This window comes from Methylobacterium haplocladii, from assembly GCF_007992175.1.
In the GTDB taxonomy this organism is placed as follows: Bacteria; Pseudomonadota; Alphaproteobacteria; order Rhizobiales; family Beijerinckiaceae; genus Methylobacterium; species Methylobacterium haplocladii.
Map to the genome: position 1 here is coordinate 1 of NZ_BJZT01000046.1, position 42002 is coordinate 42002.

Here is a 42002-nt window from a genome sequence, read left to right on the forward strand (position 1 = left end):
CCGGTCCTCCATTCGGAGAACCAACGACGCCCCGACCAAACCGTGCCACCCGTTATGGGTTCACGACCTAGAACGATGGACCAGGGCATCGCATCCGTCAGCGGAATTCTGGTAGAACTCGACGCTGCGCTTCAGCCCGTCGGCTGAGCTGCGATCAGGTCCCGCAGGGTGGTGATCGTCGAGGCGTCGGCGACGCCGTCGACCCGTGCTTGCCGGAAATGTCGCTGGAAGGCCGTCACCACGGCGAGCGTCCGGGCGTCGAACAGACCCGTCACCGGCTGATCGTAGCCGTAGAGCGCGAACATCGCCTGCAGGGCCTCGATCGGTTCGCCGCTGTCGCCCTGCGCGAAAAAACGGCCGTCGCGGATCGGGGCCGGCGAGACGCAATGGCCGATGCCTGCTGCTGCGAGGCGATCCCACGGAAAGTTCTCGCCGGGGTCTTCCTTGCGCTCCGGCGCGACGTCGGAATGGGCGAGAACGCGCACTGCGGGAATCGCGTGACGGTCGAGGATGTCGCGGCACAGCCGCAGGACTGCACCGATCTGCGCCTCGGTATAGGGCGGCAGGCCACCGATATGGCCGGGATGGGCGATCTCGATGCCGATCGAACGGGAGTTGATGTCGCGATCGAGCCCCCAGCAGCCGAGGCCGGCATGCCAAGCGCGCCGGCTCTCCGGCACCAACTGTACGATGCGCCCGTCCTCGAACACGAAGTAATGCGCCGAGACCTGGGCGGCGGCGGTGCAGAGCCGCGCCAGGGCGAGATCGGCGGTCGCCATGCCGGTGTAGTGCAGGATCAGCATGTCCGGCGGCCCGCCGGCGCGCTCGCCATGGTTCGGCGAAGGCGCGACACGCTCGACGAGCCGGCTGTCGGCGAGAAACGTCACGTGATGCCTCGCTCCGCCGCGATCCGGTCCCAGGCGGCGTTGATCGCGGCGAGCCGGCGCGTGGCGATGGCGACCGCTTCCGGAGGCAGGCCGCGGGCGATGGCGCGATCGGGGTGGTTTTCCGCAACGAGCGCCCGGTAGCGCGCTTTCTGCTCGGCGGCGCTCGCCGCGCGCTCGATGCCGAGCACCAGGTACGGGTCGTCGGCGAGGCGGACGTGGCGGGCGGCGAGGCGCTCGAAGGCGGCATCGTCCAACCCGAAGATCCGGGCGACGGCGCGTAGGTAGCGCTCCTCGTTCTCGTGGATTGCGCCATCGGCCTTGGCGATGTGGAACAGTCCGTCGAGGACATCCTCCAGCAGGGCCGGTTCGTCATGGAACGTGGAAGCGAGCTGCCCCGCGTAGCCTTCGAAGCCGTCGGTCGTCGCCTTGGCCAGATCGAACAGGCGCTCGACGCCGGCCCGCGCCCCCGGCTCGACCTCAACCACCTGCCCGAAGGCCTCGACCTCGGCCGGCGTCACCACACCGTCGGACTTCGCCATCTTGGCGGCGAGCGCGACGAGGTCGGTGGTGAAGACCACGTCGCGTGGCGTCGCGCCGAACGGCGCGCCTTCGCGGTCAACGAGAAAATGCCCGGCCACCGAGCCGGCCAGCGCCCCGATCGGACCGCCGACGAGGGCGCCGAGGCCTGCACCGCCGATCTTGCCCCAGATGCCGAGGCTCATCGGGAGGGGCTTTCGAGGGCAACGGCGGCGGGCTGTGGACTGAAGAGTCGAGGCAGGGGCATTCGCTGACGGCGCGGTACGGGGCCGGTTGCTAAAGCCGAATGCCGGTCGGGGCGCAAGCCGAACTGCGGGCCGACGGCTGACGCACATGGAAAAGGCCGGAGCATCCGCTCCGGCCTTCGCTTGGTCCGACACCGGTTTGGGGCCGAAGACCTCAGCGGCAGTACACGTCGCCGTAGGCGTCGCGGTAGGTGCCGTAGGGGCAGCGCGGGGCGGTGGCCGCACCGCCGATGGCGCCGGCAGCGCCGCCGATGGCCGCACCCGCGAGCGCGCCGCCGGCCCGGCCCGTGGCCAGACCGCCGACCGCGGCGCCGAGGCCGGCACCGAGGGCGCCGCCGCCCAGCGCCCGTTCACCCGGGGTGTTGCAGGCGCCGACGGAGAGCGCGAGGGTGCAGGCCAGGATGGCCGCGGTGAGCTTCTTCATGGTCGTACGACTCCCTTGTGCATCGGCCCGCCCGGCGTTTTCGCCGTGGCGCGCCCAGAGACCGTCACCGGCCTTCTGCAGAGGCAGGTCACGCGATACGGTCAAGATTGGGGCGGCGGCCGCGCGGGGCATGACATTTCTCGACCGAGCCGCCATCTGAAGCGCAAGCTGTTGCGCAAACACACCGAAATCTCGAGGTCCCGATGTCGAAAGCCACCCTGATCGTCCGCAAGGCCGCCGTCCGCCCCGAGCAGATCGTGGACACCGTGATCCTCGACCACGCCGCGCGGAATGTCGCCACGGGCTCGCTCACGGCATCGGGCGGAACCGCGTTCGAACTCAGCCTGCAGAAGGCCGGACAGGTCGAGGACGGCGACGCCTTCCGCCTCGACGACGGCCGCCTCGTCGCGGTGAAGGCGGCGGACGAGGCGCTGCTCGAAGTGCGCGCCGAAAATCCGGCGCGGCTGGTTCGCCTCGCCTGGCAACTCGGCGGCAGTCACGTCCCGGCAGAGGTCGGTGCCGACGTGCTCTATGTGCCGGCCAGCGCGGCAGAGCTGGTGCGCGGCGCCGGCTGCGCGGCAAGCCCCGTGACCCGTGCCTTCAAACCCGAGAAAGCGGCGCACGATCACAGCACCTGCGGGCACGACCACAGCCACGATCACGACCATTCCCACGATAATGCGCATGGCCATTCCCATGACCACGCCGAGCATGGGCATGGCCACGAAGCTTCTCGCCACGAGCACCACGACCACGGGCACGCCGCCCATCACCATCACGACCACTGAGGCGCGATAGGCGCGCGTTTCAGCCCGCGTCTTCAACCCGCGTTGCGATCCATAGAACGTGCCGGCGCCCGTCGGTGACGTTGGAGCGGATCCGGATCTCCTCGACCGAAAAGCCGGTGCGGCGCAGCCGTGCCTTGAACTTGCGGTCCGGGTGCCCGGACCACACCGCGAGGATACCGCCGGGGCGGAGCGCCCAGCGGGCACGTTTGAGACCCCAGGCATCGTAGAGCCGGTCGTTCGCCCGCCGGGTCGCGCCCTCCGGGCCATTGTCGACGTCGAGCAGGATGGCGTCGTAGGCGGCGGGCGCGGCCTGGATCGACCGGTTGACGTCCTCGACGCGAATCGCGACGCGCGGGTCGTCGAGGCTGCCGGCAAAGAGGTGCGAGAGTGGCCCGCGCGCCCAGGCTGCCACCGACGGCACCAGCTCGGAGACGACGACGCTCGCCTCCGGCCCGAGTCCGTCGAGCGCCGCGCCGAGGGTGAAGCCCATGCCGAGCCCGCCAATCAGCATGCGAGCCGTGGGCCGGTCGCGCAGCCGCTCGCAGGCGATCGTCGCCAGAGCCTTCTCCGAGGCGCAGAACAGGTCGCTCATCAGCTCGCACGTCCCGACCATGATGGTGAAGCCGTCGCTGCGGCGCATCAGCCGCATGGTGTCCGGCGTGCCCGGCACGGCGCCGACGTCGATTTCGGTCCAGGCGGTCGTGTCGGGCATGGGCATTTCGGGTGGGAGGGCAGGCTTGGCCGGCCGGTGACTAGCAGACCCGAGGCGCTCCGGGGTAGGCGGCGACGGCGGGCGGCGCTATGGAGGCGCCCGAAGCGAGGCTCGGCTCGGCCCGGTCCCTCGGTCAATCAGGACGTCCCAGCGTCGCCGGCCCGGAGTCGTGGCCGCGACCGATCGCACGAGTCACACCCCCACCATGGCCAAGCGCGTGAAGTCGAAGCCGCAGGAGCGCGGGTTCGTTCTGTTCGATGTCGTCTTCGAGGACGGCAGCCTCGCCTCCAACCGGCGCATCCCGATGGAAATCCTTGGCGGCCTCGACGGAGACGAGCCGGCACGGACGATGATCGAGGAGCAGGAAGCCGAGATCGCCGAGAAGGCCGGCCGCCCGCCGCGCGTGATCCAGAACCTCAGCCGCACCCCGGCCCGCGAGCGCGAGCCGAAGCCGGTCTGATCCGGACCACGGCCCCGAGAGGTGTCGCGGTCTACGTAACCGCGTTTTGCAGGCGTGGCCGCGAAGTCCCTTATCGCGGCCTATGGGTTGTGGTTCAGCTTTCCGAACCGGTGCGAAGACGGAGGCTCCTATCCCAGAGCCTCGCGGAACGCGCGCAGGTTGGCGCGCATCATCGCGATGTAGTCCGGGGCAGGTCCGTCGGCCCCACTCAGCGCATCGGAGAAGACCTTGCCGCCGAGCTTGGCCCCGCTCTCGCGGGCGATCTGTTGCATCAGTCGCGGGTCGGCGATGGATTCCAGGAAGACCGCCGGGATCTTCTGCTGGCGGATCTGCCGGATGATGCGGGCGACGTCCTTCGGGCCGGCCTCGCTCTCGGTCGAGACGCCCTGGGGCGCGATGAAGCGCAGGCCGTAGGCATCGGTGTAGTAGCCGAAGGAATCGTGATTCGTGATGATGCGGCGGCGCGCCTCGGGAATGCCGCGGATGGTCTCGCGGATCTCGGCATCGAGCGCATCGAGTTTTTCACAATAGGCCCGGGCGTTCTCCGCGTAGAGCGCGGTATGGGTGCCGTCGATCCGTGAAAGCCCGTCGCGGATCGCAGCGACGTAGAGCTTGGCGTTGGCGACGCTCTGCCAGGCATGGGGGTCGGCGTGATCGTCGGTCGCGCCATGGTCGTGACCGTGATCGTCATGGTCGCGCGAGCCGGCGATGGTCTTGGCGTCCTGCGATGCGACGACGACCGGGGCTCTGGTGCCGGAAGCCCGGATCAGGCGTTCGATCCAGCCCTCGAAGCCGAGGCCGTTGACGAACACGATGTCGGCACCGGCGAGCTGCCGAGCATCCTCGGGAGCCGGGCTGAAGCTGTGGGCGTCCGCATCTGGCCCGACGAGGCTGGTCACCGCGACCCGCTCGCCGCCGACCTGACGCACGAGATCGCCGAGGATCGAGAAGGTCGCCACCGCCTTGATCCGGCCCTCGGCCGAGGCGGCAACCGGCGTCAGCACGGCCAGCAGCACGGCCAGCCCGATGGCCGTCCACCGAATTCCGCTTGGTCCGCTGCGCGTCATGTCCCTCACCCGTCATTCGATCTGAGAGCGGACATAATGTAACATTATCACACTGCCAATCCCGATCGACGAAGCGATCATGGAGAAGGCGCAAGCCGCCGGACACATGCCGGATACACGCGTCTGTGCATTCTGGAGCCATGGGTTGAATCCCTTCTCCTGACACGAGGTGCCGTCATGTCGAGACGTGTGATCGTAGCGGTTCTGCTGGCGGGCCTCGCCGGCGCCGGAGCCGTGGCTTCCGTGGGGGCCGGGGAGCGGCACGGCTGGGGTGGTCCGGGCCACGGGCACGGCCGCTGGAGCGCGCTCTCGCCGGAGGATCGCGAGGCCTTCGCCGACGCCCGCATCGCCGCGCTCCATGCAGGCATGAAGCTCACCCCCGACCAGGACAAGCTCTGGCCCCCGGTCGAGCTCGCGATCCGCGACCTCGCCAAGCAGCGCGAGGCCCGGATGCAGGCACGCCGCGCGCGCGGCGCGGCGACCGAGGACGCTCCAACCCGCCTGCGCAACATGGCGGATGCCGCCACCGCCCGCGGCGAGGCCCTGCGAAAGCTCGCCGATGCCACGGCGCCGCTCTACGCTACCCTCGACGAGGGCCAGAAACGCCGCGCCGCCATCCTCGCCCGGCCGATGCGTCCGCATGGCGGCGGCTGGCGCCACGGCAGGGGCGAGCACGACGGTCCCGGGGGGCCGGGCGGCAAAGACGACGACTGATCGCCTCCGGTTTCGCTTGATCCCGCAGGACGGCGGTTGCACACACCGCTAGCCCTTCCTCCCTTGGGGGCGGATCGACGGAAGATTTTTGACCGGCATGGCGCGGCGCCCGCTCCTGAGGGGCGACACCCTCCCTCTCCTCGGACGGCTTTGGCGCGAGTGGCTCTCGCCGCACCGGGCGACGCTCGCCGTCGTGCTCGTGCTGATCGCGATCGTCGGTGCGGCGACCGGCCTCTACCCTGCGCTGATCAAGGCGGCCTTCGACGCCTTCGACGCCAAAGACCAGCGCGCGCTGGCTTACGGGCCGATCGTCGTCATCGTGGTGACCTCCGTGCGCGGCTTCGCACTGTTCGGCCAGACCGTGCTGACGAATCGGGTGGTCACGCGGGTCGAGGCCGACATGCAGGGGGCGCTCTACGCCCACCTGATCGAGGCCGACATGGCCCAGTTGGGCCGTGAGAGCGCCGCTTCGTTCACGCAGCGCTTCACCACGGATTTCGCCTTCATCAAGGAGGCGCTGACCCGCATCTCCACGGTGCTCCTGCGCGACATCGCGATGCTGATCGCGCTGGTGATGGCACTGGTCTGGATGGACCCGATCCTGACGCTGGTCGCCGGCATCACCGTGCCCTTCGTCGCCGGGCCGATCGGGCGCGTCGGCAAGCGGCTGCGTCAGGTCTCCACCAACACGCAGGAGCAGATGGGGCAGATGGCGAGCCTGATCAGCGAGAGCCTGCAGGGCGCGCGCATTGCCAAGACCTATTCGCTGGAGAGCTACCTCAAGGGCCGCGCCGATCAGGCGCTGGACGACGTCCGCCGCCTCAAGATGAAAGCCGCCAACGCCCGCGGCCGGTTGGACCCGTTGCTCGAGATCGGCGGCGGCTTCGCCGTCGCGGCCGTGCTGGTGATCGTCGGGCAGCGCGTGATGTCGGGCGAGAAGACCGTCGGCGATTTTACCGGCTACGTCGCCGCGCTGCTGCTCGCCGCACAGCCCGCCCGGGCGCTCGGCACCCTCAACGCCATCCTGCAGGAGGCGGCCGCCGCCCTGACCCGCTACTTCGCGCTGCTCGACGAGCGCCCGACCATCCGAGAGGCGGCGGATGCCGTGCCGCTGTGCGTCACGAAGGGCGAGATCAGGTTCGAAGCCCTGCGCTTCCGCTACCGCGACGACGCGCCGGCCCTCGAGGGCATCGATCTGACGGTGCGTGCGGGCGCAACCACGGCGCTCGTCGGCCGCTCGGGGTCCGGAAAATCCTCGCTGCTCAACCTCCTGCCGCGGCTCTACGACGTCACCGAAGGCCGTGTGCTCATCGACGGCCAGGACATCCGCGGCGTGACCATCGCCTCGCTGCGCGCCGCCGTCTCCGTGGTCTCCCAGGAAGTCGTGCTGTTCGACGACACGGTTGCCGCCAATATCGGCTTCGGCCGGCCGGGGGCGAGCCGGGCCGAGATCGAAGCCGCGGCCGAGGCCGCTGCCGCGCACGGCTTCGTTTCCCGCCTCGCGGAGGGCTACGATTTTCGCGTGGGTCCAACGGGCGGACGGCTCTCGGGGGGCGAGCGCCAGCGCATCTCGCTGGCCCGCGCTTTTCTCAAGGACGCACCCATCCTGCTCCTCGACGAGGCGACCAGCGCCCTCGATTCCGAGTCCGAGCAGCTCGTGCAGGAGGCGCTGGTGCGGCTCATGCGCGGCCGTACCACGCTGGTCATCGCCCACCGCCTCTCCACCGTGCGCGACGCCGGGATGATCGCTGTGATGGAGGCCGGCCGGATCATCGAGACGGGCACGCACGAGGCGCTGGTCGCCTCCGGCGGGGCCTATGCGCGGCTGCACCGTCTGCAATTGTCGGACGAGCCGGCGCCGGCTCCGGTTTGAGTTTCGGGACGTCCCACCACTCCGCTCGCGCGGATCGCCGTGGCGTCATCCCGGCCCCCATGGACGAAACCGGACCGAGCACAATCTGTCTCTCCGCAGGCGTCGTCGCCGCGTAAGCCGAGAGACACCGATGGCAGGCGAGATCTTCGGCAAGACCAAAGGCGGCGAACTCGTCACCCGCCTGACTCTGGAGCGCGGAAATTTTCGCGTTCAGCTGCTCGATTTCGGCGGTATCGTCACCACGATCGAGACGCCCGACCGCGAGGGCCGGCTTGCCAACGTCGTCCTCGGCCTCGAAACGGTCGAGGGCTACGAGACTGTCAGCCCGCATTTCGGCGCACTCGCAGGCCGCTACGCAAACCGCATCGCGGCAGGCCGCTTCACCCTCGACGGCCAAGCCTACCAGCTCCCGATCAACGACCCGCCGAACACCCTGCACGGCGGCGTGACCGGCTTCGCCAAGCGGCTGTTCCGCATCGTCGCCGCCGACCCGCAGCGCGTCGTCCTGATGCGCCGCAGCCCCGACGGTGAGGAGGGCTTTCCCGGCAATCTCGACCTCGAAGTGGCCTACAGCCTGCCCGAGGACGGGGTTCTGCGCATCGACTACCGGGCCTGGACCGACAAGCCGACGGTGCTCAACCTGACCAACCACAGCTACTTCAACCTCGCCGGCGAGGGTTCCGGCGACGTCATGGGCCATGTGGTCGAACTCGCAGCCGACGCCTACACGCCGACCGATGCGCATCAGATCCCCACCGGCGAGATCCGCCCGGTGCAGGGCACGCCCTTCGACTTCCGCAAGGCCACGGCCCTCGGCGCGCGCATCCGCGACGACGATCCGCAGCTCGTGCAGGCAAAGGGCTACGACCACAACTTCGTCCTGCGCGGCCTCGCCGGCACCCTGCGCCCCGCCGCCGCCTGCCTCGACCCGGCGAGCGGCCGCCGCCTCGACGTGGCCACCACGCAGCCGGCGCTGCAGCTCTACACCGGCAACAACCTCGACGGCACGCTGGTCGGCCCTTCCCGACGCACCTATCGCTCCGGCGACGGGGTCTGCTTCGAGACGCAAGGTTTTCCGGACGCCCCGAACCACCCGGAATTTTCCTCGGCCGTGCTGCGTCCTGGCGCACCGTTCGTATCGACCTCGACCTACCGGTTCTCGGTAGCGTAGCCGTGGACGGACTGCCCGCTTCCATCTCCGATACGGTGCGCGCCTATCTCGCGCGCGTCGACGGACAAGGATCCGGCCTCATCACCGGGCTGTACCTCGTCGGCTCGATCGCGCTGGGCGACTATCGCGAGGGTATCAGCGATATCGATTTCATCGCGCTCGTCCCGGCCGAACTGGATGCGGTGCGCTTGGAAGGGCTCGCGCGTGTCCACGCTGAGATGGCTGCGCTCGGTTCCCCGTTTTTCGACGGGGTCTATGTGACGCCGGACCGGCTCACCCGCATGCCAGGCGAAGTCGAGCACGCGACCTTCTGCGTCGAGGGAGATTTCCGGCCGAATGCCCGCTGCTTCGAGATCAACCCGGCGGCCTGGGCCTGTCTCGCCCGCCACGGAATCACCGTCCGCGGATCCGAGCCGAGCCAACTCGGGATCGCCACCGATCCTGGCTTTATGCGGCGTCTCCAGATCGGCAATCTCCACAGCTACTGGATGAGCTGGATCGCGCAGGCCGAAGCGGCCCTGGCGCGCAAGCGCTCGGACGAGGATATGGCCGGGTCTTCGTTCAGCTGGGGCGTGCTCGGCGTGACTCGGATCGCCCGCACCGTCGCCACCGGCGACATCGTCTCGAAATCCGAGGCCGGCCGTTGGGCCTTGCAGACCTATCCGCCGGAATGGCGGCCGGTGATCGAGGACGCTCTGCTGGCACGCGACGGGCGTGTCGACCGTGTGTCGCTCGACCGGTTTGCCAAGTCCCTCGAATACATGCGGTTCGTGATCTCGCAGGCCGGCGAGACCTGCTGACTGCGATCAATGCGTCCGTCGGCAGGCTACTTGACAAGCGCGTGGGCTGGGTCTGTTTATTCTGTTATGTCAGAAATAACAGACGTTCCTGTCAAGCTGCCGGCCGCGGTCGAAGGCTTCGTGATGCACTGGGGGAATCTCGGTGGGCAATGGGGCGTGAACCGCTCCGTCGCGCAGATTCACGCGCTGCTCTACCTCTCCGACAAGCCGCTGCATGCGGAGGTCATCGCCGAAACGCTCGGGATCGCACGCTCGAACGTCTCGAATTCTCTCAAGGAACTGACCGGCTGGAACCTGATCCGTCGCGTGCCGATCTCCGGGGATCGGCGCGATCACTTCGTGGCCGAGACCGATCTTTGGGAGATGGTCACGCGCATCGCCGCCGGCCGCAAGGAGCGCGAAATCGATCCGGCGATCGCGGCACTGCGCGTGTGTGCGGCTCAAGCCGAGGACGACCCCGCGGTCGGCGCCGTGGCGCGGCGGCGGCTGAAGGCGATGCTCGATTTCACGCAGACGATGGAGGGATGGTACGCGCAGATGCTGCACGTGCCGCATGCGACGCTGGCGAAACTGATCCGTCTCGGCAGCCGCATCGTGCGATATCTGCCGGTGAAGCCGGAAGCCTGAACGGGCGGACCGATGGCGGCTCAGCCGCCGAGATGCGCCGAAGGCCGATCCTCGCCCCAGATCTTCTCGAGATTGTAGAAGCCGCGCACCTCGGGCCGGAAGATGTGGACGAGAAGGTCGCCCGCATCGATCAGCACCCAGTCGCAGGCCGGCATGCCCTCGACCCGGGCGGTGCCGTAGCCCTTGGCCTTCAAGTCCTGCAGGATCTTGTCGGCGATGGCGCCGACATGGCGCTGCGACCGGCCCGACGCGATGATCATCGTATCGGCGAGCGAAGTCTTGCCCGCCAGATCGATCGCGATGGTCTCTTCGGCCTGCATATCGTCGAGGCACCCGAGCGCGAGGGCCTTCAGAGCGTCGGAGCCGTCGGCCCCTTGGGTTTCGTGATCGCTCAGCGGATCGGTTCCTGATTCTGTCGCGGCCTCGTCCGAGGCGGCTCTCGTTCTACACGAAAAAACTGGAGGGTTCGGCCGCCGATTTCAACGGCGCGGACCTGTGGACCTCTCTCATACACGCTTCCGCAGCGCCGTCGATGACAGGGACGAGCGTGGGCCATGCAGGAAGACCCAGGCCGGCGGCGGTCGATCGGCCAGAAGACCGGCATCGGTCTCGTCGATCCGCCATCGCGCGAGTGCCCGCGCGCCGGGCGCGTTCGGTGCCGCGAGGGTATGACCGGGGCGGTCGATCACCGCGATCGGCATCAGCCCGGCGATCTCGCGAAATCGCTTCCAGCGGTGGAAGCTCGCCAGCGAATCCGCGCCCATGATCCAGATGAAATGCAGATTCGGCCGCCGCAGGCGCAGCCAGCGCAGGGTCTCGACGGTATAGCGCGCGCCGATCGCTGTCTCGAAGCCGGTCACCGCGATGCGCGGATCCTCAGCCACCGCTTCCGCCATCGCCAGCCGTTCGGTGAGCGGCTCCAGTTCGCCTCGATCCTTGAGCGGATTGCCGGGCGTGACCAGCCACCAGACCCGGTCGAGCCGCAGGCGCTTCAAGGCCATGCGGCTGACATGACGGTGGCCGGCATGGGCCGGGTTGAACGAGCCTCCGTAGAGGCCGATCCGCATCCCCGGGGCGGCCGGCGGCAATTTTGCCGGGTCGATCCGATACCTCATCCGTCGCTCGGCCGGACCGACGTTTTCGCCTCCGTCATTGCGAGCGCAGCGAAGCAACCGAGGGCCAATGCACCGACGCGGCACGTACGGCCCCGGATCGCTTCGCGCTTGCAATGACGGGAAACGAACATTCGCAGGCCGGATCAGACCGGCCGCGTCTGCCCGCTGCCGTGGACGCGGTACTTGAACGTCGTCAATTGCTCGACGCCGACGGGGCCGCGGGCATGCATCCGGCCGGTGGCGATGCCGATCTCGGCGCCGAAGCCGAACTCGCCGCCATCGGCGAACTGGGTCGAGGCGTTGTGCGTGACGATGGCCGAGTCGACCTCGGCCATGAAGCGGCCGGCCGCTTCCATGTCCTCGGTGACGATGGCGTCGGTGTGATGCGAGCCGTTGGTCTCGATATGCTCGATCGCGGCATCGAGGCCGTCGACGACGCGGGCGGAGATCACTGCGTCGAGATACTCGGTCCGCCAGTCGGCCTCGCTCGCGGGGGTGACGCGGGAGTCGGCGGCCTGCACGGCGGCGTCGCCGCGCACGGCGCAGCCAGCCTCGATCAGGGCGGCGATCAGCGGCTTAAGATGCGTGTCGGCCACCGCGCTGTCGACGAGCAGCGTCTCGGCCGCGCCGCAGACGCCGGTGCGGCGCATCTTGCTGTTGACGAGGAGGGTGCGGGCCATGTCGAGGTCGGCGCCGGCCGCGACGTAGACGTGATTGATCCCGTCGAGATGAGCGAAGACCGGCAGGCGCGCCTCGGCCTGGACGCGCTCGACGAGGCTGCGCCCGCCACGGGGCACGATCACGTCGAGGCAGCCGTCGAGGCCGGTGAGCATCAGACCGACAGCGGCGCGGTCACGGGTCGGCACGAGCTGGATCGCGTCGGCCGGCAGGCCGGTCTGGGCGAGGCCTTCGCTCATGGCACGGGCGATGACGGTGGCGGTGCGATGCGAATCCGAGCCGGCCCGCAGGATCGCGGCGTTGCCGGCCTTGAGGCAGAGTGCGCCGGCATCCGCCGTGACGTTGGGGCGGCTCTCGAAGATCACGCCGACGACGCCGAGCGGCACCGAGATGCGCTCGATGAGGAGGCCGTTCGGCCGCTCGAAGGCGGCGAGCTGGCGCCCGACCGGATCGGCCAGCGCCCCGACTTGCGCCACAGCCTCGGCAATGCCGGCGACTCGCTTCTCGTCGAGGGTGAGCCGGTCGATCAGCGCCTTGGTCTGCCCGGCGGCCTTGGCGGCGGCGACGTCCCGTGCGTTCTCGCGCAGAATCTCCGCGGCGTTGGCACGGATGCGCGCGGCGATGGCGCGCAGCGCGACATCCTTGGTCTGCGCCGAGGCGAGCGCCATGCCGCGCGCGGCGGCCCGGGCCCGGCGGCCGATCGCGGCCATCAAGGTCGGCAGGTCGTCGGATTCCGCAAACTCCGACCGGAGGTTCAAGACAGGCACGATCCCGTTTCCGTCATCCATGATGCGCGCGTCACGCAGGATATTTCCGCCGAGTCATCGCACGCGGGGTGATTCCTAAACAAGCGCTGGCTCGGTTGGTTCGGGTGCGGTCAAATCGGATCGAACGAGCCGACGGTGGCGAGGTCGTCGCGGTGCACGATCTCGCTGCGGCCGGAATAGCCCAGGAGCCCTTCGATCTCACGGCTCGGCCGGCCGATGATGCGCCGCGCCTCGCCGCTGTCGAAGGCGACGAGGCCGCGCCCGAGCACGCGGCCGGCGCGGTCGCGGATCAGCACCGCGTCGCCTTTGCCGAAGGCGCCCTCGACCGCCGTCACGCCCACCGGCAGCAGGCTCGCGCCGCTCTGGAGCGCACGGGCGGCGCCGTCGTCGATGACGAGGGTGCCGCTCGGCTCCAGCGCACCGGCGATCCAGGTTTTTCGCGCGGCGGTCGGGGTCGAGCCCGACAGGAACCAGGAGCAGCGCCCGCCCGCGCGGATCGCGCGGAGGGGATTTTTTCCGCGCCCGTCGGCGATGATCATGTGGGTGCCGCCCGAGACCGCAATCTTGGCCGCCTCGACCTTGGTGCGCATGCCGCCGCGCGACAACTCCGAGGCCGGGCCGCCGGCCATGGCCTCGATCTCCGGGGTGATCCGGTCGATCACCGCCAAGTGCCGCGCGGCCGGATCGATGTGCGGCGGGGCGGTGTAGAGCCCGTCGATGTCGGAGAACAGCACCAGCACGTCGGCGCCGATCATGGTGGCGACGCGGGCGGCGAGCCGATCGTTGTCGCCGTAGCGGATCTCGACGGTGGCCACCGTGTCGTTCTCGTTGACGACGGGCACGGCGCGCACTTCCAGCAGCTTCTGCACGGTGGCGCGGGCGTTGAGGTAGCGGCGCCGCTCCTCCGTGTCCTTCGGCGTCACCAGGATCTGGCCGGCGACGATGTCGTGATGTCCCAGCGCCTCGGTCCAGTGCCGGGCCAGCGCGATCTGTCCGACCGCAGCCGAGGCCTGGCTCTCCTCCAGCCGCAGTACGCCCGGCGGCAGGCCGAGCACGGTGCGCCCCAGCGCGATGGCACCGGACGACACTACGACCACGTCGACGCCACTGGCATGCAGGTCGGCGATGTCCTCGGCCAGCGCCGCAAGCCAGGCATGCCGCAGCCGCCCGCGGGCGCGGTCGACGAGCAGCGCCGAGCCGACCTTCAGAACGACGCGGCGGAAATCTTCGAGGACGGGAGTCGACACGTCGGAGTCAGGGCAAAGCCGAGGGCAGGGTGCCCCCGTTTGCACGAATGCGCCGGTCTTGAACAGAAGCGCAGCGTCGTCACCGCGGCGCGTTCCAACCCTTGTACTCCCCGACATTGTCCCGCGTGACCAGCTGCGACGGGATCAGCACGACCGGGTTCTCCGGCGGCTTGCCGTTCATGATGGCGATGCCGAGGTCTACCGCCTTGCTTGCGATGGCGTAGGGGTTCTGGCTGGCCGAGGCGTAGATCTGGGTGTTGGCCTTCAGCGCATTCTCGATGTCGGGCGCGCCGTCCACCGAGGTGATGACGATGTTCTTGCGGCCGAGCTGCTTCGCCGCGAGGTCCGAGCCGATCGCCTGCGGATCGTTGATCGTGAACACGCCGGCGATGTCGCTGAAGCGGGTGATGTAGCCCTGCATCGAGGCCAGCCCGCCCTCGCGGCTGCCCTTGCCGTCCTGATCGTCGGACAGGATCTTGATCTCCGGGCTCTTGGCAAGCACCGCCTTGCAGCCCTTCACGCGGTCGATCACGGCGGAGACCTGCGGGCCGTTCTCGATGATGACGTTGCCCTTGCCGCCGATCTTTTGCGCGAGGTACGCACAGGAGATTTCACCGGCCTGGGTGTTGTCGGTCTGCACCGTGGCGTCCGCGCCGTTGGCGGCGACATCGACGCCCACCACGACGATGCCGGCGGCCCGCGCCCGCTTGACCGCGGCGAGCACCGCGCGCGGGTCGGCGGCGTTGATCAGGATCAGGTCGACGCCCAGCGCGATGAAGTTGTCGATCTGCGTGAACTGCTTGAACAGGTCGTATTCGGCGCTGGCCACCGTGACCCTGATCTTCGGATCGATCTCCTTGGCCTTGGCCTCCGCGCCCTTGGCGAGCGCCACGAAGTACGGGTTGCCGAGCGAGCCGACGGTGACGCCGATCGCCTTGAGTTCCTTGGCGGAGGCCGGGCCTGCGAGTGCGAGTGCGGCAGCGCTGGCGAGAGCGAGCATCCTGAGCATCTGCCGCTCGCTCACGTCCGCGCGCCCGGCTGGCGGAAGCGGTCGAGGGCCACCGCGCCGACGATGACGAGGCCCTTGATGATGAACTGCCAGATGTCGGAGACGCCGAGCAGGATCAAGCCATTGGAGAGCACGGCGATGATCAGCGCGCCGATCAGCGTACCCCAGATCGTGCCGATGCCGCCGACGAAACTGGTGCCACCGAGGATGACCGCGGTGATGGCGTCGAGTTCGTAGGTCTGGCCGACCTGGAGGCCGTTGGCCGCATAGAGCCGCGACAGCGCCATCACGCCGCCGAGGCCGGCGAGGAAGCCTGAGGCGCAATAGGCGAAGAGCAGCACCGCCCAGACCTTGATGCCCGAGAGCCGCGCCGCGTTCGGGTTGCCACCCACCGCGTAGATGCGCACGCCGAGCACCGTGCGGCGCAGGATGAACCACGAGACCAGCACCACCGCGAAGGCGATGATGGCGAGAATCGGCACGCCGAACAGGTCATCGTTGCCGATGAAGGCGAAGGGCAGATCCGGGTTGAACACCGTGGTGTCCTGGCCGATCAGCCGGGCGAAGCCGCGGAGATAGGTGAGCGAGCCGAGCGTCACGATGAAGGGCGGCAGCCTGAGGCCGGCGATCAGCACGCCGTTGATCAGCCCGACGAAGGTGCCCATGCCGAGCCCCGCCAGGATGCCCAGAATCCCGCCACCCGGGGCGAAGGAGGCGAGCGCCCCGCACATCGCCGAGATCGCGACGATGGAGCCCACCGAGAGATCGATGCCGCCGGTGAGGATGACGAAGGTCATGCCGGCGGCGAGCACGGTGTTGATCGAGGCCTGCTGCGCGACGATCGAGAGGTTCTGGCCAGTGAAGAACCGCCCCTCGGTCAGGAAGTGGAAGCCGATGCAGAGGATGACGAGCACCGGCAGCATGCCGATGGCCTGGATCATCGAGCGCATCTGCACTTGCTTGGCCGAGAGCCCGGCCCCGCCGCTCGGGCCGCCGGGTGTGCTCGGCCCCGTGGGGTCGCCGCCCGGCTTCAGGGCGGTGGCACTTACTGGGCTATCGGCCATCGGTTTTGTTCCACGGTCCTCGTTGGCGCTCAGGTCGCGTGTGCGGCGCTGCCGGCGGCGAAGCGCATCATGTTCTCTTGCGTGATGTCGAGGCCGGTCTCGCCGCCGACCTCGCCCTCGATATGCCCCTCGCGCATCACGATCACCCGGTCGCAGGTGCCGATGATCTCGGGCATCTCGGAGGAGATGACGATGAGGCCGATGCCTTGCCGCGAGAGCCCGTCGATGATGCGGTAGATCTCGGACTTGGCGCCGATGTCGACGCCGCGGGTCGGCTCGTCGAGGATCAGGATCTTCGGGCCGATCTCGAGCCAGCGCGAGAGCAGCACCTTCTGCTGGTTGCCGCCCGACAGGGTGCCGACGGGCACGAGCGGGCTGGCGGCCCGCACGCGCAGCGACTGGAACGCGGTCTCGGCCCGCTTCCAGGCGCGGGCGAGATCGAGGATGCCGCCCCTGCGCGCGTCGCGTTGGATCACGCCGATGTTGATGTTGTCGCCGCAGCTCATGTCGAGGAAGAGGCCCAGCGCCTTGCGGTCCTCGGTGAGGTAGGCGATGCCATGGTCGATCCCGTCCTGAGGCGAGTTCACCTCGATCGGCTTGCCCTCGAGCCGGATTTCGCCGCCCTTCTTCGGGTCCGCGCCGAAGATCAGGCGGGCGAGTTCGGTGCGGCCCGAGCCGACGAGGCCGGCGATGCCGAGCACCTCGCCGCGGCGCAGTTCGAAGCTGCAGGGCTTCACCCGCTTGCCGCCATCGGTCAGGTCGATCGCCTGGAAGATCACCTCGCCCCTGGCGCTGTCTTGCGCGCGCTGGTTCGGCTCCTTCTTGTAGAAAGTCGAAAGGTCCCGCCCGACCATCATCTTCACGAGCGACTCGGCGCTCAGCCCCTCGCGCTCCAAGGTGCCGACATAGGTGCCGTCGCGCAGCACCGAGACCCGGTCGGACAGTTCGTAGATCTCGGCCATGCGGTGGCTGATGTAGATCAGCGCGATGCCCTCCGAGCGCAGCTGGCGGACCAGATCGAACAGGCGATCTGTCTCGCGGGCGGAGAGCGCGGTGGTCGGTTCATCGAAGACGAGGATGCGCGACTTCGCATGCAGCGCCCGAGCGATCTCGACGAGCTGCTGCTCGGCGATCGAGAGCGTTCCGACAACGGTCTTCGGCCCGAACGGCGCACCGAGGCGTTCGAGCACCGTTCCGCAGCCCTCGGCCATTGCCCGGCGATCGACGCCAAGCCCGCCGCTGCGGATCTCCTGGCCCAGATAGATATTTTCGGCCACCGTCAGGTTCGGGGCCAGCGCCAGCTCCTGGTAGATGATGGCGATGCCGGCTTTCTTGGCGGCGATCGGGTCGGTGATCTGGACGGGCTGGCCCTCGACCAGGATCTCGGCGCCCGCATCCGGCTGGTAGGCACCGGACAGGATCTTCATCAGGGTCGACTTGCCGGCGCCGTTCTCGCCCATCAGGGCCAGCACCTCGCCGCCCCAGGCCTTCAGCGAGACGTCGTTAAGCGCCTTCACGCCCGGAAACGTCTTGGTGACGTTGCGCATCTCCAGCATCGGGACGCGCTGCGCCGTGGGCTCGGACATGGCCGGCACTCTCGGGATCTCGGTTCCACCCGCGAGGCCGTCTTCGAGCAGCTCCGCTTTGTCCGACTATCCGCGCATTTGCCGGTCGCTGGCAAGAAATTTCATGGCCTGATCACGCGACTTCCCGGCAAAGTATTACGCCCTCGGCTGATCTGCCTGTCTCGGTCGGCGATCGTATAGGGATCTTTGTGATCTCCTGCTGCGCTCACTTAATACGGATATGCACGCGGCAGCGACAATCACGGCATGGGCGGGGCATCTGAGGTTATGGTCTACCTCTTGGGATACCCCAAGGCGTGACAGACCATGAGGCGTTCCTGACACAGTCGTCTCGGAACTATTGTGCACAGGTCGATGAGGGGATGAAAGGCCGCGAGGCTCGGCTTACCAATCGTCACGCTTTTGCGACGATGGCGCAGACCGGAGCGTACCGGCGGGTTCGGCGCGATCAGGAGACAGGCAGGCCATGAGGGGTCGGACGGCGTTTGCCGCATTCGGGCTGGGGGTGATCGCGCTCGCAACCTCTGCCGTCGCGCAGGAGCCCGTGCCGCCCGACGCCCCCCGGGGCATCCAGGTGCCGTCGACCGCGATCCGACCGGCGGAGCGCCGGGCCTCAGCGCCCCGCGTCGCCGTCCGGCCCGCACCGGCGCGGCGCGCGCCCACCACGGCAAATGTCGAACCGGACGGCCAGGGTTTCGGGGGGTCGGACAGCGCTGCCGGCGCCGCCGACGTGCTCGGCCAGAGCGCGACACCGGCCCCGGTCCCGGCCGGCGTGTTCGATCTCGGCAACGGTCTGACCTTCCTGGTCAACTACACCAGCGAATCCGCGGCCAACCCATTCGGCGGCATCCGGCAGGGCACGGCCTATGCCGCGCAGGCCTTCATCGGCATCGACGCCGACCTGAACAAGCTCGCCGGCATCGAGGGCGCCTCGCTGCACGCCATCGCCACGCAGCGCCACGGCCGCAGCCTGTCGAACGACTTCATCGGCAACAACACCTCGGTGCAGGAAATCTTCGGCGGTGGCCAGACCGCCCGCCTGACGCTGCTGAGCTACCAGCAGAAACTGTTCGACAACAAACTCGATATCGAAGTCGGCCGGCTCGTCGCGAACGTCAACTTCCTGTCGTCGCCGATTTATTGCAATTTTCAAAACAATGCGACTTGCGGAAACCCGACCTTCGTCTTCAAGACGACCAACTTCACCTTCTTCCCCGTCGCGACCTGGGGTGCCCACGCCAAGGGCTGGCTGACCGACACGGTTTTCTTGCATGCCGGAATCTACGAGGTGAACCCGAACACGCAGCGGCCGACCGACAACGGCATCGACTTCTCGACGCGCGGCGCCACCGGCGTCGTGATCCCGCTCGAACTCGGCTACTCTACGACCTTCGCCAACGATCCGCTGCCGCGCAACTACGGAATCGGCGCCGTGATCGACCGCTCGGATTATCCCGATCCCGTGCGCGACGTCGCCGGCGGCCCGCTGGTCTTCACCGGCCTCGATCCGTTCACGCGCTTCGGCCGCTCGATGGTCTATGCCCGCTTCGACCAGATGATCCACCGCCCCGACCCGACGCAGCCGCAGGGCCTGACCCTGTTCGGCGTCGCCATGAAGGGCAGCGGCGGCCGGCAGATCGAGGACTACTACCTCGAACTCGGCCTCCTCCAGACCGGCACCTTCGCCGACCGGCCCTACGACACGATCGGTCTCGTCGCCTCGACCCAGAAATTCTCGGCGCTGGGACTCGCCGGGGTTCGCGCCGCCCGCGCCTCGCAGGGCCTCGACCCGCGCGACGTCGCTACACAACAGATCATGCTGGAGCTGAACTACGGCATCCAGCTCAGCCCCGCGGCGCGCCTGACGCCGCAGCTTCAGTACATCGTCAACCCCGACCAGACCCGCTTCCCGTTCCGTACGAAGCCGATCCCGGATGCCTTCGTCCTCGGCGCGAAGTTCTCCTGCGATCTGTTCACGTTGTTCGGGTTGGCGAAGGGGCCGGGGAGCCTGTAGCCGCTTGCATCTGCCGGCCATGCTTTGAGGGCATGACGAAAGCGAAATCGAACACTCCTGCGTCGCTTCACGCAGGGCATGTGCTGCGGCGCACGCAGATCCGGTGCGCCGCTTCCCAGATCTCCGTCACACCTCGTGCCGACGCGCCCCCGGGGCCCCTCGGCGAGACCGACACGGATCTGGCCATGAGCAAATATCTATCCTCGATCGCCGCCGCTGCCGTCCTGGCGCTCAGCACCATGACGTCCGCTGCCCTGGCGCAAGGCTACGGCTACGGATCGACCGGCGCCGCGGCGTCCTCGCTCGGGTTCACGGCCAGTCCGCCGATTGCCCTGAACAGCAACGTCCCGATCGTTGCTCCTCCAGCGGCCGAGCCTGCCACAACCGGATCGGTCGCTCGGCGCGATCAGGCCTGGACGCGGTTGCACCGCCGCTGATCGCGCGTCAGGCACCCGTGCGGCGAGCAGTCATCCGTCTCGGCGACCGCGCTCCTGATCTCATGCCGCCCTCGGTTGGTCCGTTCGGGCTCCGCGCGGCGCCTCGCTCCGTTTGCGGTGAGGGGAGAAACGCGCACCACCGGTCCGATCGACCGAAATCGGTATCAGATCACCGCCAGCGCCGCCCGCAACTCCTCCAGCGTCGGTAGATCGGCGCCCCGCCGCGAGCAGGTGATGCCGGCGGCCACCGCCGCCTCGGTAAGGAGCGTGCGCAGGCCTTCCTGATCGAAGCCGTCGATGGCGTCGCGGGTCAGGCGTCCGCTGCGCTCCAGCGAGGCGAGCATCGCGGCATGGAAGGTGTCGCCCGCGCCGACGGTGTCGATGACCGTCACGTTGCGGCCGGGTACGTTGACGGTGCCGCAGGCGTGATAGGCCGTAGCGCCGTTCGGGCCGTCGGTCGTGACGACGAGCTGCGCGCCGGCGCCAAGCCAGCGCGCGGCGATCTCGGCCTCGTCGGCGTCGGTGCCGTAGGCGGCATCCAGGTCCTCCACACTCAACTTGACGATCGAAGCGTGGCGGACGAGCCCGTCGAAGCGGGCGTGCCAGTGCGCGAGATCGGGCACGAGGCTGAGCCGCAGGTTCGGGTCGATACTGACTACGCAGTTCGCCGCGGAGCGCCGCACCAGACCGACGAGCGTCGTGCCGACCGGCTCCATGATCAGCGAGAACGAGCCGATCGCGATGGCCGAGATGCCGTCGAGATTGAACGGCACGTCCTCGGCGGTCAGGTCGCACTCGGCGCAGTTCTCCGCGTGAAAGGTATAGGTCGGATGGCCGTCGGCGCCGGTGGCGACGATGGCGAGCGGAGTCGGGCGCTTGCTCGTCTTGGCGAGCGAGATGTCGACGCCCTCGGCTTCGAGGCGTGCCGCGAGCATGCGCCCGAACCCGTCCTCGGATAGACCGCCAAGAAAGCCGCTCTTCGCGCCGAGGCGGCTGATGCCGAAGGCGAGGTTGAACGGGGAACCGCCGGCGACAGCCAAGGCGGGCAGGCCCGTCCGCGCCCGTTCGTGATCGCGGGTATCGACGAACAAGTCGATAAGGGCTTCGCCGGAGACGAGGATCATGGACGGGGCCTCACGCAGCCAGAGTATGGCGAAAGGCCGGGAAGTGCGCTGCCGCCGCAGCCCAACCGTCGATCCGCGTGATGATAGCCGCGCTTCCGGTCGGCGGGGAAGGGATGGGCGCCGTCGAGAACTTCATGATGCCGGCGCAGCGACACGCGTTTTTGAACGGCTCCAAACACGATCCCGCGCGTTGCATGCGGACGATTGTGTCGCGCGCGACCTGCGCCGCCACCGGTCGACGATGTACGAGCACAGAGAGGAACGCGATGGCAGATCAGAGCCCGCGGCTGACGACGGCTTTCGGAAACCCGATCTCCGACAACCAGAACTCCATCACGGCCGGCCCGCGTGGGCCGGTCCTGATGCAGGACTACCACCTCATCGAGAAGATGGCGCATTTCAACCGGGAGCGGATCCCGGAGCGCGTCGTCCACGCCAAGGGCTACGGCGCCTACGGCACCTTCCGCCTCACCAAGAGCCTGGAGCAATACACCCGCGCCAAGGTGCTGACCGAGGTCGGCAAGGACGTGCAGATGGTCGCTCGCTTCTCGACCGTCGGCGGTGAATCCGGCTCGGCCGACACGGCGCGCGATCCGCGCGGCTTCGCGCTGAAGTTCTACACCAGCGAGGGCAACTGGGATCTCGTCGGCAACAACACGCCGATCTTCTTCGTGCGCGACGCGATCAAGTTCGCCGACTTCATCCACACGCAGAAGCGCGACCCGCGTACCCACCTGAAACCGCATTGGCGCCGCTGGGACTTCTGGGGGCTCAGCCCGGAAGCGATCCACCAGGTGATGTTTCTGTATTCGGACCGCGGCACGCCGAAGTCGGCCCGCTTCATGAACGGCTACGGCTCGCACACCTATTCGCTGTGGAACGACAAGGGCGAGCGCTACTGGGTGAAGTTCCACTTCCACACCAAGCAGGGCATCCAGAACTTTTCGGCTGCCGAGGCTGACAAGATCGCCGGCGAGGATCCGGACTACTCCGCCGCCGATCTCTCGAGTGCGATCGAGAAGAACGATTTCCCGAAGTGGCGGGTCGACGTGCAGATCATGCCGGAGGCCGATGCCGACACCTACCGCATCAATCCGTTCGACCTCACCAAGGTCTGGCCGCACAGCGACTATCCGCTGATCGAGATCGGTGAGATGGAGCTGAACAAGAACCCGGAGAACTACTTCGCCGAGATCGAGCAATCGGCCTTCGAGCCGTCGAACATCGTGCCCGGCATCGGCTTTTCGCCGGACAAGATGTTGCAGAACCGGGTGCTGTCCTATGCCGACGCGCACCGCTACCGGCTCGGCGTGAACTACCAGCAGATCCCGGTGAACCAAGCCAAGAACGCGCCCGTCCAGACCTACCACCGCGACGGCGCGATGCGGACCGACGGCAACCACGGTGCCCAGGTCGATTACGAGCCGAACTCGTTCGGCGGCCCGGTGCAGGATCCATCGGTGCAGGAGCCGCCGCTGCGCCTGAAGGGCGATGCCGGCCGCTACGGCTGGCCGAAGGACGACGAGGATCTCTACGGGCAGCCGACGATCTTCTGGAGCAAGGTGCTCGACGACGGCGGCCGCCAGCGGCTCGTCGACAACATCGTCGACTCGATGGGCGATTCTCCGCGCCACATCCAGGATCGGATGATCGCGCACTGGTACAAGGTGCATCCAGACTTCGGCCAGGGCGTCGCCAAGGGCCTTGGGATCGATGCGGGGCGAGCTGCAGCCGAGTAGGTATCGGCCGTAATTTTGAATGCAGAAGGGCACCGGTTCGGACCGGTGCCCTTTGTACGTGTATTGCCCCACAGCCTTGGCCTTTCGGCCTACTTGGAGGCCCCGGGGAACGTCGCTATAGCGTCGCAAAACGTCACACCAAGGAGTGCCACGATGGCATCGAGCGCAGCGGTTACCCCGGCCGGAAAAGGCGGGACCGTGGAAATCAAGGACCTCTACGACCTCGGTGAGGTTCCTCCGCTCGGCCACGTGCCGGCCAAAATGTACGCCTGGGTGGTTCGCCGCGAGCGCCATGGGCCGCCGGAGAGCGCCAACGAGGTTGAGGTCGTTCCGACCTGGCCGTTGGGCGACGACGACGTGCTCGTCTACGTCATGGCCGCCGGGATCAACTACAACCACGTCTGGGGCTCGCTTGGCGAGCCGGTCTCGCCGATGGATTCGCACAAGTGCGACATCCACATCGGCGGCTCTGACGCGTCGGGCATCGTCTGGGCGGTCGGCTCCAAGGTGAAGCTGTGGAAGGTCGGCGACGAGGTCGTCATCCACTGCAACCAGGACGACGGCGACGACGAGGAGTGCAACGGCGGTGACCCGATGTTCTCGAACTCCCAGCGCATCTGGGGCTACGAGACGCCGGACGGCTCCTTCGCGCAGTTCTGCCGGGTGCAGTCGCGCCAGCTGATGCCGCGCCCCAAGCACCTGACCTGGGAAGAGGCGGCCTGCTACACGCTGACCCTCGCCACCGCCTACCGCATGCTGTTCGGCCACCCGCCGCACCAGCTCAAGCCCTCCGACAACGTCCTCGTCTGGGGCGCCTCCGGCGGTCTTGGCGTGTTTGCGGTCCAGCTCATCGCGGCATCGGGCGCCAACGCCATCGGCGTGATCTCGGACGAGTCGAAGCGCGACTACGTCATGAGCCTGGGCGCCAAGGGTGTGATCAACCGCAAGGATTTCGACTGCTGGGGCCAGATGCCGAAGGTGAACTCGCCCGAGTACAACACTTGGCTCAAGGAAGCCCGGAAGTTCGGCAAGGCGATCTGGGAGATCACCGGCAAGGGCAAGGACGTCGACATGGTGTTCGAGCACCCCGGCGAGTCGACCTTCCCGGTTTCCTGCCTCGTGGTGAAGCGCGGCGGCATGGTCGTGTTCTGCGCCGGCACCACCGGCTACAACATCACCTTCGATGCCCGCTACGTCTGGATGCGCCAGAAGCGCATCCAGGGCTCGCACTTCGCCCACCTCAAGCAGGCTGCAGCCGCCAACCGCTTCGTGATCGACCGTCGCGTCGACCCATGCATGAGCGAGGTCTATCCCTGGGAAAAGATCCCGGCGGCCCACACCCTGATGTGGGAGAACAAGCATCCGCCCGGCAACATGGCGGTGCTGGTGAATTCGCCGAAGGCCGGCCTGCGAACCGTCGACGACGTGATCGAGGCCGGGCCGAAGAAGGCCGATGTCTGATCGAACCTTTCACCTGCCCTTGGAATCCGAGGGCAGGTGACGCTTGTAGGTCTCTTCCTGGTCCTGGCGATGCTGGATCAGGTCCGCATAGGCCTGCTTGGCCTCGGGCGACATCGTGACCCTGCGCCCCTTGTCGCCCTTGCGCTTGGGCGCCTTCTTGAAAGTGTTGGTCGCGTCGCTCATGGCCACCCTGTCCGCTCCGGTGGCGCGACCATAGTCGGGCAATGCGACGAGCGCGAGGCGTGCCTTTCGAGCCGTCCCGCAAGCTGATAGACCACGGTCAATCCCAGCTCACCGGCAAGTTCGCAAAACGATGGACAAGTTCACGACCCTGGAGGGCGTCGCTGCCCCGATGCGGATCATCAACGTCGACACCGATCGCATCATCCCGAAGCAGTATCTCAAGACGATCAAGCGCACCGGCCTCGGCAAGGGGCTGTTCTCGGAGATGCGCTACCGGGACGACGGCTCCGAGAACCCGGATTTCGTCCTCAACAAGCCGGCCTACCGGCAGTCGAAGATCCTCGTCTGCGGCGACAATTTCGGCTGCGGCTCGTCCCGCGAGCACGCGCCATGGGCGCTGGCCGATTTCGGCATCCGCTGCGTGATCTCGACGAGCTTCGCCGATATCTTCTTCAACAACTGCGCCAAGAACGGCATCCTGGCGATCGTGGTCTCTCCGGAAGACCTCGAAAAGTTGTTCGAGGATGCCGAGCGCGGCTCCAACGCGACGCTCACCGTCGATCTCGCTGCCCAGACCATCAAGGGCCCGGACGGCGGTACCCTGCATTTCGACATCGACGAAGGCCGCAAACACAGCCTGCTGAACGGCCTCGACGAGATCGGCCTGACGATGCAGCGCGGGCCTGCGATCGACGGCTACGAGGCGCGGCTGGCCGAGCGCGGCTGGGCCTGAGGCCGGGATCGGCTACGAAGTCTTAACCATCAGGGCGCCTTAAATCCGGGTAATCGCTAGAGCCGCTAGGAGATGCTCCGATGACCTCGCGCGCCACGTTGACCGCCCTCGTCTGTCTCGCCGGGATCGTGACGACCGTCCCGGCCTACGCCGATTTCGACGCCTGCCTCGCCGGCATCCAGGGCCAGGCCGCGGCAGCCGGCGTCTCGGCGCAGGCGTTTCGCGCCGCGACCAAGGGCATCGAATACGACGACAAGGTCATCGAGCTTTCGCAGAAGCAGCCCGAGTTCAAGACGCCGATCTGGGACTACATGGCGGCGCTGGTCGACGACGAGCGCGTCGAGGACGGCAAGGCCGCCATGCGCCGCAACGCGCAGGCGCTCGCCACCGCCGAGCAGCGCTACGGCGTCGACCGTCACGTCATCGCCGCCGTCTGGGGTGTCGAATCGAACTTCGGCAAGAATCTCGGCACGATGCCGCTGGTTCAGTCCCTCGCCACGCTCGCTTGCTCGGGCAACCGCCGCCGCGACTTCTTTCGCGGGGAATTGTTGGCGACGCTCAAGATCATCGAGCGCGGCGACATCGAACCCTCGCGCCTCACCGGCTCCTGGGCGGGGGCGTTCGGCCAGACCCAGTTCATGCCCTCGACCTACCAGCGCCTCGCCGTCGATCTCGACGGCGACGGCCGCCGCGACGTTGTGGATTCCACCGCGGACGCGGTCGGCTCCACCGCGAACTTCCTGCGGGCCGCCAAGTGGTCGAACGGGATGGGCTGGGGCTACGAGGTGAAGCTCCCGCGCGGCTTCAACACCGCCGCCGCCGGCCGCACCCGCAAGCACCCGGTCGGACACTGGACCTCGCTCGGGGTGACGAAGCTCGACGGCAGCGCGCTCAGCGCCTCCGGCCCCGTCGGCATCCTGGCGCCGGCCGGCGCTAACGGACCGGCCTTCCTCGTCACCAAGAACTTCGACTCGATCTATTCCTACAATGCCGCGGAATCCTACGGGCTGGCCATCGCCGTGCTCTCGGATCGCCTGCGTGGCCGGGCCGGCGTCCAGGCCGAGTGGCCGACCGACGATCCGCCGCTCTCCCGCGCGGAGCGCCGCGACCTCCAGGTTCGGCTCACCAGAAAGGGCTACGACGTCGGTGAGCCGGACGGCAAAGTCGGCGAAAAGACCCGTGAGGCCATCAAGGCCGTCGAGCGCAGCCTCGGCATGCCGCTGACCGGACGGCCGGGTGGGAAGGTGCTGCAGGCGCTCGGGGGCTAGGAAGGCCCAACCCGAGTCTCGCACGGACGGTCGCTCTGATCACGAAAAAGCCCGCCCCGACGCATCGAGGCGGGCTATTGCCGCTCTGATGAGGAGCCCGCGAAGGCGGGCTCCGAACAAATCACTCGGCGGCGGTGGGGGCTGGGGCCTTCGGCGCGCCTTTGGCAGCCTTGGCCGTGCGGTCGGTGCGCTCGACGATACGGGCCGACTTACCGCGACGATCGCGCAGGTAGTACAGCTTGGCGCGACGGACCTTGCCGCGGCGGACCACCTTGATCGAATCGATCATCGGCGAATGCACCGGGAAGACGCGCTCGACGCCCTCGCCGTAGGAGATCTTGCGGACGGTGAAGCTCTCGTTGAGTCCGCCGCCGGAGCGCGCGATGCAGACGCCCTCGTAGGCCTGGACGCGGGTGCGCTCGCCTTCCTTGACCTTCACGTTCACGCTGAGCGTGTCGCCGGCCTGGAAGTCGGGGATGGTCTTGCCGAGACGAGCAACTTCTTCCTGCTCGAGCTGCTGGATGATGTTCATAGACATAGCTCCGGCCGTTGAGCCGCATCATCCCGGATGGATGACGGGCGTCAGGATTTCGGCATCCTGTTGTGAGTTGGGCTGGGCCATACAGGAGCCGGGGGCTGTTGTCACGCCTGGGCCACGGTGCCTCGCCGGGTCGCGTCGCAGTTGCCGGCTGCCCATGGGCCGCCGCGGCGTATGCGACACGCACCGCTTCCTGTTGAGAAACGCGCCATTCGAGTCCACATGGAGGAAGGTGCCGGATCGCTTCGGTGCCGTTCCCGGCCGGCCTTGAACCGGCGCCAGCGGACGAGGATTTTCCAGAGCCATGTTCATCCAGACCGAAGCCACCCCCAATCCAGCGACTCTCAAGTTCCTGCCCGGCCGCGTCGTGCTCGCCGAATCGACTTTCGAGGCCAAGGACGCCGAGAGTGCCGCGCGCTCGCCGCTCGCCAGTTCCCTGTTCGCCGTGCCCGGCGTCTCCGGCGTGTATTTCGGCCACGACTTCATCTCGGTGACGAAGGCCGAGGGCGAGAGCGAGTGGCCGCAGGTGAAGCCCGCCGTCCTCGGCGCGATCATGGAACATTTCCAATCCGGCGCGCCGGTGCTGGCCGAGGGTGTCGTGCTCGAAGAGGGCAGCTCGGAAGAGTTCTACGACGAAGCCGACCACGACACCGTCGTCACCATCAAGGACCTGCTCGAAACACGCGTGCGTCCGGCCGTCGCCAGCGACGGCGGCGACATCACCTTCCGCGGCTACAAGGAAGGCGTCGTCTACCTGGAAATGAAGGGCGCCTGCTCGGGCTGTCCGTCCTCCACTGCCACGCTGCGCCAAGGCGTGCAGAATCTCTTCCGCCACTTCCTGCCGAGCGTGCGCGAAGTCCAGGCGATCTGATTTTTTTCTGGCAGTCGGGCAACACTGCCCCGACAATTCACCCCTCGACGGCCGCTCCGCACTGACGGGGCGGCTGTTTGTGTCTTAAACGTGATCTCGTACAGGCGGTGATCGTGATCACCGTGGGTCCGCGACGGAGACACTTTGCGCATCCTGGCCATCGATACGGCGCTCGACGCCTGCAGCGTCTGCGTTGCCAACGACGAGAGCGAGGAGCTTCTCGGCGAAGAGTCGATGACGCTCGCCCGCGGCCATGCCGAGGCGCTGCTGCCGCTGATCGAGCGGGTGATGGCCCGGATCGACGGCGACTTCGAGAGTCTCGACCGGGTCGCCGTCACCGTCGGCCCCGGCAGCTATACCGGCCTGCGCGTCGGCCTCTCTGCTGCCCGCGCCATCGGACTCGCGGCGAACATCCCCGTCGTCGGGGTCACGACGCTCTCGGCGCTGCTCGCTCCGCAGCTCGCGCTCAACGCCGACGGGCTGGTGGTCGCCGCGATCGATGCGCGCCATGGGGCGGTTTATCTTCAGGCGATCAGCGGGACGGGCGTTGCGGTGGCGCCGGCCCGACTCGCGATCGAGGATGCGGTCGAGCGCATCACGGAGGGCGCCATTCTCGTCGGCTCCGGCGCGCCCGCGCTCGCCGCCGCCGCGAAGGCCCGCGGCATCGCCGTTGAAGTCGCCGAGACCGGCGCGCCGCAGATCGGCTGGGTCGCCCAGCTCGGGCTGGTGGCCGACCCGGAGCAGGCGCTACCCCGCCCGCTCTACTTGCGCGGCGCCGATGCCCAACCTCAGGATCATGCGAGGATCGCCTTGCGATGACGCGCGCCCTGTCACCCTTCTGGGCCCTCGACTGGTGGTCCGCTTGGTGGGACGCCTGGGGCTCGACGCCCTACGTCGCCCCCCTGCGCGACCCGAGCCAGGCGCAGACGCTCTCGCGCCTCCATGCCACCGCCTTCGCCCGGCCCTGGGACGCGCACGAGTTCGAGCGGATGCTGTGCGAGCGCTCCACCGAGGCGCACGCTCTCTGGCGCGGAAACGGCGTCCACGGCTTCGCGCTCTCGCGAAAGGTTGCGGACGAGGCCGAGATCCTCACCATCGTGCTCTCGCCCTCGATCCGCGGCGGCGGCCACAGCCACCGCCTGCTCGGCGAGCACCTGACCGCGCTGAGCTTCGCCGGCGTGCGCAACGTCCATCTCGAGGTCGACGAGGGCAACGCTCCGGCACTGAAGCTCTACACCCGCCACGGCTTCGCCAAGACCGGCGAGCGGACCGGCTACTACGCCCGTCCCGACGGCAGCCGCGCCACGGCGCTTACCATGCGCGCGACGCTGGCATGACCGGCTGAGCGCCATGACGCGCATCGTGTTCATCGCGCGGCTCGCCGTCTATGCTTTGACCTTCGTTGCGATCGTCGGGCCGCACGTGTTGAGCCTGCGCTACGGCCGCGGGCGTCTCGCCGGCCGCCTGCCGATGCTGCTGCATCGCGTATTCCTGTGGCTGTTCTCGGTGCGCGTGACGCAGAGCGGCACGCCGCCGAAGGCCGGCGAGCCGGCACTGGTGCTGTCGAACCATGTGTCCTGGCTCGACATCGTCGTGCTCGGCTCTCTGCGACCCCTCTCCTTCGTCGCGAAATCCGAGATCGCCGGCTGGCCTGTGATCGGCACGTTCGCCCGCCTTCAGCGCACGGTCTTCATCGACCGCGCCCGGCGCGGTGCGACGGCCACCGTCAATTCCATGATCGGCGAGCGCCTCGCCGCCGGTGAACTCGTCGTGCTCTTCGCCGAGGGAACGACCGGCGACGGCCTGCGCCTGCTGCCGTTCCGCTCCTCTCTCGTCGGCGCCGCGCGCGAGGCGCTCACCGACGGCACCGGCGGACTCGCCCGCATCCGCCTTCAGCCGCTGGCCCTCGCCTATACCGGCCGCGCCGGCTTGCCGCTGACGCGGATCGAGCGCCCGGAGGTCGCCTGGTACGGCGACATGGAACTCGCGCCCCATCTCGACCTGTTCGCACGGCGCGGACCGATCGACCTCCACGTAGTCTGGGGCGCCCCGATCGCCTTCGAGCCCGGCACCGACCGCAAGGCCGCCACCGCGACCGCCGAGGCTTCGGTGCGGCAGTCGCTGCGGGATGCGATCGCCGGCCGACCCACCGCGGTGCAAGGCACCCGCTCCGTGGAAGCCGCCGAGCGCCGGACCGGCCGCGAGGGCGCCGACGTCTCCGCGCCGGGCATCGCGGCGATCTGACGACGGTCAGCCGCCCGGCGGCAACCGATACGTCGCCGCCTGTCCGTGGACCGCGCCCACTTCGTCGATCAGCTGCCACACCACGACATCCACGATCGGGAAACGCCGGCTCGATTTCGCGATGCGGGTTCCCGCATAACCGGCGACGTATCCAACGCGGGCGACGGCTGCGAGCAGCCTGTCGCGGTCGGCCCTGTCAGGCGCCTCCGCCGAGAGCCGCGACGGCATGCCGATCAACTCGTCGCGGGTATAGCCGAAGCTCGTCTGCGCGGTGCGATTGGCATAGACGAAGCATGGGTCGGGGGCGGTGTCGTGTGCGAGCAGCGCGAAGGGCGCCCGCGCATAGGCCCAATCGGCGTCCGCCCCTTCCGGTAGCAGCGGACGGCCAAGGAGACGCCGATAACTGCCGGTCAGCAATGCGAAGAAATCCGGATCCGTTGTCAGGTCGGGGATGCCGATCTCCTCCAATTCACCGCGGCGACGCGCGTGGGAAACCATGCTAAGGCGGCTGCCCGATCGAGCGGCGGTCGGCTTGGGCCGAACGGTCAAGAATTATGACATACGGCCAGGACCCGTTGAAGAAAGCCTTCGTCAAATCCTACGGTTGCCAGATGAACGCCTACGATGCTGGGCGCATGGCGGACCTGCTCGCGGCTGAGGGCTATGCCGCGACGGACGCGGTCGAGGAGGCGGACGTCGTCGTCCTCAACACCTGCCACATCCGGGAAAAAGCCGCCGACAAGGTTTTCTCCGAAGTCGGACGCCTGCGCGTGCTGAAGGCCGAGCGGGCCGAGCGTGGGCAGGACACCCGAATCGTCGTGGCGGGCTGCGTCGCCCAGGCCGAGGGCCGCGAGATCCTGGCGCGGACGCCGGCCGTCGACGTGGTGGTCGGGCCGCAGAGCTATCACCGGTTGCCGGAACTGCTCGCCGAGTCGCATCGCCGCCGCGTCGTCGACACCGAGTTTCCGATCGAGGACAAGTTTTCGAGATTGCCGGCCCGGCGCACCCGCGGCGTCACCGGCTTCCTCACCATCCAGGAAGGTTGCGACAAGTTCTGCGCCTTCTGCGTGGTGCCCTATACCCGCGGAGCCGAGGTCTCGCGCTCGGTCGCGGCGATCCGGTCCGAGGCCGAGGCGCTGGTCGCCGGGGGCGTCCGCGAGATCACGCTGATCGGCCAGAACGTGAATGCCTATCACGGCGAGGGCACGAACGGCGCGACCGCGACGCTCGCCGAACTGATGCGCGCGCTCACCGACCTGCCGGGCCTTCTGCGTCTGCGCTACATGACCAGCCATCCCAACGACATGGGCGGCGACCTGATCGCCGCTCACGGCGATAACCCGCTGGTCATGCCCTACCTGCACTTGCCGGTGCAGTCGGGTTCGACCCGCGTACTGCAGGCGATGAACCGGAAACACACGGCCGACGACTACCGACGCATCATCGCGCGCGTGCGCGACGTGCGGCCCGACATCGCCCTGTCCTCGGACTTCATCGTCGGATTCCCCGGCGAAACCGACGCCGAGTTCGAGGAGACGATGCGGTTGGTCTCCGACCTCACCTTCGCCAGCGCTTTCTCCTTCAAGTACAGCCCTCGCCCCGGCACGCCGGCCGCCGAGCGCACGGACGCCGTGCCCGAGAGCGTGATGAGCGAGCGCCTTTCCCGGCTTCAGACGCTCCTCGATGCACAGCGCCACGCCTTCAACGCGGCGACCGTCGGGAGCATCGTCGAGGTGTTGGTGGAGAAGGCCGGGCGGCATCCGGGCCAGGTCGCCGGCAAGACGCCGCATCTGCTGATGGTGCAGTTCGAAGCCCCGGTCTCGACCATCGGCACACTGCAGCGCGTGCGGATCGTCCGCTGCGGGTCGAACAGCCTGTTCGGCGCGTTGGAGACCGATGCGGCGGCCGCCGCGTGACGGCGGTTTCGATGGACCGTTCCCGGCCCGGCTCGCCCTGTTCCGGGCCGGTGCAGCGAACGCGGAACCCGATCCGGGGCTCGGCACAAGACACCGCGCAGCGTCGAAACCCCAGCGCCACCGATCCAGAGCCGCTGACGCCGACCTTCTCTCACGGGAGCCCGGATCACCGTCCGCTTGCGCTGCAGGTATCCGGGACAGGGCCGAGCGAGTTCACACGAATGAGGCCGCGCTTGAAGGATCTTGCCAGTGCCGAGTGATGCCGGGCGTGGGCTGAAGGCCCGGGGATCGGCCGCGCGCAGCGGCCTCGCCGAAACGGTCGAGGTCTCGCTGACCTTCGACGACAACCGGCTCGCGAGCCTGGTCTTCGGCCAATACGACCAGAACGTCGCCCATATCGAGCGGCGGCTTGAGGTCACGGCGACCGCCCTCGGCAACCACCTCGTCCTGAAGGGGCCGCCGGATGCCGCCGAGAAGGGCCGACGGGTTTTCGAGCGTCTTTATGGCCGGGTCGCCAAGGGCGGCACCGCGCTGACGCTGGGCGATGTCGATGGGGTGATTCAGGAGGTCACGGTACAGGGCAACCTGTTCCCGTCGGCCGAGGTCGCGGCCGACCCCGAGCGCGAACATTTCGAGCAGATCGCCACCCGCCGCCGCGGGGCCGTGCGCGCCCGCAACGCGGCGCAGAGCGAATACATCAAGCTACTGCGCTCCAACGAACTCGTCTTCGCCGAGGGGCCGGCCGGCACGGGCAAGACCTGGCTCGCGGTGGGTCACGCGGTCTCGCTGCTGGAGCAGGGCCATGCCGAACGGCTGATTCTTTCGCGGCCGGCGGTGGAGGCCGGCGAACGCCTCGGCTTCCTGCCGGGCGACATGCGCGAAAAGGTCGATCCGTATCTGCGCCCGATCTACGACGCGCTCTACGACTTCATGGAGGCCCGCCACGTCGACCGAGGCCTGCAGACCGGCGTGATCGAGATCGCGCCGCTCGCCTTCATGCGCGGGCGCACGCTCACCAACGCCGTCGTGCTGCTGGATGAGGCGCAGAACACCACGTCGATGCAGATGAAGATGTTTCTCACCCGGCTGGGCGAGAACTCGCGCATGATCATCACCGGCGACCCGAGCCAGATCGACCTGCCGCCGGGGCAGAAATCGGGGCTCGTCGAGGCGGTCAACATCCTCGACGGCGTCGAGGGCATCGGCCGCGTGCGCTTCCGCGACGTCGACGTGGTGCGCCACGATCTCGTCCGGCGCATCGTCACCGCCTACGAGGCCGCGAGTCACGGCGAGGCCGAGGCGGATCGCAACCCGATGTCGCGGCGGCGCCCGCTGGCGTGAGCGGGCTTGCCGACACGCTGGCTGCTCTCCGCCGCGGCGATCTCGCCGGCGTGCGGGAACTGCGTCTCACCGGAGGCCTCTCCGAATTCCCGCGAGAGATCTTCGGCTTGGCGGATAGCCTGGAGGTGCTCGACCTCAGCGGCGGCACGCTCGCCGACCTACCCGCCGACATCGGCCGGCTGCGGCCCATCTCCACACGCGGGGCCTGCTGCACGGTGATCTCTACGCGCACAACCTGCTTTGGGACGGTACCCACGGCGAGGCGGTACTGAGCGATTTCGGCGCGGCCTCACTGCTGCCGCCAAACGCCTTCGGTACGCTGCTGCAGCGCATTGAGGTGCGGGCCTGGGGCCTGCTGCTGGGCGAACTGTTGGCGTGCTGCAGCGCCGCGCCGGTTGAACTTCGCGCTCTCGAGCAGGCCTGCACGCAGCCTGATCCCGGGGCCCGCCCTTTGATAGCCGAGGTGCTGTCGGCCCTTCCGAGCTGTTAGGCCCGCCCGGCAACTTCCATTTCGGCGAGGGTCTCCACCGGCTGCTGCAACAATGCGGCGGCGAGCATCGCTTCGAGGACGATCAGGTCGGCCTCCGGGTCCGGTTGCCAGCCGCAGCCGCAAGCGCCGCCGGGACCATGCACGGCGGCGGTCTGGCGGTAGAGATGCCCGAGCGCGCGGGCGGCGGCTTCGAGGGCCGCCATCACCGGCATCGGTTCGCTCTGAACGGTGCGCCAGAAGGCGCAGGTCAACGCGCGCTCAAGGGAGGATTGGCGGCCGCGCTCCTCGGCGACGCGCATGGCGGTCGTGAGGCCGGCGGTCACGGCAGGTCTCCACGATCCGGATCGGGCCGCGTGTCGAGCAGATCGAACAGGTCGAAGACACCGTGCAGATGCAGGCCGATGGCCGAACCGTCCCACCATGCGATCCTCGCGCATTCCCGGATCGCCCCGAACGCCCGCGCCATCTCGTTCTCCACGCTGCTCCAGTCGAAGGGCCAGGGCCGCGCTCGTGGCACCGTGAACACCGCGACACCGCGGTGTGGGTGTAGAGCGATCTGGCTGAAGGCTTTCGACATGCCTGCACGAATGAACGAGGTATTCGCGGTAATCAAGTCATTGCGAAAACATTGGAAATAATCAAAAGCGCAAGATCAGGTTCAAAATCTGCAATGCGGAATTAGAGGAATTCAACGTGGTTTCGAAAGACGATACGGGGCATCGGCTTGGCGGCTCGGCCGAGCGGATTTCATCGCACCGGCAGATCGAAAGCAGTCGCGGGATAGGGCTCCCGACCGAGCGTGAAATGCCACCATTCAGCTGCGTAGGGCTTGAACCCGGCTCGAATCATCGCGGCCCGCAGCACCCCGCGCGCCCCCGATTGCGCCGATGTGAGGCTTCGCCAGCCCGGTGCTGATTCTGGGCCGAACCAGTCGAACGGCGTGCCCATATCGACCTCGCCCCCGCCGGGGCGCACCAGCGTCAGGTCGACGGTCGAGCCGCCGGAATGGGCGGAGCGCGCGGCGATGTAGCCGAGGCGGAAGAGGTCGCGCTTGTCGACCGCCGGGTAGAACTCGGCCTTCATGCGGATGTCGGCGGGGTCGGATGCCCAGGCCACGAAATCGGCGACCGCTCGGGTCGGCCGGTAGCAGTCGAACACCTTGAGGCGGTAGCCCCGGGGGCCGAGATCGGCCTGCGCCACGGCCAGCGCCCGCGCGGCCTGTGGCGTCAACAGGCAGCGCGGCGCCTCGTAGCCGGCGATGGGCCTTCCGACGAAGTTGTGCGCGCCGGCATAGCGCATCTCGACCGAGAGCCCCGGCACGAGTCCTGCCGCATCGACGAAGGGGCTCTGCGCCTGCGCTGGCAAGCCGCCGGCGAGGAGGGCGGCGATCGCGATCGGCCGCCGCATCAGCGGAAGGCCACCAGCACGGCGCCGGTCGCGATCAGGACGATGCCGAGCCAGTTCACGCCCGACAGCCGTTCGCCGAGGATCACGACGCCGAAGATCGCCACCAGCACGACGCTGAGCTTGTCGAGCGGCGCGACACGTGCCGCGTCGCCGAGCGCGAGCGCCCGGAAGTAGCAGAGCCAGGATGCGCCGGTGGCCAGGCCCGACAGCACCAGGAACAGCGCACTGCGGCCGGGGATCTGCGTCAGCGCTTGGCTCTGCCCGGCGGCGATCACGATCGCGCCGGTGAGGCAGAGGATCACCACCGTCCGCACGAAGGTCGCGACATCGGAGTCGACGCCGGTGACGCCGACCTTCGCCAGGATCGCGGTCAGCGCCGCGAATGCCGCCGAGAGCAGCGCCCAGAAGCGCCAGGACTGCAGAAGCTCGGCCATGCCCCGTCCGTCAGAGGATCTGCCGCATCACCAGCAGGCCAAGCGCCAAGCCGCCGATGCCGACGATCACCGAGGTGACGACGTAGGCCAGCGCCGCGCTTGTCTCCCCGCGCTCGAACAGCGTCATGGCTTCGAGCGAGAAGGTCGAGAATGTGGTGAAGCCGCCCAGGATGCCCGTCGCGATGAAGAGCCGCGCCTGCATGCTGCCGCCGCGCAGGGCGAACCATCCGGTGAAAATCCCCATCAGCACCGAGCCGACGACGTTGATCGCCAGCGTGCCCCACGGGAAGCTCGACCCGACCCGCAAGGCGGCGACGTTCACGCCATGGCGCAGCACGCCGCCGATCCCGGCACCGACGAAGACGAGGAGTGGGTTCATTGGCGCGATGATCTTTGGCTGCAGACGCGCAGGCGATAACGTACAGGAAGGTCAATCCGCAACGCGATGACCGCCATCGCAAACGAAAACCGGCAGCCAACTGGGCTGCCGGTTCGGGGTGGTGTTATCCGAGGCGGGTCAAGCGGCGAGGATCTTGTCCACCGTGATTGGCAGGTCGCGGATCCGCTTCCCTGTCGCGTGGAACACGGCGTTGGAGATCGCCGCCGCCGTGCCGACAATGCCGATCTCACCGACGCCCTTCACGCCCAGGGGGTTAGCCTTGTCCTCTTCGTCCACGAAGATCACGTCGATGTCGTGGATGTCGGCGTTGGCAGGCACGTGGTACTCGCCGAGGTTGCGGTTCATGAACCGCCCGAGCCGGTGGTCGAGCATCGATTCCTCATGCAGGGCCGAGCCGATGCCCATCACCACCGCGCCCAGAATCTGGCTGCGCGCGGTCTTGGTATTGAGGATCTTGCCCGCCGCGATCGCCGAGACGACGCGGGTGACACGGACGATGCCAAGCTCCTCGTCGATCTTCACCTCGGCGAAGACCGCCGAGTGGGTATAGGCCTCGTATTGCTTGGCGAAGTCCTTGTCGGGGCTCGCCGATCCCGTCGCCTCGAGCGTCTCGGTGCCGGTCTGCCGCATGACGTCCGTGAGAACGACGCTCTTGGCGGGATCACCGGCGACCTCGATGCGGCCCTTCGAGAAGACGACGCGCTCGAAATCGACGTTGGCGAGAGGCGAGCCTTCGAGGCCCCGCGCCAGCTTGAACGCCTGCTCGGCGACGTCGCGGCAGGCCTTCATCACGGCGGTACCCGAGGAGGCCGCCGTCCAGGAACCGCCTGCGACGGGAGCCTTGGCGAGATCGGTATCGCCGAGCTTCGTCGTCACGTGCTCCATCGGCAGGCCGAGGGCGTCGGCCGCGATCTGGGTCAGGATCGTGTAGGTGCCGGTGCCGATGTCGCCGGTGGAGTTGCCGACTTCGAGCCGACCATCGGCGGTCAGCGTCACCTTGGCGCTCGACTCCATCATCAGCGCTTCCCAGATCCCGCAGGCCATGCCCCAGCCGACGAGTTCCTTGCCGTCGCGCATGGAGCGCGGTTCGGGATTGCGCTTCGACCAGCCGAAGCGCTCGGCGCCTTGTCTAAAACACGCCTTCAGAGCCTTTGAGCCGAACGGCTTCTCTTCCACCGGATCGGTATCGGTGTAGTTGGCGATGCGCAGCTGGATCGGATCGATCCGGGTGGCATAGGCCAACTCATCCATCGCGGTTTCGAGCGCGAACACGCCAGTCACGGCGCCGGGTGCGCGCATGTCGCCGGGCGTTGCCGTGTCGAGCTTTGCCAGCCGATAGGTCAGCTCGACGTTGTCGCAGCCATAGAGGATGCCCGACCAGTTGACGATGTTCTCCTGGTAGTCCTCGTACTGCGAGGTTCCGTGCAGGGCATCGTGCCGGATCGCCTGCAGGTTACCGCTGGTATCGGCCCCGAGCGAGACGGTCTGCACGGCGCCGGGCCGGTAGGTGAAGCTCCACATCTGGTCGCGGGTCAGCACGACGCGCACCGAGCGGTTCAGATCCTGCGCGGCCAGCATCGCCAGGAAGAGCTGGTATTGCGGCCGTAATCCGCATCCAAAGCCGCCGCCCATGTATGGGCTGAGGCAGCGCACCTGCTCCGGCTTCAGGCCGAAGGCATTCGTTAGATAGAGCTGCGAGTTCGCGACGCCCTGGATCTTGTCGTAGACCGTGTAGGTGCCGTCGTCTTCCACGACCACGGTCGAGGCATGCGGCTCCATCGGATTATGGTGCTCGTGGGCGATCCGATATTGCTGGCTCACCTTGATCGCCGCGCCGTCGAAGGCGCTGCCGGCATCGCCCCAAGGCTCCGGCGGCGGTTTGATGCCGTCGCGCTTCTCCGGCGGATCGTAGGACGAGCCGGCCTGCGCTTCGAGATCGGTATGCGGCGTCTCGGCCTCGTAGGAGACCCGCACCAGCGAGGCGGCGTAGCGCGCCGTGTCGAAATCTTCCGCGACCACGAGGGCGACGGGCTGGCCCGAGAACGCGATGGTCTCGTCGTAGAGTGCCCGGAACGGCGCGCCGGGCGGCGCGACCATGTCCTGATAGGCCTCGGCCTCGCCGGCAATGCTCGGCCGGTTCTCGTGGGTGATCACCTTGAACACGCCGGGCACCGCCTCGGCCGCGGCTGCGTCGATCGCGGTGATCCGACCCTTCGTAATCGCGCTTGATACGACGTAGCCATGGGCGAGGTTGGGAGCGGCGAACTCGCCGGCATACTTAGCAAGGCCTGTGACCTTCGCCGGGCCGTCGACGCGGCTCATCGCTCTGCCGACGAACGTGTCGCGCCCGGATGCCGGGCTGATCTGCGTAGCCATGGGCAGGAATTCCTTACTGAATGCGCTTGTCGGACTGGGTCTGCGGCGTTCCGGCGGCGGCCTGTTCGAGGCCGCGCACGATGGCGCGCCGCGCCAGCTCGATCTTGAAACCGTTCTCGGATTGGGGTTTGGCCTCGGCCACGATGAGATCGGCCGCCGCCTGGAAGTTTTCGCGGGTCGCCGGTTTGCCCTGCAGAAGAGCTTCGGCCTCTAGATTGCGCCACGGCTTGTGCGCGACGCCGCCGAGCGCGAGCCGCGCGGTCCTGATCGTTTGACCATCGAGTTCGAAGGCGGCGGCCACCGAGACCAGGGCGAAGGCGTAGGAGAGCCGGTCGCGCAGCTTTAGGTACGTGTGGTGCTGCCCGTAATCTTTGGCGGGGAGATCGACGGTGACGACCATTTCGCCGGGCTTCAGGGTGTTGTCCTTCGCCGGGTCGTCGCCCGGCAGCCGGTGATAGTCGGCGAACGCGATGGCACGGTCACCGTCCGGCCCGGTCACCTGTACCGTCGCTTCGAGCGCGGCCAATGCCACGCACATGTCGGAGGGGTGCGTGGCGATGCACGCGTCGCTCGCCCCGAAGATCGCGTGGATGCGGTTGACGCCGCCGATGGCCGGACAGCCCGAACCGGGCTCGCGCTTGTTGCAGGGCGTGCCCTCGTCGTAGAAATAGTAGCATCGCGTGCGCTGGTTGATGTTGCCGCCGGTGGAGGCAGCGTTCCGCAACTGTGCCGATGCGCCGGCCAGGATCGCGCTCGACAGCAAAGGATAGCGGCTCCGGATGCGGTCGTCGTAGGCGAGGTCGGCGTTGCTCACGAGCGCGCCGATGCGCAGGCCTCCGTCCCGCTCTTCGATCGTGTTCAGCGGCAGGCGGGTGATGTCGATCAGCCGGCCGGGCTTCTCGACGTTGTACTTCATCAGGTCGATGAGGTTGGTGCCCCCGGCGATGAAGCGCGCGCTCGGATCGCTACCGAACGCCTGGACCGCTTCCGCCACTGTGCCGGCGCGGACGTAATCGAAGCGGTTCATCGGGCGGCTCCCTGCATGACGTCTTCGATCGCATCGACGATGTTGGTGTAGGCGCCGCAGCGGCAGATGTTGCCGCTCATCGCTTCCCGGATCTCCTCCCGCGTCTTGGCGTGGCCCTCGTTCATCAGGCCGACGGAGGAACAGAGCTGTCCCGGCGTGCAGTAACCGCACTGGAAGGCATCGTGCTCGACGAAGGCCTCCTGTATCGGGTGCAGCGTGTTCACACCCTGGCTCTGCGCGAGGCCCGCGAGCCCCTCGACGGTGGTGATCTCGGCACCATCCTTCATCACTGCGAGGGCGAGGCAGGAATTGATGCGGGTGCCGTTCACGAGCACGGTGCAGGCGCCGCATTGGCCGTGGTCGCAGCCCTTCTTGGTGCCGGTGAGATCGAGATTCTCCCGCAGGAGGTCGAGGAGCGTAGTCCAGGGCGCGACGTCGATCTCCCGCTTCTCGCCGTTGATCGTGAGGGTGATGCCGATCCTGGCATCGGCTCCGGGTGAGCCGCTTTCAATGAGCATGGCGTGTTCCGTGATGGTGCGCCGGTCCTTCGGGATCGGGGCACTTTCGAATGGGGCGCCCGCCGCCGCGTTGCGCGAACGGGGCTTGTGACGGTTCGCAGCAGGGCGGTGAGACGGATGCGACGCGAGCGAACGCCGCGCCGGATTGCTTCGATAACCGTTCCAATCTGGCGCTGTTCCCGGTCGCATCGCGGAAGAACGCCACGGGGTTACGCCACGCGCGGCGCTCGGCTAACGCTGGGCCGAAACGAGACACCGCCCGAAGGACAGGCCATGGCCGCGCTGGACCCGATCCTGAACGACATCGACACGGACCTCGACAACGCCCTGGAGCGGCTGTTCGCCTTCCTGCGGATCGAGTCGATCTCGACCGAATCCGCCTACAAGGGCGAGTGCCGCAAGGCGGCGCATTGGCTGGAGGGGACGCTGACGGCGCTGGGCTTCGAGACTAGCGTCGAGGAAACCTCGCTCCATCCGGTGGTCTACGCGCACAAGCCCAAGCCTGGCGCGCCGCACGTCCTGTTCTACGGCCACTACGACGTTCAGCCGGTCGACCCGCTGAGCCTCTGGACCCATCCGCCTTTCGAGCCGCGCCTCGTCGGCGGAGGCGAAAGCCGTCAGATCGTGGCCCGCGGCGCGTCCGACGACAAGGGTCAGGTGATGACCTTCATCGAGGCCTGCCGGGCGCATCTCGCGATGAGCGGTGAGTTGCCCTGCGCCGTCACCATCGTGATCGAGGGCGCGGAGGAGAGCGGATCACAGGGCCTGCCCGAATGGGTCGAGGCGAACCGCGATCGGCTGAAGGCCGATGTGGCGCTGGTCTGCGACACCGCGATGTGGGACCGCGACACCCCGCAGATCACCACCTCGCTACGCGGTCTCGCCTATTTCGAGGTGACGGTGACCTGCGCCGACCGCGACCTGCATTCCGGCTTTTTCGGAGGGGCGGCGGCCAACCCCATCCACGTCCTCTCGAAGATCCTCGCGGCGCTTCACGACGACGACGGCCGGGTGACGCTGCCGGGCTTCTACGAGGGCGTGCGTGAGCCGCCGCCCGAGGTGCTGGAGCAGTGGAAGGGCCTCGACTTCACGGCCGAGAAGTTCCTGGGGCCGATCGGCCTTAAGGAGCCGGCCGGCGAGCGCGGGCGCATGCTGATCGAAATGATCCAATCCCGCCCGGCCTGCGACGTCAACGGCATCATCGGCGGCTACACCGCCGAGGGCACCAAGACCGTCATCGCCGGTCAGGCGAGCGCCAAGGTTTCGTTCCGCCTCGTCAACGACCAGGACCCGCAGGTGCTGGCAAAGACCTTCGAAACCTTCGTGCGCGAGCGCGTCCCGGCGGACTGCAAGGTCGAGGTGGTCTGCTACAAGGGCTCGCGCGCCCTGGCGCTGCCCTTCGACATGCCGCAGCTCGCAGTCGCACAGGCCGCGCTCACCGAGGAATGGGGTCGCGACGCCATTGCTGTGGGGGCGGGCGGCTCGATCCCGATCGTCGGCGACTTCAAGCGCATCCTCGGCCTCGACACCCTGCTGATCGGCTTCGGTCTCGACGACGACCGTATCCACTCGCCGAACGAAAAGTACGAGCTGCAGAGTTTTCACAAGGGCACGCGCAGCTGGGCACGCATCCTGGCGGCGCTTGGAGCGTCGGCAGGATCGTGAGCACGCTTGCCGCTATCGGGCTGTGTTGCTGGATCTGAGGTTCTT

Annotated in this window: 45 protein-coding genes; 21 read left to right on the forward strand and 24 right to left on the reverse strand. The window is 68.0% G+C overall.

Annotated features, from left to right (window positions below; all coding sequences use genetic code 11):
* Positions 1-131: 131 nt before the first annotated feature.
* The 3 genes from MHA02_RS20060 to MHA02_RS20070 form a co-directional block, all read right to left on the reverse strand.
* On the reverse strand, positions 132-887 hold the full coding sequence (locus MHA02_RS20060; RefSeq protein ID WP_147082064.1) for an N-acetylmuramoyl-L-alanine amidase: 756 nt from the start codon (positions 885-887) through the stop codon (positions 132-134).
* Positions 884-1609: a TerB family tellurite resistance protein gene (locus tag MHA02_RS20065; protein WP_147082066.1), complete on the reverse strand. Its 726-nt coding sequence runs from the start codon at positions 1607-1609 to the stop codon at positions 884-886. The genes MHA02_RS20060 and MHA02_RS20065 overlap by 4 nt, the downstream gene beginning before the upstream one ends.
* A 214-nt stretch (positions 1610-1823) precedes the next feature.
* Positions 1824-2093, reverse strand: a complete 270-nt coding sequence (locus tag MHA02_RS20070) for a YMGG-like glycine zipper-containing protein (RefSeq protein WP_147082068.1) — start codon at positions 2091-2093, stop codon at positions 1824-1826.
* A gap of 203 nt (positions 2094-2296) precedes the next feature.
* Here MHA02_RS20070 and MHA02_RS20075 point away from each other — a divergent pair, with 203 nt between their 5' ends.
* Positions 2297-2881: an urease accessory protein UreE gene (locus tag MHA02_RS20075; RefSeq protein WP_147082070.1), complete on the forward strand. Its 585-nt coding sequence runs from the start codon at positions 2297-2299 to the stop codon at positions 2879-2881.
* A gap of 19 nt (positions 2882-2900) precedes the next feature.
* Here the strand turns inward: MHA02_RS20075 and MHA02_RS20080 are convergent, their stop codons facing one another.
* Entirely contained in the window at positions 2901-3593 is a 693-nt protein-coding gene (locus MHA02_RS20080; protein ID WP_238180539.1) for a polyamine aminopropyltransferase, read from the reverse strand.
* A 205-nt stretch (positions 3594-3798) separates the two neighbouring features.
* Between MHA02_RS20080 and MHA02_RS20085 the strand changes: the two genes are divergently transcribed.
* Positions 3799-4053 carry a hypothetical protein gene (locus MHA02_RS20085; protein WP_147082140.1) on the forward strand — a complete coding sequence of 85 codons (255 nt, stop codon included), beginning with the start codon at positions 3799-3801 and terminating at the stop codon, positions 4051-4053.
* Positions 4054-4181: 128 nt separating this feature from the next.
* Here the strand turns inward: MHA02_RS20085 and MHA02_RS20090 are convergent, their stop codons facing one another.
* Positions 4182-5120 carry a metal ABC transporter substrate-binding protein gene (locus MHA02_RS20090; RefSeq protein WP_147082072.1) on the reverse strand — a complete coding sequence of 313 codons (939 nt, stop codon included), beginning with the start codon at positions 5118-5120 and terminating at the stop codon, positions 4182-4184.
* A 177-nt stretch (positions 5121-5297) separates the two neighbouring features.
* Here MHA02_RS20090 and MHA02_RS20095 point away from each other — a divergent pair, with 177 nt between their 5' ends.
* The 5 genes from MHA02_RS20095 (at position 5298) to MHA02_RS20115 (ending at position 10305) form a co-directional block, all read left to right on the forward strand.
* Positions 5298-5834 carry a Spy/CpxP family protein refolding chaperone gene (locus tag MHA02_RS20095; protein WP_147082074.1) on the forward strand — a complete coding sequence of 179 codons (537 nt, stop codon included), beginning with the start codon at positions 5298-5300 and terminating at the stop codon, positions 5832-5834.
* Positions 5835-5931: 97 nt separating this feature from the next.
* Positions 5932-7707, forward strand: a complete 1776-nt coding sequence (locus tag MHA02_RS20100; protein WP_147082076.1) for an ABC transporter ATP-binding protein — start codon at positions 5932-5934, stop codon at positions 7705-7707.
* Positions 7708-7837: 130 nt separating this feature from the next.
* Positions 7838-8878, forward strand: coding sequence for an aldose epimerase family protein (locus MHA02_RS20105; RefSeq protein ID WP_147082078.1), 1041 nt, complete (start codon positions 7838-7840; stop codon positions 8876-8878).
* A 2-nt stretch (positions 8879-8880) separates the two neighbouring features.
* Positions 8881-9678, forward strand: coding sequence for an aminoglycoside adenylyltransferase domain-containing protein (locus tag MHA02_RS20110; protein ID WP_147082080.1), 798 nt, complete (start codon positions 8881-8883; stop codon positions 9676-9678).
* A 66-nt stretch (positions 9679-9744) separates the two neighbouring features.
* Positions 9745-10305, forward strand: coding sequence for a GbsR/MarR family transcriptional regulator (locus MHA02_RS20115; protein ID WP_147082142.1), 561 nt, complete (start codon positions 9745-9747; stop codon positions 10303-10305).
* Between the two features lie 20 nt (positions 10306-10325).
* Here the strand turns inward: MHA02_RS20115 and rsfS are convergent, their stop codons facing one another.
* The 7 genes from rsfS to MHA02_RS20150 form a co-directional block, all read right to left on the reverse strand.
* A complete protein-coding gene (gene rsfS / locus MHA02_RS20120) occupies positions 10326-10625 on the reverse strand; it encodes a ribosome silencing factor (protein ID WP_373318401.1) in 300 nt (99 codons plus the stop codon).
* Positions 10626-10811: 186 nt separating this feature from the next.
* The gene (locus tag MHA02_RS20125; protein WP_147082084.1) at positions 10812-11420 is read right to left on the reverse strand and encodes a nicotinate-nucleotide adenylyltransferase; all 609 of its coding nucleotides are present in this window, start codon (positions 11418-11420) and stop codon (positions 10812-10814) included.
* A gap of 143 nt (positions 11421-11563) precedes the next feature.
* On the reverse strand, positions 11564-12865 hold the full coding sequence (locus MHA02_RS20130) for a glutamate-5-semialdehyde dehydrogenase (protein WP_147082086.1): 1302 nt from the start codon (positions 12863-12865) through the stop codon (positions 11564-11566).
* A 110-nt stretch (positions 12866-12975) separates the two neighbouring features.
* On the reverse strand, positions 12976-14112 hold the full coding sequence (gene proB / locus MHA02_RS20135) for a glutamate 5-kinase (RefSeq protein WP_238180484.1): 1137 nt from the start codon (positions 14110-14112) through the stop codon (positions 12976-12978).
* Positions 14113-14191: 79 nt separating this feature from the next.
* On the reverse strand, positions 14192-15121 hold the full coding sequence (locus MHA02_RS20140; protein ID WP_147082144.1) for an ABC transporter substrate-binding protein: 930 nt from the start codon (positions 15119-15121) through the stop codon (positions 14192-14194).
* Positions 15122-15132: 11 nt separating this feature from the next.
* On the reverse strand, positions 15133-16071 hold the full coding sequence (locus tag MHA02_RS20145; protein WP_373318402.1) for an ABC transporter permease subunit: 939 nt from the start codon (positions 16069-16071) through the stop codon (positions 15133-15135).
* Between the two features lie 143 nt (positions 16072-16214).
* Positions 16215-17771, reverse strand: coding sequence for a sugar ABC transporter ATP-binding protein (locus MHA02_RS20150; protein ID WP_210245095.1), 1557 nt, complete (start codon positions 17769-17771; stop codon positions 16215-16217).
* Between the two features lie 466 nt (positions 17772-18237).
* On the opposite strand from MHA02_RS20150, the gene MHA02_RS20155 reads away from it, so the two are divergent.
* Both MHA02_RS20155 and MHA02_RS20160 read left to right on the forward strand, forming a co-directional pair.
* Positions 18238-19785 (forward strand): carbohydrate porin, encoded by a 1548-nt coding sequence (locus tag MHA02_RS20155; protein ID WP_147082092.1) that lies wholly within the window; start codon positions 18238-18240, stop codon positions 19783-19785.
* 185 nt (positions 19786-19970) lie between these two features.
* Positions 19971-20222, forward strand: a complete 252-nt coding sequence (locus MHA02_RS20160; protein WP_147082094.1) for a hypothetical protein — start codon at positions 19971-19973, stop codon at positions 20220-20222.
* Positions 20223-20386: 164 nt separating this feature from the next.
* Here the strand turns inward: MHA02_RS20160 and MHA02_RS20165 are convergent, their stop codons facing one another.
* Positions 20387-21346, reverse strand: coding sequence for a carbohydrate kinase family protein (locus tag MHA02_RS20165; RefSeq protein ID WP_147082096.1), 960 nt, complete (start codon positions 21344-21346; stop codon positions 20387-20389).
* 266 nt (positions 21347-21612) lie between these two features.
* Here MHA02_RS20165 and MHA02_RS20170 point away from each other — a divergent pair, with 266 nt between their 5' ends.
* Together MHA02_RS20170 and ccrA are read left to right on the forward strand one after the other, a co-directional pair.
* Positions 21613-23085: a catalase gene (locus MHA02_RS20170; protein WP_147082098.1), complete on the forward strand. Its 1473-nt coding sequence runs from the start codon at positions 21613-21615 to the stop codon at positions 23083-23085.
* A gap of 153 nt (positions 23086-23238) precedes the next feature.
* Positions 23239-24546 carry a crotonyl-CoA carboxylase/reductase gene (gene ccrA, locus MHA02_RS20175; RefSeq protein ID WP_147082100.1) on the forward strand — a complete coding sequence of 436 codons (1308 nt, stop codon included), beginning with the start codon at positions 23239-23241 and terminating at the stop codon, positions 24544-24546.
* A 9-nt stretch (positions 24547-24555) separates the two neighbouring features.
* Here ccrA and MHA02_RS22300 read toward each other — a convergent pair whose 3' ends face one another.
* On the reverse strand, positions 24556-24729 hold the full coding sequence (locus tag MHA02_RS22300) for a hypothetical protein (protein ID WP_170249368.1): 174 nt from the start codon (positions 24727-24729) through the stop codon (positions 24556-24558).
* 130 nt (positions 24730-24859) lie between these two features.
* On the opposite strand from MHA02_RS22300, the gene leuD reads away from it, so the two are divergent.
* Both leuD and MHA02_RS20185 read left to right on the forward strand, forming a co-directional pair.
* Positions 24860-25462, forward strand: coding sequence for a 3-isopropylmalate dehydratase small subunit (leuD, locus tag MHA02_RS20180; RefSeq protein ID WP_147082102.1), 603 nt, complete (start codon positions 24860-24862; stop codon positions 25460-25462).
* Between the two features lie 80 nt (positions 25463-25542).
* Positions 25543-26730 carry a lytic murein transglycosylase gene (locus tag MHA02_RS20185; protein WP_147082104.1) on the forward strand — a complete coding sequence of 396 codons (1188 nt, stop codon included), beginning with the start codon at positions 25543-25545 and terminating at the stop codon, positions 26728-26730.
* A 121-nt stretch (positions 26731-26851) separates the two neighbouring features.
* Here the strand turns inward: MHA02_RS20185 and rplS are convergent, their stop codons facing one another.
* Positions 26852-27262 carry a 50S ribosomal protein L19 gene (rplS, locus tag MHA02_RS20190; RefSeq protein ID WP_147082106.1) on the reverse strand — a complete coding sequence of 137 codons (411 nt, stop codon included), beginning with the start codon at positions 27260-27262 and terminating at the stop codon, positions 26852-26854.
* A 310-nt stretch (positions 27263-27572) separates the two neighbouring features.
* Here rplS and MHA02_RS20195 point away from each other — a divergent pair, with 310 nt between their 5' ends.
* From MHA02_RS20195 to MHA02_RS20210, 4 genes are all read left to right on the forward strand, one after another.
* Positions 27573-28139, forward strand: coding sequence for a NifU family protein (locus tag MHA02_RS20195; protein WP_147082108.1), 567 nt, complete (start codon positions 27573-27575; stop codon positions 28137-28139).
* A gap of 144 nt (positions 28140-28283) precedes the next feature.
* The gene (tsaB, locus tag MHA02_RS20200) at positions 28284-28958 is read left to right on the forward strand and encodes a tRNA (adenosine(37)-N6)-threonylcarbamoyltransferase complex dimerization subunit type 1 TsaB (protein ID WP_147082110.1); all 675 of its coding nucleotides are present in this window, start codon (positions 28284-28286) and stop codon (positions 28956-28958) included.
* A complete protein-coding gene (locus MHA02_RS20205) occupies positions 28955-29476 on the forward strand; it encodes a GNAT family N-acetyltransferase (RefSeq protein WP_147082112.1) in 522 nt (173 codons plus the stop codon). The genes tsaB and MHA02_RS20205 overlap by 4 nt, the downstream gene beginning before the upstream one ends.
* Before the next feature lie 13 nt (positions 29477-29489).
* Positions 29490-30383, forward strand: coding sequence for a lysophospholipid acyltransferase family protein (locus tag MHA02_RS20210; protein WP_147082114.1), 894 nt, complete (start codon positions 29490-29492; stop codon positions 30381-30383).
* A gap of 6 nt (positions 30384-30389) precedes the next feature.
* On the opposite strand, the gene MHA02_RS20215 is transcribed toward MHA02_RS20210, so the two are convergent.
* Positions 30390-30881, reverse strand: coding sequence for an MEKHLA domain-containing protein (locus MHA02_RS20215; RefSeq protein WP_147082116.1), 492 nt, complete (start codon positions 30879-30881; stop codon positions 30390-30392).
* Positions 30882-30958: 77 nt separating this feature from the next.
* Between MHA02_RS20215 and miaB the strand changes: the two genes are divergently transcribed.
* From miaB to MHA02_RS22305, 3 genes are all read left to right on the forward strand, one after another.
* The gene (gene miaB, locus MHA02_RS20220; protein WP_147082148.1) at positions 30959-32299 is read left to right on the forward strand and encodes a tRNA (N6-isopentenyl adenosine(37)-C2)-methylthiotransferase MiaB; all 1341 of its coding nucleotides are present in this window, start codon (positions 30959-30961) and stop codon (positions 32297-32299) included.
* 273 nt (positions 32300-32572) lie between these two features.
* Positions 32573-33640, forward strand: a complete 1068-nt coding sequence (locus MHA02_RS20225; RefSeq protein WP_174804695.1) for a PhoH family protein — start codon at positions 32573-32575, stop codon at positions 33638-33640.
* The gene (locus MHA02_RS22305; RefSeq protein ID WP_170249370.1) at positions 33637-33912 is read left to right on the forward strand and encodes a hypothetical protein; all 276 of its coding nucleotides are present in this window, start codon (positions 33637-33639) and stop codon (positions 33910-33912) included. The genes MHA02_RS20225 and MHA02_RS22305 overlap by 4 nt, the downstream gene beginning before the upstream one ends.
* A gap of 214 nt (positions 33913-34126) precedes the next feature.
* Here the strand turns inward: MHA02_RS22305 and MHA02_RS20235 are convergent, their stop codons facing one another.
* The 8 genes from MHA02_RS20235 to MHA02_RS20270 form a co-directional block, all read right to left on the reverse strand.
* A complete protein-coding gene (locus MHA02_RS20235; protein WP_147082120.1) occupies positions 34127-34453 on the reverse strand; it encodes a hypothetical protein in 327 nt (108 codons plus the stop codon).
* Positions 34450-34707: a hypothetical protein gene (locus MHA02_RS20240; protein WP_147082122.1), complete on the reverse strand. Its 258-nt coding sequence runs from the start codon at positions 34705-34707 to the stop codon at positions 34450-34452. The genes MHA02_RS20235 and MHA02_RS20240 overlap by 4 nt, the downstream gene beginning before the upstream one ends.
* Positions 34708-34877: 170 nt before the next feature.
* Complete coding sequence (locus MHA02_RS20245; RefSeq protein WP_147082124.1) at positions 34878-35537, reverse strand: M15 family metallopeptidase; 660 nt, start codon at positions 35535-35537, stop codon at positions 34878-34880.
* A complete protein-coding gene (locus tag MHA02_RS20250; protein WP_147082126.1) occupies positions 35537-35971 on the reverse strand; it encodes an EamA family transporter in 435 nt (144 codons plus the stop codon). Before MHA02_RS20250 ends, MHA02_RS20245 begins: the two co-directional genes overlap by 1 nt.
* Positions 35972-35981: 10 nt before the next feature.
* Positions 35982-36350 (reverse strand): fluoride efflux transporter CrcB, encoded by a 369-nt coding sequence (crcB, locus tag MHA02_RS20255; protein ID WP_147082128.1) that lies wholly within the window; start codon positions 36348-36350, stop codon positions 35982-35984.
* Between the two features lie 138 nt (positions 36351-36488).
* Positions 36489-38747: a xanthine dehydrogenase family protein molybdopterin-binding subunit gene (locus MHA02_RS20260; RefSeq protein ID WP_147082130.1), complete on the reverse strand. Its 2259-nt coding sequence runs from the start codon at positions 38745-38747 to the stop codon at positions 36489-36491.
* 13 nt (positions 38748-38760) lie between these two features.
* Positions 38761-39774, reverse strand: a complete 1014-nt coding sequence (locus tag MHA02_RS20265) for an FAD binding domain-containing protein (RefSeq protein WP_147082132.1) — start codon at positions 39772-39774, stop codon at positions 38761-38763.
* Entirely contained in the window at positions 39771-40292 is a 522-nt protein-coding gene (locus MHA02_RS20270) for a (2Fe-2S)-binding protein (RefSeq protein WP_147082134.1), read from the reverse strand. The genes MHA02_RS20265 and MHA02_RS20270 overlap by 4 nt, the downstream gene beginning before the upstream one ends.
* Positions 40293-40565: 273 nt before the next feature.
* Here MHA02_RS20270 and MHA02_RS20275 point away from each other — a divergent pair, with 273 nt between their 5' ends.
* Positions 40566-41957 carry a dipeptidase gene (locus MHA02_RS20275; protein WP_147082136.1) on the forward strand — a complete coding sequence of 464 codons (1392 nt, stop codon included), beginning with the start codon at positions 40566-40568 and terminating at the stop codon, positions 41955-41957.
* Positions 41958-42002 lie beyond the last annotated feature (45 nt).

What these genes read in the sequence shown, in the direction of transcription:
- MHA02_RS20085 (WP_147082140.1), top strand. Translation starts at nt 3,799, where the DNA reads ATGGCCAAGCGCGTGAAGTCGAAGCCGCAGGAGCGCGGGTTCGTTCTG.
- MHA02_RS20125 (WP_147082084.1), bottom strand. Translation starts at nt 11,420, where the DNA reads ATGAGGTATCGGATCGACCCGGCAAAATTGCCGCCGGCCGCCCCGGGG.
- MHA02_RS20205 (WP_147082112.1), top strand. Translation starts at nt 28,955, where the DNA reads ATGACGCGCGCCCTGTCACCCTTCTGGGCCCTCGACTGGTGGTCCGCT.
- MHA02_RS20170 (WP_147082098.1), top strand. Translation starts at nt 21,613, where the DNA reads ATGGCAGATCAGAGCCCGCGGCTGACGACGGCTTTCGGAAACCCGATC.
- MHA02_RS20265 (WP_147082132.1), bottom strand. Translation starts at nt 39,774, where the DNA reads ATGAACCGCTTCGATTACGTCCGCGCCGGCACAGTGGCGGAAGCGGTC.
- crcB (WP_147082128.1), bottom strand. Translation starts at nt 36,350, where the DNA reads ATGAACCCACTCCTCGTCTTCGTCGGTGCCGGGATCGGCGGCGTGCTG.
- MHA02_RS22300 (WP_170249368.1), bottom strand. Translation starts at nt 24,729, where the DNA reads ATGAGCGACGCGACCAACACTTTCAAGAAGGCGCCCAAGCGCAAGGGC.
- MHA02_RS20155 (WP_147082092.1), top strand. Translation starts at nt 18,238, where the DNA reads ATGAGGGGTCGGACGGCGTTTGCCGCATTCGGGCTGGGGGTGATCGCG.
- MHA02_RS20070 (WP_147082068.1), bottom strand. Translation starts at nt 2,093, where the DNA reads ATGAAGAAGCTCACCGCGGCCATCCTGGCCTGCACCCTCGCGCTCTCC.
- MHA02_RS20215 (WP_147082116.1), bottom strand. Translation starts at nt 30,881, where the DNA reads ATGGTTTCCCACGCGCGTCGCCGCGGTGAATTGGAGGAGATCGGCATC.
- rplS (WP_147082106.1), bottom strand. Translation starts at nt 27,262, where the DNA reads ATGAACATCATCCAGCAGCTCGAGCAGGAAGAAGTTGCTCGTCTCGGC.
- MHA02_RS20250 (WP_147082126.1), bottom strand. Translation starts at nt 35,971, where the DNA reads ATGGCCGAGCTTCTGCAGTCCTGGCGCTTCTGGGCGCTGCTCTCGGCG.
- MHA02_RS20275 (WP_147082136.1), top strand. Translation starts at nt 40,566, where the DNA reads ATGGCCGCGCTGGACCCGATCCTGAACGACATCGACACGGACCTCGAC.
- MHA02_RS20150 (WP_210245095.1), bottom strand. Translation starts at nt 17,771, where the DNA reads ATGTCCGAGCCCACGGCGCAGCGCGTCCCGATGCTGGAGATGCGCAAC.
- MHA02_RS20095 (WP_147082074.1), top strand. Translation starts at nt 5,298, where the DNA reads ATGTCGAGACGTGTGATCGTAGCGGTTCTGCTGGCGGGCCTCGCCGGC.
- MHA02_RS20165 (WP_147082096.1), bottom strand. Translation starts at nt 21,346, where the DNA reads ATGATCCTCGTCTCCGGCGAAGCCCTTATCGACTTGTTCGTCGATACC.
- MHA02_RS20145 (WP_373318402.1), bottom strand. Translation starts at nt 16,071, where the DNA reads ATGCGCTCGATGATCCAGGCCATCGGCATGCTGCCGGTGCTCGTCATC.
- MHA02_RS20140 (WP_147082144.1), bottom strand. Translation starts at nt 15,121, where the DNA reads ATGCTCAGGATGCTCGCTCTCGCCAGCGCTGCCGCACTCGCACTCGCA.
- MHA02_RS20090 (WP_147082072.1), bottom strand. Translation starts at nt 5,120, where the DNA reads ATGACGCGCAGCGGACCAAGCGGAATTCGGTGGACGGCCATCGGGCTG.
- MHA02_RS20270 (WP_147082134.1), bottom strand. Translation starts at nt 40,292, where the DNA reads ATGCTCATTGAAAGCGGCTCACCCGGAGCCGATGCCAGGATCGGCATC.
- MHA02_RS20185 (WP_147082104.1), top strand. Translation starts at nt 25,543, where the DNA reads ATGACCTCGCGCGCCACGTTGACCGCCCTCGTCTGTCTCGCCGGGATC.
- MHA02_RS20075 (WP_147082070.1), top strand. Translation starts at nt 2,297, where the DNA reads ATGTCGAAAGCCACCCTGATCGTCCGCAAGGCCGCCGTCCGCCCCGAG.
- ccrA (WP_147082100.1), top strand. Translation starts at nt 23,239, where the DNA reads ATGGCATCGAGCGCAGCGGTTACCCCGGCCGGAAAAGGCGGGACCGTG.
- leuD (WP_147082102.1), top strand. Translation starts at nt 24,860, where the DNA reads ATGGACAAGTTCACGACCCTGGAGGGCGTCGCTGCCCCGATGCGGATC.
- MHA02_RS20160 (WP_147082094.1), top strand. Translation starts at nt 19,971, where the DNA reads ATGAGCAAATATCTATCCTCGATCGCCGCCGCTGCCGTCCTGGCGCTC.
- MHA02_RS20105 (WP_147082078.1), top strand. Translation starts at nt 7,838, where the DNA reads ATGGCAGGCGAGATCTTCGGCAAGACCAAAGGCGGCGAACTCGTCACC.
- MHA02_RS20100 (WP_147082076.1), top strand. Translation starts at nt 5,932, where the DNA reads ATGGCGCGGCGCCCGCTCCTGAGGGGCGACACCCTCCCTCTCCTCGGA.
- MHA02_RS20195 (WP_147082108.1), top strand. Translation starts at nt 27,573, where the DNA reads ATGTTCATCCAGACCGAAGCCACCCCCAATCCAGCGACTCTCAAGTTC.
- rsfS (WP_373318401.1), bottom strand. Translation starts at nt 10,625, where the DNA reads ATGCAGGCCGAAGAGACCATCGCGATCGATCTGGCGGGCAAGACTTCG.
- MHA02_RS20115 (WP_147082142.1), top strand. Translation starts at nt 9,745, where the DNA reads ATGTCAGAAATAACAGACGTTCCTGTCAAGCTGCCGGCCGCGGTCGAA.
- MHA02_RS20065 (WP_147082066.1), bottom strand. Translation starts at nt 1,609, where the DNA reads ATGAGCCTCGGCATCTGGGGCAAGATCGGCGGTGCAGGCCTCGGCGCC.
- MHA02_RS20260 (WP_147082130.1), bottom strand. Translation starts at nt 38,747, where the DNA reads ATGGCTACGCAGATCAGCCCGGCATCCGGGCGCGACACGTTCGTCGGC.
- MHA02_RS20080 (WP_238180539.1), bottom strand. Translation starts at nt 3,593, where the DNA reads ATGCCCGACACGACCGCCTGGACCGAAATCGACGTCGGCGCCGTGCCG.
- MHA02_RS20210 (WP_147082114.1), top strand. Translation starts at nt 29,490, where the DNA reads ATGACGCGCATCGTGTTCATCGCGCGGCTCGCCGTCTATGCTTTGACC.
- MHA02_RS20240 (WP_147082122.1), bottom strand. Translation starts at nt 34,707, where the DNA reads ATGTCGAAAGCCTTCAGCCAGATCGCTCTACACCCACACCGCGGTGTC.
- MHA02_RS20245 (WP_147082124.1), bottom strand. Translation starts at nt 35,537, where the DNA reads ATGCGGCGGCCGATCGCGATCGCCGCCCTCCTCGCCGGCGGCTTGCCA.